The 57,671-nt window shown below is 38.4% G+C and carries 56 protein-coding genes and 1 pseudogene (1 of these 57 running past the window's edge); 40 read left to right on the forward strand and 17 right to left on the reverse strand.

Annotated features, from left to right (window positions below; genetic code table 11):
- Positions 1-119 precede the first annotated feature (119 nt).
- A pseudogene (locus HYG93_RS12855) lies at positions 120-299 on the forward strand (ATP-binding protein); the annotation flags it as partial.
- Between the two features lie 523 nt (positions 300-822).
- On the opposite strand, the gene HYG93_RS12860 reads toward HYG93_RS12855, so the two are convergent.
- Together HYG93_RS12860 and HYG93_RS12865 are read right to left on the reverse strand one after the other, a co-directional pair.
- Positions 823-1,563 carry a hypothetical protein gene (locus HYG93_RS12860; protein ID WP_087528568.1) on the reverse strand — a complete coding sequence of 247 codons (741 nt, stop codon included), beginning with the start codon at positions 1,561-1,563 and terminating at the stop codon, positions 823-825.
- Positions 1,564-1,565: 2 nt separating this feature from the next.
- Positions 1,566-2,501 carry an AraC family transcriptional regulator gene (locus tag HYG93_RS12865; RefSeq protein ID WP_087528567.1) on the reverse strand — a complete coding sequence of 312 codons (936 nt, stop codon included), beginning with the start codon at positions 2,499-2,501 and terminating at the stop codon, positions 1,566-1,568.
- 122 nt (positions 2,502-2,623) lie between these two features.
- Between HYG93_RS12865 and msrA the strand changes: the two genes are divergently transcribed.
- On the forward strand, positions 2,624-3,112 hold the full coding sequence (gene msrA, locus HYG93_RS12870; RefSeq protein ID WP_087528566.1) for a peptide-methionine (S)-S-oxide reductase MsrA: 489 nt from the start codon (positions 2,624-2,626) through the stop codon (positions 3,110-3,112).
- A 39-nt stretch (positions 3,113-3,151) separates the two neighbouring features.
- Here msrA and HYG93_RS12875 read toward each other — a convergent pair.
- Positions 3,152-4,242 (reverse strand): IS4 family transposase gene (locus tag HYG93_RS12875; RefSeq protein WP_103800267.1). Its coding sequence is split into 2 segments (ribosomal slippage): positions 3,152-3,702 and positions 3,702-4,242, totalling 1,092 coding nucleotides; the frame shifts between segments, so codons are not numbered across the junction.
- 86 nt (positions 4,243-4,328) lie between these two features.
- Here HYG93_RS12875 and HYG93_RS12880 point away from each other — a divergent pair.
- From HYG93_RS12880 to HYG93_RS12905, 6 genes are read left to right on the forward strand one after another with little or no spacing between them, the layout of a single operon-like run.
- On the forward strand, positions 4,329-4,565 hold the full coding sequence (locus tag HYG93_RS12880; protein ID WP_009499586.1) for a glutaredoxin: 237 nt from the start codon (positions 4,329-4,331) through the stop codon (positions 4,563-4,565).
- 31 nt (positions 4,566-4,596) lie between these two features.
- Positions 4,597-5,037 (forward strand): peptide-methionine (R)-S-oxide reductase MsrB, encoded by a 441-nt coding sequence (gene msrB, locus HYG93_RS12885; protein WP_000483554.1) that lies wholly within the window; start codon positions 4,597-4,599, stop codon positions 5,035-5,037.
- A gap of 21 nt (positions 5,038-5,058) precedes the next feature.
- Positions 5,059-5,304, forward strand: a complete 246-nt coding sequence (locus HYG93_RS12890) for a glutaredoxin family protein (protein ID WP_025467194.1) — start codon at positions 5,059-5,061, stop codon at positions 5,302-5,304.
- Positions 5,305-5,354: 50 nt separating this feature from the next.
- The gene (locus HYG93_RS12895) at positions 5,355-5,663 is read left to right on the forward strand and encodes an antibiotic biosynthesis monooxygenase (protein ID WP_002122973.1); all 309 of its coding nucleotides are present in this window, start codon (positions 5,355-5,357) and stop codon (positions 5,661-5,663) included.
- On the forward strand, positions 5,660-6,934 hold the full coding sequence (locus HYG93_RS12900) for an acetyl-CoA C-acetyltransferase (protein WP_000857678.1): 1,275 nt from the start codon (positions 5,660-5,662) through the stop codon (positions 6,932-6,934). Before HYG93_RS12895 ends, HYG93_RS12900 begins: the two co-directional genes overlap by 4 nt.
- Before the next feature lie 9 nt (positions 6,935-6,943).
- Positions 6,944-7,606 carry a peptide-methionine (S)-S-oxide reductase gene (locus HYG93_RS12905; protein ID WP_001281573.1) on the forward strand — a complete coding sequence of 221 codons (663 nt, stop codon included), beginning with the start codon at positions 6,944-6,946 and terminating at the stop codon, positions 7,604-7,606.
- A 219-nt stretch (positions 7,607-7,825) separates the two neighbouring features.
- On the opposite strand, the gene HYG93_RS12910 is transcribed toward HYG93_RS12905, so the two are convergent.
- The gene (locus HYG93_RS12910) at positions 7,826-8,803 is read right to left on the reverse strand and encodes a sensor domain-containing diguanylate cyclase (RefSeq protein WP_002119794.1); all 978 of its coding nucleotides are present in this window, start codon (positions 8,801-8,803) and stop codon (positions 7,826-7,828) included.
- Positions 8,804-9,174: 371 nt separating this feature from the next.
- Between HYG93_RS12910 and HYG93_RS19685 the strand changes: the two genes are divergently transcribed.
- Positions 9,175-9,351, forward strand: a complete 177-nt coding sequence (locus HYG93_RS19685; protein WP_153310265.1) for a hypothetical protein — start codon at positions 9,175-9,177, stop codon at positions 9,349-9,351.
- A gap of 69 nt (positions 9,352-9,420) precedes the next feature.
- Here HYG93_RS19685 and HYG93_RS12920 read toward each other — a convergent pair whose 3' ends face one another.
- Positions 9,421-10,707: a GAF domain-containing protein gene (locus HYG93_RS12920; RefSeq protein WP_000257537.1), complete on the reverse strand. Its 1,287-nt coding sequence runs from the start codon at positions 10,705-10,707 to the stop codon at positions 9,421-9,423.
- Between the two features lie 868 nt (positions 10,708-11,575).
- On the opposite strand from HYG93_RS12920, the gene HYG93_RS19445 reads away from it, so the two are divergent.
- The 13 genes from HYG93_RS19445 to HYG93_RS12990 all read left to right on the forward strand — a co-directional run bounded on the left by HYG93_RS19445 (position 11,576) and on the right by HYG93_RS12990 (position 24,260).
- Complete coding sequence (locus tag HYG93_RS19445; RefSeq protein ID WP_223290059.1) at positions 11,576-11,737, forward strand: peptide-methionine (S)-S-oxide reductase; 162 nt, start codon at positions 11,576-11,578, stop codon at positions 11,735-11,737.
- A 58-nt stretch (positions 11,738-11,795) separates the two neighbouring features.
- Positions 11,796-12,350, forward strand: a complete 555-nt coding sequence (locus HYG93_RS12930; RefSeq protein WP_000088799.1) for a carboxymuconolactone decarboxylase family protein — start codon at positions 11,796-11,798, stop codon at positions 12,348-12,350.
- A 137-nt stretch (positions 12,351-12,487) separates the two neighbouring features.
- On the forward strand, positions 12,488-13,003 hold the full coding sequence (locus HYG93_RS12935) for a YkgB family protein (protein WP_004911234.1): 516 nt from the start codon (positions 12,488-12,490) through the stop codon (positions 13,001-13,003).
- A gap of 239 nt (positions 13,004-13,242) precedes the next feature.
- A complete protein-coding gene (locus HYG93_RS19245; RefSeq protein ID WP_198114842.1) occupies positions 13,243-13,893 on the forward strand; it encodes an IS5 family transposase in 651 nt (216 codons plus the stop codon).
- Positions 13,894-13,941: 48 nt separating this feature from the next.
- On the forward strand, positions 13,942-14,154 hold the full coding sequence (locus HYG93_RS12950) for a helix-turn-helix domain-containing protein (RefSeq protein WP_057081898.1): 213 nt from the start codon (positions 13,942-13,944) through the stop codon (positions 14,152-14,154).
- A gap of 210 nt (positions 14,155-14,364) precedes the next feature.
- Positions 14,365-14,655 (forward strand): hypothetical protein, encoded by a 291-nt coding sequence (locus HYG93_RS12955; protein WP_057081899.1) that lies wholly within the window; start codon positions 14,365-14,367, stop codon positions 14,653-14,655.
- A 45-nt stretch (positions 14,656-14,700) separates the two neighbouring features.
- Complete coding sequence (locus tag HYG93_RS12960; RefSeq protein ID WP_057104322.1) at positions 14,701-15,321, forward strand: restriction endonuclease subunit S; 621 nt, start codon at positions 14,701-14,703, stop codon at positions 15,319-15,321.
- On the forward strand, positions 15,321-16,844 hold the full coding sequence (locus HYG93_RS12965; RefSeq protein WP_120364880.1) for a type I restriction-modification system subunit M: 1,524 nt from the start codon (positions 15,321-15,323) through the stop codon (positions 16,842-16,844). The genes HYG93_RS12960 and HYG93_RS12965 overlap by 1 nt, the downstream gene beginning before the upstream one ends.
- A complete protein-coding gene (locus HYG93_RS12970; RefSeq protein ID WP_120364881.1) occupies positions 16,834-18,066 on the forward strand; it encodes a restriction endonuclease subunit S in 1,233 nt (410 codons plus the stop codon). The genes HYG93_RS12965 and HYG93_RS12970 overlap by 11 nt, the downstream gene beginning before the upstream one ends.
- Complete coding sequence (locus HYG93_RS12975; protein ID WP_120364882.1) at positions 18,066-19,004, forward strand: endonuclease NucS domain-containing protein; 939 nt, start codon at positions 18,066-18,068, stop codon at positions 19,002-19,004. Before HYG93_RS12970 ends, HYG93_RS12975 begins: the two co-directional genes overlap by 1 nt.
- 221 nt (positions 19,005-19,225) lie before the next feature.
- Entirely contained in the window at positions 19,226-20,161 is a 936-nt protein-coding gene (locus tag HYG93_RS12980; RefSeq protein ID WP_079281686.1) for an Abi family protein, read from the forward strand.
- A gap of 69 nt (positions 20,162-20,230) precedes the next feature.
- Positions 20,231-23,512: a type I restriction endonuclease subunit R gene (locus HYG93_RS12985; RefSeq protein WP_120364883.1), complete on the forward strand. Its 3,282-nt coding sequence runs from the start codon at positions 20,231-20,233 to the stop codon at positions 23,510-23,512.
- Position 23,513: 1 nt separating this feature from the next.
- On the forward strand, positions 23,514-24,260 hold the full coding sequence (locus HYG93_RS12990) for a M48 family metallopeptidase (RefSeq protein ID WP_120364884.1): 747 nt from the start codon (positions 23,514-23,516) through the stop codon (positions 24,258-24,260).
- Positions 24,261-24,480: 220 nt separating this feature from the next.
- On the opposite strand, the gene HYG93_RS12995 is transcribed toward HYG93_RS12990, so the two are convergent.
- The gene (locus HYG93_RS12995; RefSeq protein ID WP_057081906.1) at positions 24,481-24,663 is read right to left on the reverse strand and encodes a hypothetical protein; all 183 of its coding nucleotides are present in this window, start codon (positions 24,661-24,663) and stop codon (positions 24,481-24,483) included.
- Between the two features lie 310 nt (positions 24,664-24,973).
- Between HYG93_RS12995 and HYG93_RS13000 the strand changes: the two genes are divergently transcribed.
- From HYG93_RS13000 to HYG93_RS13010, 3 genes are all read left to right on the forward strand, one after another.
- Positions 24,974-25,207 carry a hypothetical protein gene (locus HYG93_RS13000; protein WP_057081907.1) on the forward strand — a complete coding sequence of 78 codons (234 nt, stop codon included), beginning with the start codon at positions 24,974-24,976 and terminating at the stop codon, positions 25,205-25,207.
- Positions 25,208-25,500: 293 nt separating this feature from the next.
- Positions 25,501-26,946, forward strand: a complete 1,446-nt coding sequence (locus tag HYG93_RS13005) for a site-specific DNA-methyltransferase (protein WP_178962541.1) — start codon at positions 25,501-25,503, stop codon at positions 26,944-26,946.
- Entirely contained in the window at positions 26,939-29,782 is a 2,844-nt protein-coding gene (locus HYG93_RS13010; protein ID WP_058952593.1) for a DEAD/DEAH box helicase family protein, read from the forward strand. Before HYG93_RS13005 ends, HYG93_RS13010 begins: the two co-directional genes overlap by 8 nt.
- Before the next feature lie 59 nt (positions 29,783-29,841).
- On the opposite strand, the gene HYG93_RS13015 is transcribed toward HYG93_RS13010, so the two are convergent.
- Positions 29,842-32,685, reverse strand: coding sequence for a hypothetical protein (locus HYG93_RS13015; RefSeq protein ID WP_058952594.1), 2,844 nt, complete (start codon positions 32,683-32,685; stop codon positions 29,842-29,844).
- Positions 32,686-32,983: 298 nt separating this feature from the next.
- On the opposite strand from HYG93_RS13015, the gene HYG93_RS13020 reads away from it, so the two are divergent.
- Positions 32,984-33,646: a GIN domain-containing protein gene (locus tag HYG93_RS13020; RefSeq protein WP_058952595.1), complete on the forward strand. Its 663-nt coding sequence runs from the start codon at positions 32,984-32,986 to the stop codon at positions 33,644-33,646.
- An 81-nt stretch (positions 33,647-33,727) separates the two neighbouring features.
- Here the strand turns inward: HYG93_RS13020 and HYG93_RS13025 are convergent, their stop codons facing one another.
- The 3 genes from HYG93_RS13025 to HYG93_RS13035 form a co-directional block, all read right to left on the reverse strand.
- Positions 33,728-35,395, reverse strand: a complete 1,668-nt coding sequence (locus HYG93_RS13025) for a virulence-associated e family protein (RefSeq protein WP_227504919.1) — start codon at positions 35,393-35,395, stop codon at positions 33,728-33,730.
- Between the two features lie 28 nt (positions 35,396-35,423).
- Positions 35,424-36,332: a hypothetical protein gene (locus HYG93_RS13030; protein ID WP_005006163.1), complete on the reverse strand. Its 909-nt coding sequence runs from the start codon at positions 36,330-36,332 to the stop codon at positions 35,424-35,426.
- Positions 36,333-36,400: 68 nt separating this feature from the next.
- Positions 36,401-37,600 (reverse strand): hypothetical protein, encoded by a 1,200-nt coding sequence (locus HYG93_RS13035; RefSeq protein ID WP_114190206.1) that lies wholly within the window; start codon positions 37,598-37,600, stop codon positions 36,401-36,403.
- Between the two features lie 655 nt (positions 37,601-38,255).
- On the opposite strand from HYG93_RS13035, the gene HYG93_RS13040 reads away from it, so the two are divergent.
- Positions 38,256-38,450 (forward strand): hypothetical protein, encoded by a 195-nt coding sequence (locus HYG93_RS13040; RefSeq protein ID WP_096911212.1) that lies wholly within the window; start codon positions 38,256-38,258, stop codon positions 38,448-38,450.
- Positions 38,451-38,691: 241 nt separating this feature from the next.
- On the opposite strand, the gene HYG93_RS13045 is transcribed toward HYG93_RS13040, so the two are convergent.
- Positions 38,692-39,180, reverse strand: a complete 489-nt coding sequence (locus HYG93_RS13045) for a hypothetical protein (RefSeq protein ID WP_228160834.1) — start codon at positions 39,178-39,180, stop codon at positions 38,692-38,694.
- A 388-nt stretch (positions 39,181-39,568) separates the two neighbouring features.
- Here HYG93_RS13045 and HYG93_RS13050 point away from each other — a divergent pair, with 388 nt between their 5' ends.
- The 3 genes from HYG93_RS13050 to HYG93_RS13060 all read left to right on the forward strand — a co-directional run bounded on the left by HYG93_RS13050 (position 39,569) and on the right by HYG93_RS13060 (position 43,688).
- A complete protein-coding gene (locus tag HYG93_RS13050) occupies positions 39,569-42,232 on the forward strand; it encodes a type IA DNA topoisomerase (protein WP_120364885.1) in 2,664 nt (887 codons plus the stop codon).
- Positions 42,233-42,248: 16 nt separating this feature from the next.
- Positions 42,249-43,259: a hypothetical protein gene (locus tag HYG93_RS13055; RefSeq protein WP_024160720.1), complete on the forward strand. Its 1,011-nt coding sequence runs from the start codon at positions 42,249-42,251 to the stop codon at positions 43,257-43,259.
- 195 nt (positions 43,260-43,454) lie between these two features.
- The gene (locus tag HYG93_RS13060) at positions 43,455-43,688 is read left to right on the forward strand and encodes a hypothetical protein (RefSeq protein ID WP_005006205.1); all 234 of its coding nucleotides are present in this window, start codon (positions 43,455-43,457) and stop codon (positions 43,686-43,688) included.
- A gap of 80 nt (positions 43,689-43,768) precedes the next feature.
- Here HYG93_RS13060 and HYG93_RS13065 read toward each other — a convergent pair whose 3' ends face one another.
- The 4 genes from HYG93_RS13065 to HYG93_RS13080 all read right to left on the reverse strand — a co-directional run bounded on the left by HYG93_RS13065 (position 43,769) and on the right by HYG93_RS13080 (position 47,442).
- Positions 43,769-45,577, reverse strand: a complete 1,809-nt coding sequence (locus tag HYG93_RS13065) for a zinc ribbon domain-containing protein (RefSeq protein ID WP_005006206.1) — start codon at positions 45,575-45,577, stop codon at positions 43,769-43,771.
- Positions 45,578-45,778: 201 nt separating this feature from the next.
- Positions 45,779-46,108 carry a hypothetical protein gene (locus HYG93_RS13070; protein ID WP_005006208.1) on the reverse strand — a complete coding sequence of 110 codons (330 nt, stop codon included), beginning with the start codon at positions 46,106-46,108 and terminating at the stop codon, positions 45,779-45,781.
- A gap of 242 nt (positions 46,109-46,350) precedes the next feature.
- Positions 46,351-46,812, reverse strand: coding sequence for an H-NS histone family protein (locus tag HYG93_RS13075; RefSeq protein ID WP_005006210.1), 462 nt, complete (start codon positions 46,810-46,812; stop codon positions 46,351-46,353).
- 111 nt (positions 46,813-46,923) lie between these two features.
- A complete protein-coding gene (locus tag HYG93_RS13080) occupies positions 46,924-47,442 on the reverse strand; it encodes a DUF2726 domain-containing protein (RefSeq protein WP_047471608.1) in 519 nt (172 codons plus the stop codon).
- 218 nt (positions 47,443-47,660) lie between these two features.
- On the opposite strand from HYG93_RS13080, the gene HYG93_RS13085 reads away from it, so the two are divergent.
- The 4 genes from HYG93_RS13085 (at position 47,661) to HYG93_RS13100 (ending at position 50,397) form a co-directional block, all read left to right on the forward strand.
- The gene (locus HYG93_RS13085) at positions 47,661-48,350 is read left to right on the forward strand and encodes a hypothetical protein (protein WP_005006214.1); all 690 of its coding nucleotides are present in this window, start codon (positions 47,661-47,663) and stop codon (positions 48,348-48,350) included.
- A 198-nt stretch (positions 48,351-48,548) separates the two neighbouring features.
- The gene (locus HYG93_RS13090) at positions 48,549-48,857 is read left to right on the forward strand and encodes a hypothetical protein (protein WP_000753507.1); all 309 of its coding nucleotides are present in this window, start codon (positions 48,549-48,551) and stop codon (positions 48,855-48,857) included.
- A gap of 350 nt (positions 48,858-49,207) precedes the next feature.
- The gene (locus HYG93_RS13095; RefSeq protein ID WP_218646829.1) at positions 49,208-49,558 is read left to right on the forward strand and encodes a hypothetical protein; all 351 of its coding nucleotides are present in this window, start codon (positions 49,208-49,210) and stop codon (positions 49,556-49,558) included.
- 2 nt (positions 49,559-49,560) lie between these two features.
- Positions 49,561-50,397, forward strand: a complete 837-nt coding sequence (locus tag HYG93_RS13100; protein ID WP_005006218.1) for a nuclease-related domain-containing protein — start codon at positions 49,561-49,563, stop codon at positions 50,395-50,397.
- A 101-nt stretch (positions 50,398-50,498) separates the two neighbouring features.
- Here HYG93_RS13100 and HYG93_RS13105 read toward each other — a convergent pair whose 3' ends face one another.
- The gene (locus tag HYG93_RS13105) at positions 50,499-51,536 is read right to left on the reverse strand and encodes a hypothetical protein (protein WP_005006219.1); all 1,038 of its coding nucleotides are present in this window, start codon (positions 51,534-51,536) and stop codon (positions 50,499-50,501) included.
- A gap of 111 nt (positions 51,537-51,647) precedes the next feature.
- Between HYG93_RS13105 and HYG93_RS19450 the strand changes: the two genes are divergently transcribed.
- From HYG93_RS19450 to HYG93_RS19455, 6 genes are all read left to right on the forward strand, one after another.
- The gene (locus HYG93_RS19450) at positions 51,648-53,564 is read left to right on the forward strand and encodes a hypothetical protein (protein ID WP_005006220.1); all 1,917 of its coding nucleotides are present in this window, start codon (positions 51,648-51,650) and stop codon (positions 53,562-53,564) included.
- 118 nt (positions 53,565-53,682) lie between these two features.
- Entirely contained in the window at positions 53,683-54,528 is an 846-nt protein-coding gene (locus tag HYG93_RS13115) for a hypothetical protein (protein ID WP_120364886.1), read from the forward strand.
- 114 nt (positions 54,529-54,642) lie between these two features.
- A complete protein-coding gene (locus HYG93_RS13120) occupies positions 54,643-55,215 on the forward strand; it encodes a hypothetical protein (RefSeq protein ID WP_046127922.1) in 573 nt (190 codons plus the stop codon).
- Between the two features lie 8 nt (positions 55,216-55,223).
- Positions 55,224-56,174, forward strand: coding sequence for a tyrosine-type recombinase/integrase (locus HYG93_RS13125; protein ID WP_227541429.1), 951 nt, complete (start codon positions 55,224-55,226; stop codon positions 56,172-56,174).
- 75 nt (positions 56,175-56,249) lie between these two features.
- The gene (locus HYG93_RS13130) at positions 56,250-56,627 is read left to right on the forward strand and encodes a hypothetical protein (RefSeq protein ID WP_005006227.1); all 378 of its coding nucleotides are present in this window, start codon (positions 56,250-56,252) and stop codon (positions 56,625-56,627) included.
- Between the two features lie 20 nt (positions 56,628-56,647).
- Complete coding sequence (locus HYG93_RS19455; RefSeq protein WP_227553516.1) at positions 56,648-57,310, forward strand: hypothetical protein; 663 nt, start codon at positions 56,648-56,650, stop codon at positions 57,308-57,310.
- A gap of 75 nt (positions 57,311-57,385) precedes the next feature.
- Here the strand turns inward: HYG93_RS19455 and HYG93_RS13140 are convergent, their stop codons facing one another.
- On the reverse strand, positions 57,386-57,671 hold the 3' portion of the coding sequence (locus HYG93_RS13140; protein ID WP_043041554.1) for a hypothetical protein. It continues 143 nt past the right edge of the window; the window shows 286 of its 429 coding nt (coding positions 144-429); its start codon lies off the right edge, out of view — the gene reads right to left on this strand; the stop codon is at positions 57,386-57,388.

Genomic DNA, 57,671 nt, shown 5'->3' on the forward strand with positions numbered 1-57,671 from the left:
AATCAGCGAAGAATTCAAAAGAGTTTGGATTTTAAAACGCCAAATCAAATAGCAGAGAACTTTTATCGGTTAGCTGCCTAGCATATCCCAAGTGAAAGTCTCCTGCTAATTCAGCACATATCATCACAGCCAATCACCCGTTTAGTGCATGGGATCAGATCTTCCCAGACAGCATGATGACGGTAGCGGCCATAGATCGGCTGATCCACCACGCGACAATTATAGAATTAGAAGGAGAAAGCTATCGAAAACAACATCAGTTAAAACAAGCTGGAAGTAGGAAAAATGAGAAAACCTAACCGGCCATCATAATTGACGCGAACCGGCCAAGATAGTTGACGCCGAACAATGATTGACGATCTAACGCTCCAGAACCAAATCAGGGATCTGGCTTTAGCGAGTCGGAGCGAACCGACCGATGGTTGGCGTACCGAAGAGCTTGACCCTAAGTTGTGGAACGGTTGGCGTAAAATGATTCAGGGGGACCGGCTAGAAATCGCTGAATACGATCTGACGGCTAAGGTTAGCCAAGGGGACTCTCCTAGTGACAAGCCCGGAGTGGTTGAAGGTCTAAAACAAAGAATAAGGGCTTACAACTTTAGTAAACAAAGGACGTCATCAATAGCAGTGATATAAAAAGTTATCTTTGCCGCCCCGATAAGGCTTTACGGGGCGACTAAGTCTCACCCAACCGACAATTCCGATAGTTTCAGAATAAGCTTTGAGTTTTCTAAGATTGGAATTACTACACCACAGCACGTACTCGAGATACTACAAATAGCTTTTTGGTAGGACCGATACCGAATAAATATCCATAATACATCAGGAGAAACTTTTTTTAATTTTCTGTAACCGGTCATAAATCAGTGGCGGATAATTTGCATGATATTCACCACACTCTGGGCAATGCTCTTGTTTTAGGTACGCTTGATTGTCGAGATCTTGATAAGGAAAAACGCTGAAGAGAAGTTCGTGCTGCATAAGCGTTTTATAAAAACTCTTATGATAAGGTGCAATCTCGCTGTCTTTGATTTTGTCGAAATATAGGTCAACGCTGTTCAAAATGCTCATAATTTCTTTAACCCCGTCGAACCTTAAAATGTCGTCATCTTTGTGAATATCAACATCTAAGCTCTCTAGATCCTCAATGAAACATTTAATCGCACGTCGAGAATACAGAAGGATCATTTGCGTCTTGCCATCAACGGTCTTTTCTTGATCGTAACTAAAATTTTTGATGTTTCTTTCGACGAACATATAAAGTTCGTGAAGTTGATCTAACTCGTGCCTTAGTTGCTCCTTCGTGTTTTCTTTTTCGATTTGCTGATGAAGGATTCTATTCGCATCAATCTGGGCTTTCAGCGCTAAAAACAGAACTACTGAACCTAGTATCTGTACGAATGGGTTCGAAATACCTCCAAAAGCATCTCCTATTTCGCCATAACCTTTCAAATATTGCAGCGGAAGAAGAGGTGCAAACAAAGGGATAAGCAGGCAAGCCGCACCACCAATGACTATGACCCAGAAAGCTATTTTGGTAACAGGAGAGTTATAGATATTCATTTTTACACCTTTTCAGAATTTTCTTTTCTGTACGCGCTAGGAGTTTTGCCAATTTTTTTCTTAAACAACTTTTGAAAGTGTTCATGTGCCGGATACCCAATGGCTTCACTCACTTCAGGAACAGATTTACCGGTTTCTTTAAGCAGCTGCTTCGCTTTTTCAAGCCGACAATAGGTTAAATAATCAAGAGGTGTCATGCCAGACAGTTTCTTAAACTTAACGCTGTAGTTCGTACGCGACATTCCAGCAATCTCAGCGAGATCGTCAAGACCCCATTTTTTATCGAGACTATGATGGATAGCTTCCAAGGATTTGCTGAGTTGCGGATCTTCGATCAATTTGAAAAATCCTACATTTTTGTTGGATTTGTACATGTGAATTCTTAACGCTTGCACGAAGATAATTTCGGTCAGCTTCCTGACTAGCGTGTTGCTTCCAGGAAGCCCTGATTTTGCTTCCTGCTCTATAATACTTAAAAGCATGGTAAGCCAAGGCGAGTGGGAGTTCTCAGTACTCTTGATATGCACGACGTTTGGCAGCGAATTTAAGAATGGATGATCGGGTCCGCCATCAAAACAAAAATGTCCGCAAACGACGTTTGCTTTGAGCTTGCTCTGATCACCATATTCCAGAACTTGAGTTTCAGTGAGGTTGGCCTTGGATCTAAATTCGACCGCGGGCTCGGCCTTGATTTTTGGTGCACTGGTCATGGTGTGCTCCATCCCTTTGAATAAAATCAAAATATCGCCTTGCTCCGCCAAAGCCTTAAGTTTAAGTTTTGGCACCTCGTACCAAAACTCGCCATGGGTCACGATGTGAAATCTCGCTAGATTCTCTTCCTGCGGGAGACTGATGCCCCAGTCTCCTGCAAATGATGTTCTATACCAGTAGCTACTAGTAAGCTCTACCTTATCTAAAATCTCACTGAGAACATCCATACTTAGCTCCTACGCAAACTGTCTAATAAGTCACATTATACGAACTACTGGGCATGTTATATCTATTATACATGCTGTAAAGTCAGTTTAATCAGTAAATAGATAAAAACCAAGGAGGCTTTATGAAACTAAATTATGTGATCGTTGCCGGAGGGTGTTTTTGGGGTCTCGAAGACCTCCTTAGGAGTCTGGACGGTGTGACGTCAACGAAGGTGGGCTACTCTGGCGGAGATTTTGATGATCCTACCTACGCCGATATTATAACAGGGAAAACGGGGCACGCCGAAGCGGTTCGCGTGGAATACGACCAAGACGAAATATCTCTCGAAGAGATTCTACATTACTTTTTCAAAATCCATGATCCGACTACGAAGAATCGCCAAGGAAATGATGTTGGCACTTCGTATCGCTCGGCAGCGTTCTATCGTGACGATGCACAGAAAGCGATTATCGAAAACGTGATTGATGAGGTCAATGAGATCGGTCGCTTCGAGAATCCCGTGGTCACGACGGTAGCCTTGGAAAAAGAGTTTTATGACGCTGAGGAGTATCACCAAAACTATTTGAAGAAGAATCCCCACGGGTACACGTGCCATTTTGAGAGAGATTAAACCATGAATCAAACGAAAGAGCTCTGTACACGACAAATTTCACAGAACCCTTATCCTATCAGGCTTCTGCCTTCTTAAAATTGCCAAAATTTCCTTAAACTCTTCTTTTTTCCCAAAACCAATTAAACGCTGAATCGCCATTTGAACATAGTCTAAACCATAGCGAAATAAACTCATTGAGAGTCGTCCATGCTTCTTTATTTTTATCACTTTTTTTTGATCATGTTGCCATTCACCTGTTAAATAGCACCAACAGAAACCGATAGCTAGCACTGCTATCAATTTCTTGACTCGTCTAGGGTCTGTTAAACGAGTATTTTCAAGATTAAACCCGCGTCCTTTGAGACAACTGAATAAGGTTTCAATTTCCCAGCGTAATGCATAATCCTGAATAGAATTGGCATTAAACTGAGGAGAAACGACGAGTAAAAGTTCTCCATTTTCTAACTGTAGTGCACTTATATATAGTTTCACTCGACCAACCAAAATCCGTCGTTTACGACATTCAATTTGACCAACTTGAAGATGGCGAAATAAATCACTGATTTTATGATTCTTTCCTAAATGATTGGTGACAATAAAGTTTTTTTAACACGAATGCAGAAGTTGATGTCTTGTTCAATTAACCATGTAAACCACTGCTCACCGATAAACTCTCTGTCTGCGAACACATTCACAATACGGTCTTTACCAAAAATGGAGATAAAGCGTTGAATCAAAGCAATACGCTCTTTTGTATCTGAATTTCCACGTTTATTAAGTAATGTCCAAACGATAGGTATCGCTATTCCACGATAAACGATCGCGAGCATCAGGATATTAATATTTCGTTTTCCCCATTTCCAATTGGTTCTATCTAAAGTCAGTTGCACTTTGTCGAATGAAAATATATTGAAAATCAACTGAGAAATTTGACGATAATCGAAATACTGACCTGCAAAGAAGCGCTGCATACGTCGATAAAATGATTGTGGTAAGCACTTGATGGGCAAGGCTTTAGATGCAGAAGAAAGATTACATGTTTGCTTTAAAATAATCACAAGCATGATGAGCGCAAAGCACTTTAAATGTGACTTGTTCCATTTTAGATATTTGTTTAAGATAAGATATAACTCATTGAGATGTGTCATAGTATTCGTCGTTAGAAAACAATTATTGTGACATTATTTCAATGAGTTATCTATTTTTGTCGTGTACAGAGACGAAAGAGGAAAAAATGAAAGAACTTAAGAACGTTGTCATCTACACAAAAGACCATTGTCCGTTTAGTAAACGCGTGAAGGAGTACTTAACTTCTGAAAAAGTTGATTTTAAACAAATTCGCGTGGATGACGATCCCAAGACTTATGATGAGTTGAAGAAAAAAACCAACCTTCAAACTGTTCCGCAAGTTTTTGTGGATGGAAAATTCATTGGTAGCGCGACTGACTTCTTCGCGTGGATTGATAGCTAAAGAACAAACCCAAAAATAAAGGAGCAAATTTATGTTCAACTGGGAAAGCATTAACAACTATCTCGATAACGGCACTCCCGCTCCTCCTAGAAAAGTAGAAAAGAGCGAGGAAGAGTGGAAAAAAATTCTGACACCCGCTCAATTTAATGTCATGCGGAAGAAAGGCACCGAGCGCCCTCACACTGGGGAACTCTGTTCATTTTATGAGGCAGGACGGTATGCCTGCGCGGGCTGCGACACTGAACTGTTTGATTCGAACGTTAAGTTTGATTCGGGAACAGGTTGGCCGAGTTTTTCTGAGCCCGTCGCCGACAACGTAATTCAATATGAACTGGACACGACTTACGGACGAAGAATCGAAGTGCTATGCAATGTGTGCGAAGCCCACTTAGGGCACGTTTTTCCAGATGGTCCTGAGCCCTCTGGGGCTCGATTCTGCATCAACTCGGAGTCGTTGAAGTTTGTAGAGTAATTTTAGAAAATGGAGGGGGTCGTGGGGATTAAGCTGTTCGGTCATAAGGACTGCCACAAAACCAAGATTTACCAGTCGTACTTGAAAGAAAAAGGAATCGAGTTTGATTTTTTAGATGTTCACGAAGACGACGCGGCAGCTGATGAACTGCGATCCCTTTATACTACTGGAAAGTTAAATTTCCCGACAATACTGGTTGGGACAAAGAAGCTGAGAAACCCCAAGTTCAAGGATCTCGACAAGTGGTTGGAAGCTTCGATGAAATAACGAGATCTTTTTTTTGAGGATTGTAATTAGCTTAGTAAGGATACAGATCAATGATTATAGCAGTTTTCCGCAGTCGTGTTGCCAAGGAGCACGGTGGGGAGTTTGAAAGAAGATACGCCGAGATGTCCGCGCTTGTCGAAGCCATTCCTGGTTACGGAAGCCATGAGCGGTTTTCTTCTCCTAACGGTGAAGATGTTCTAATTGTCGAGTTCCTTACCAGAGAAGCTTTCGATGCTTGGGATAAGCATCCCGAACACAAAAAAGCCAAGATGCTTGGCAAAGACTACATTTTTGAATCGTACGACGTGAAGGTCGGAGAAGTTTTTGAACGGCACACAAAGCCGGAGGTGAAATTATGAAAACGAGAAACGTTTATATCGTAGGTGGAGCTCGGATTCCATTTATGAAATCTATGACCGCATATCGAGACGTCTCAAGTGAAGAACTAATGACGGCGAGCCTAAAGAGTTTAGTTGATAGATATAACTTGGAAGGAAAAACTGTGGGCGATGTAGCCTTAGGAGCTGTCATGCACAGCTCGGCTAACTGGAATTTGGCTCGTGAAGTCGTTCAATCCTCCGGTTTGCATCCAAACACTCCGGCATATAACGTGCAACGTGCTTGCGGAACGAGCTTGGAAAATACGATTCAGATTGCTCACAAAATTTCTAGCCACCAAATTGAAAGTGGCATTGCGGGCGGTGTTGATAGCAACAGCGATTTGCCCATTATGGTTAGTCGAACTTTCGCAAGAAAATTGATTGCGTTGAATTCTGCCAGAACGCTTGGTGAGAAAGTAAAAATCATTTTAGGAATTAAACCTAGCGATCTAAAGCCAGTGTTGCCCGCAGTGGTTGAGCCACGCACCGGAAAATCAATGGGTGAGCATTGCGAACTCATGGTTAAAGAGTGGAATATTTCTCGCCAAGAGCAAGATGAGTTAGCGCTGGCAAGTCACAGAAATGCAGCTCAAGCATATAAAGATGGGTTTTATGATGATCTCGTCTTTCCATTCCAAGGAAATAAGACCGATGGAATTTTGCGTGCTGATACAACTTTGGAAAAATTGTCGAAGTTAAAACCTGTTTTTGATAAATCAGAAAAAGGGACTTTGACGGCGGGAAATTCAAGCTCGCTCACAGATGGCTCATCCACCGTTCTTTTGGCTTCCGAAGAAGAGGCTAAAAAGAATAATTGGCCGCTGTTGGCCAAGATTGTGGATTCTCATACTTCTGCCGTGGATTACGTCGCTGGCGAAGGTTTGCTCATGGCTCCAACTGTGGCGGTCAGTGAATTATTGAAGCGAAACGGCTTAAAGCTTCAGGATTTTGATTTTTACGAAATTCACGAGGCGTTCGCTGGACAAGTGCTCTGCACGATGAAGGCGTGGGAGTCTGCTGAATACTGCAAAACACGTTTGGGACGATCAGAGCCTCTCGGAAAAATTGACCGCTCGAAGCTAAATGTCCGTGGAAGTAGCATTGCCCTTGGGCATCCGTTTGCGGCTACTGGCGCTAAGATCGTCGGAGTTTTAGCAAAGATACTGCACTCAGCTGGTCCTGGAAAACGTGGCCTTATCGTCGTTTGCACGGCGGGAGGAATGGGAGTGGCTACAATTCTTGAAAGTTAGGAGAAAAATATGTCGGATCTAAAAATGAATAAAGAAGACGGTGTTGAAAGCTATGAATTTGCAACCCCTGAAGCAATCGAAGAAGCATTGAAAATCGGGAAGCTTAGTCAAACGGTTTTCGGCATGGGTTGCTTTTGGGGACCGGATTCTAATTTTGGAGGGACGCAGGGAGTAGTGCAAACACGTGTTGGCTACGCTGGAGCATCAACTCTGGATCCGAGTTACCGCAACATCAACGGACACGCCGAAGTCGTCAGAGTGATCTACGATAAAGACCAAATCAGCTACAGGGAACTTCTTGGAAGTTTTGAATCATGGTCTGTTCATGGTAGAAAGCAGGGCCAGTATCGCCAGATACTTTTTGTTTTTGATCTGGAGCAAAAACAAGTAGCTGAAGAACTGATTCAAGCGATTGGAAAGGAGAAATCTCCCGAGGTGATTGAGGCCGGAGAACAAAATGGTTATTTTTGGCCCGCCGAAGATTACCATCAAAAGCATCGTCTTCGCAGAAACAAACAGCTTGTAAGTCTTGCAGAAGTAGATTTCGGTCCTCGCTGGGATGAACATCTGTATTTTACTAAATTAAATAGTACCGATAGAAAAGGCTTCAGTCTCTCAAGCTGGCTAAAAAAGTTGTCTCCGGAAATGCAGAAAGCTTACCGAATCGGTTAATCTGAAATTGCAGCTGGCTAAAGAACTCTATTTTCTATATGTAAAGAATGTGACGATCTCCTTCACATGGAGTCCAAGAGAGCATAAAAAATCTGTGTAAGTCGCATTACCCATGTATTTGAAAGGAATAAATAATGCCAATATCAGACCAGCTTATCGACCGAAGCAAGACCTCAGTTTTTATGAGGTCTTGAGATCAGCGCAGCATGAACAGATCTCTTACAGTGTGGCGAACACACTGGTTTGATTGCGGCCTTGGGTTTTAGCTTTGTATAACATCTGATCGGCGACTTCGAGCAACTGCTTTTTGTCGTCAAATAAATCAGCGCTGGCCAAACCTATGCTGACCGTTAATTGTCGTAATAACCACTCATGGTTAGCCACTACCAGCCTTAACTTTTCCAGTGTTTTATTTGCGGACGCTGTGTCTGTGCCTGGCAGGATCAGCACAAACTCTTCACCACCATAACGGGCGAAAAAGTCATAGTTCCTGCTATGGCGCTGAAACAGAGCCGCGACTTGACTCAGTGCCTCATCTCCTGCGGCATGACCATAGCTGTCGTTAAAACTCTTAAAGTGATCAATATCAATCAATGCCAGTACAAAAGATTGTCCTGTTCTTTGCCAGCGAGCAAATTCAGCTTCAAACTTGAGGTCAAAAGCTCTTCTGTTGTTCACCCCTGTCAGCGCATCCGTCATGCTGGTATTATGTAATTGTTCGCCGACTTTTTTCAGCTCCAGTATGGCGATCACTTGTCTGGACAGAGCCTGCAAAGAGCTTATCTGCCGCTGGTTCAGCTGCTTAGGAACATGATCATAGACACAAATAGTACCAATCACTGCACCTTCGGGATCAATCAGCGGCGAGCCAGCATAAAATCGGTAGCCAGGTCCTGAAATCACCATAGCATTGGTACTGAATCTGTGATCTAAAGTAGCGTCAGGGACCACCATTACCGCATCAGGTGTTTCCATTGCATACACGCAAAAGGACTCTTTAATTAATACAGAGGTACGCGAAATACCAACTTTTGCAATTAGATTCAGCTTTGTGTCATCGGTTCGCGTCACCATAGCCACTGGTGCATCACAGATATAACACGCCAGTTCAGTGATATCCCGCAGGTTCTGATCTGCTTCAGCAGGTGCTTTTAGTGTGGTTTCTGCACTAGCTGTTTGAGCTAAACTAAAGGTCATGTACTTCTCCGTTTTTCTACTGCATTTTTCAAAGATCCTGCATAGAAAAATGAATTAAATCGTTGATTTAACTCTAGCATAGATCTGTCAGACTTGAAGTTATCTCTGTAGCAATGGTATTGTTTTGTACAATATTCGCCTGCTTGATTTGAGTTTTAGCTGTATTTATAAACTTTTGGCTTTTCCGGTCGCAGGCTCTATAATTTGCTCGTTTAAATCCAACTCTTCGTCTAACGTCATCTATTTAGTGTGCATGCGGCCTCCGGAGCATTTTCCGTGGCTTATTTTACCGAAGCATCGGGATTGCTAAATAGAGCTGAACGCTGTAATGCGCTTTCGAACTGAGCTTTCCGTAACTTCGGCATTAGTTCATGTACCTTGCTTACTGGATGTTGGTTGACGCGCAGCAGCACGTCCGTCAGATAATCGTAAACGTTAATAGCAGTGTTGACCTTGCTTTGAATGACGCCAACATGCTTAGCACCAAGCTCCGTTCAGCAGAATCACAGCCAGTTTTTCAGTTATCCCAAGTGTCACTCTCAGATTAAAGGCCGCCATACCGGATGTAGTGCCAACAAGAAAACTAAAACACAACTTCGCTGATCATCGCTGAGTGTTTATAAATCGTCTCCCATCACCGGTATCGATAAGCAGATAAGCCTGGTTATGCCATTAGCAGTTCTTGAAGCATTCCTGCTTTCAATGTCGTCAACGTGATCACGATTTGAGTTGAGATAACGACTCTGTTGCTGAAGACTCTCAGTTAATTGCCACTCACCAGATTCAAGAACAGCACCCGCTAACTCGGCACATACTGTTGCAAAACCATAAAGCGCTTGATTATCGCGGGTAAAACGCAGCGGCATCGTCTGGCCTTTTACAAGAAGGGACCATTCCAAAACTCTGTACTTACCTTTTAATCGGTTACTGACAAAAATAGTTATACTTGTACCGCTGGCGCCAACAACTAAAAAGCTCGTGATAGCTAGTCCTATCAGAGACCATAACTCTGGTTTCCCACTTAGTAACAGTGGATTAGGCAAATGACTCCTCAAAACGAGATCAGCACCAAGGGTCAGCGCTGTTTTATACACTGCTTGTTCTAATAATGGAGTTGCATTGACCAGTGACGCAACAGCATCACAACTATAAGGTTCTAGAACTGCCGTAGCTCTCAACCATTCTGTTTCATGGGCAATCGCCAACAAATTTGACCAAATTCGAACCAGTGCCGCTATATGAATGGAGTTTTCATCAGTCAGGACGGTTTGATTAAGCTGCTTATCCAGTTCCTGATGCCAGTATTGGTATTGGCTTGTCAAAAGTACAAACAACTCAGATTGAAGCAACTTATTATTAGTTACCGGTCTTATCCTATTTGACATCTCATTGAATAGTTGTATAAATTTTTTGTCTGCTTGTTGCTCACGCTTTAGCAGATCTTGCTGTTGTTGAAGCATCTGTAAATCGTATTCAATGGCCTGCTTAAAAAGTGTGAGTAAGGAACAGTGTTGTGATGCCCGATCTGGGCTTGAAAAGTCCAACATACACAAAGTACCGAAAGTTTTTCCGCTAGGCCAAAGCAATGGCAGGCCATAGTAATAACTAAAGCCTGCTGCAAATGTTGGGTTATTGTTTTCATATCGGGTACCGATTGCATTTTCAACTAGTAATGGCTGGTTACTGGAAATGACTTGGGAACAATAAGTGTTAAGTGCCAATGGAACAGGTTCACCGCAATAAAAAGTTGGTACTGACACACTGCCAACAGCCTGACAAATTTCGTTTTTATCTAATCGATTAATCAGCACACAAGGCACTTCCGCGACTTGAGCCATCGAGTTTACAATGCCTTGCCAGCGCTCTAGGAGCAGAGCGGTTTCTATGCTCAAATCTACTGCCATTTGTTCCCTCAGTATTTAAATAGTCCCCTTTTGCATCATTCGATCTTGTTTATCTCAGAGTATCAAACAGGAAACAAAGTGATTGATGTCAATCAGGGAATTAGCAGCATTGATGCATTAAGCGGCGCACATACACTCTAAGTAAAGTGCTTAAGTCTGATTATGGCAAGAAATTGTTACTTTGTCAGGGATAGTCAACACTTTATTAGCGAGAGACTTGCTTGGCTGACATTTAAGACAAATCGCGAGATTCCAAATCTGCCACCAACAGTCGGAACTGAGTAACTCACTTGAGCTTTAAAAAGTAAAGCATTGAAATATTTATGGTATTTATACATCCTACCTAGCTCACAGCAGAGTTTAGCATCGTGCATTAATATGACCTTACACTAAAAATACGTACTAGTTGACGTCTATCAAACTCGTTTACGAGATAGTGTAGTGGTCGACAAATTTTGGCCACATCGTTATTGCCTAATAACCGATGCTCTCTTTAAATGCGAAATGAGTAGTGCACGCATTTTTAGCCTTTTGGCAAAACGTTGATGTCTCGAAATTTTCAAGCGCTGTGCCTTGTTTATTTTCAGAAACGTCTGCTTTCAGTGAGTTCCTGATGCTCGGGCGCTCTAAATTATGGGTATAGACAATCTGATTTGCCCTATATTTGCAGTTTTTCGTGAACCCTTAATTTCACAACTCTTTTAATCTGATATCCAAAGTCTGCATCCATACATAGCCCCTACGTAAACTGTCTAATAAGTCACATTATACGAACTATTGAGCATGTTATATCTATTTTACATGCTGTAAATTCAGTTCCATTAGTAAATAGATAAAAACCAAGGAGGCTTTATGAAAAATAAATAATGTGATCGTTGCCGGAGGGTGTTTTTGGAGTCTCGAAGACCTCCTTAGAAATCAGGACGGCGTGACGTCAACGAAGGTGTGTAGTGGCACTGAAATGGCGACTGCGCAAGACGTGAAGATGAGCTGTCTGATAGCAACGGATTATCAAGCAGAACCTTCTTAAATACAATTTATTCCACGCCAATACAGCGTGCTGTCTTTCAAATCACTAGGAGAAATTTATGTCACGTTTGAACACCCCTACCACAATCGACGCCGCGCCTACTGCTACCCATACCTCACTCAAGGCTGTGGAAAAACAACTGGGCCGCGTTCCTAACATGTTCCGCGTCGTTGCCAACAGCCCTGCTGCGCTGACTGGCTACCTGCAATTGAGCGCAGCATCAGCACAGGGCGGCTTGGGTACAGCGACTCTTGAGCGTATTGCCCTAGCCGTCGCTGAGATCAACGGCTGCGATTATTGCCTTGCTGCCCATTCCTTCCTAGGCCGTAAGGTGGCCAAGCTTGATGATGCTGAACTCACTGCCAACCGCAGCGGTGCATCAAATGACCCTAAGGCCGACGCAGCCGTGCGTTTTGCTGCCGCCGTAGTCCGCCAGCGCGGGCAAGTCAGCAATGACCAGGTCCAAGCGGTGCTGAACGCTGGCTACAGTGATGCACATGTAGTGGATATTCTGTTGGCTGTTGCCCTGAACACTTTCACTAACTACGTTAACGAAGTGACACAGACCGAGGTCGACTTCCCGGCCGTTCAACCACTAGGCATTGATGTCTAATCCATTGGTGCTCAACTACAGCAATTACCTAAGTTAGGTTCGACTCGAGTAAACATATAGTTTTTCTCAAGAGTCATATCATTTTAGTGGGCTACATAGAGTGAGTCCACATGGCTAAAAATAATTGGAGATATAAGATGACTATTCCCGAAATTGAAAATGGTGTCCAGACTACCAATACCCTTAGTAATAATCTCGGTGCAAAAATCACTAAGTTTGGTATAGGTGGCATCTACGTTGCCATGACGATAATATATTTGTGGTTTGGTGGCATGAAATTCACTAGCTACGAAGCAAACGGTATACATGGTTTTGTTAGTAATAGCCCTCTGCTTTCGTGGATGTATAGCTTCCTCAGCATTCAAGGATTCTCAAATTTTCTGGGTGTGCTTGAAATTTCAGTTGGCCTGTTAATCGCTGCACGAGTTTTCTCCCCTAAGCTCGCAATCTTGGGCGGTGTACTTTCAACCGGACTCTTTTTTACGACATTGTCGTTCATGCTGACTACACCCGGTGTTTTTGAGGCATCTCTTGGGTTTCCTGCGATCTCTGTGGTTCCTGGCCAGTTTTTGCTAAAAGATTTAGGCTTGTTTGTCGTGTCTATATTTATCGTAGGTACATCACTTACAGCACTGGAGCACAAAAACAAATAAGCCTCACCCGAAACAACTATAAGTTAGATGGCTCCTAAACACATTAGAGAGCCTTTATTTTTATCTTTTAAGTGCTTCAAGTACGTGCCTTACTAGAGGCTGTTGATCTTTGAGTGAAAAATGAACGGCATAGCAACAAGGTATAATGGTTTCGCCAAAAATCAAAAATACCACCGAGAACGGACGTTGCTATGCCAAGGACAATGCTAACAGATAACGCCTAGGAAGCCCTAAAGCAAATACTTAAAGAGACAGGGCGTGTTTACAATAAATATGAACACCGAAATACACTGGAAGGCATACTTTATCGTATGCGCACAGGCATTCAGTGGCGAGATTTGCCTGAAAGATTCGGTCGTTGGAACTCTGTATTTAAGCGCTTTAACCTTTGGTCAAAGAAAGGTGTGTTACAAAAATGGTTTCAAAGCATATCGTCCGATAATGATCCAGAATGGTTGTTTATTGATGGAAGTATTGTCAAAGCGCATCAAGACAGTAGCGGAGCCGCAAGCAGTTCAGATGAAGCGATAGGAAAAAGTCGGGGTGGGAGTTCTACAAAAATTCATCTCGCTGTAGATAGCGGTGGGCTTCCCGTTTATTTTGAAATATCGGGTGGTCAGATAAATGACATTGGTTATGTGAAAAAAACCGATGCAGAAACCCAGGTACTGTTTGAATTTATCGCGCATCGATATGAAAGCGGTAGCCTGATCATCACAGCCAATCACCCGTTTAGTGCATGGGATCAGATCTTCCCAGACAGCATGATGACGGTAGCGGCCATAGATCGGCTGATCCACCACGCGACAATTATAGAATTAGAAGGAGAAAGCTATCGAAAACAACATCAGTTAAAACAAGCTGGAAGTAGGAAAAATGAGAAAACCTAACCGGCCATCATAATTGACGCGAACCGGCCAAGATAGTTGACGCCGAACATGTCAGAATTATCTATAAAAATTGGGAAATTAATCCGTAATAAAAGAATAGAGTTAAACATGACTCAAGAGTTCTTGGCCCTACAGTGCTCTATAGATAGGAGCTACATGGGAAGAATTGAGCGTGGGGAAGTAAATCTAACTGTCGAAAAACTATATGAGATTGCAAAAATATTGAAGATTCATCCTCAACACTTATTACCGAACTTTTAGAAAATTAATTATTTAACAAAAGGTTATAAATTAAATAAAAAACGTAGATAATCTACTGTAATTTTAATTGACATAGTACTATCAGCAACATAATATGCTATTTAGCTGGTTTGAATAGATGTTCTACTGCAAAAAATAAGGATGACAGGTGGCCGCCTGTCATCGAGTTCAAAACCATTAACACGACTAAATATTAGGAGTTCAGAACAAATGAAAGTATATCAGATCAATTATGACCTGCGTAAACAACGTAACTATGATGAGCTTTATGAAAAAATTAGGTCTCTAGGCAATTGGTGTCATCCACTGGAGTCATGTTGGTTAATTGTCTCTGAAAAAACACCATCACAAATTGCAGAGGAATTATTCAAAGTCATGGATGGTAATGATGGCTTATTAGTGACTCGCTTACAAAATGAGGCAGCTTGGTACAACCTTGATTCAAAGGGAATGAAAGATGTTACTACTTGGCTTAAAGAAAACTTAGGCAAAGCTTCTTAAATATGTGAGCCAAGGATGGCTCAATCCCTTTCTGAGTAAATATTTATGGCAAAGTTAAAGAGATTCTTAAAACTGAGCGACCTTACAGAGATTCGTACAGGCTTTACATTTCGAGAAAAGATCGAGGAAGTTGAGTCTGGCAATGCCCACGTATTGCAGATCAAAGACATTCGTAACATAGCAACGGATACATGTAGTTATACGCTTTTTGCAGATGCTTTACCGCAAATTGATTGGCAAGGTAAAGATAACGCAATCGTGTCGCCTGAGTCTGTGTTGCTGCCCTGTCGTGGAGAGTATCTCAAGGCACATTATTTTGTAGGCAATCAAGATCAATCAAAAGCATTACCCTTAATTGTGAGTAGCCAGTTTTTGATAATAATGCCAAATCAAAATGTAGTGCCTGAATACTTATGCTGGTACTTAAACCAACCTCATGTGCAATACGAGTTACGGAAAGAAAGTCAGGGCTCTAAGATGCCAATGCTTAGCGTATCTACAGTCAACCAGTTTGAAGTTGAAATCCCTAGCTTGGATATTCAGCAACGCATAATCGAATTAAACCGTATTTGGGAGCAAGAGCAGATCTTGACCCAACAATTACTTAAAAATCGTGAACAAATGATGATGGGCATGTTTAAACAACTGCTCCAAGGAAACAAATAATGGTTACTCAAATCAACCAAGATACCGTCAATAAAGCCCTTTGGTCGGCATGTGATGTATTCCGTGGCACGGTGAGTGCAGATACCTATAAAGACTATATTTTGACAATGCTGTTCTTAAAGTACATCTCTGATGTATGGCAAGACCACTACGACAATTATAAAAACGAATATGGTGATGAACCTGAACTGATTGAAGAAATGATGAAAAATGAGCGTTTTGTACTGCCTCGTGAATCTAATTTCTATACCTTGCTTGAGCATCGTTTTGAGCCCGGCAATGGTGAACGTATTGATATGGCTTTACATGCACTTGAAGAAGCCAATGGTACAAAGCTGAAAGATGTAGGCAAAAGTGTTTTCCAAGATATCTCGTTTAATACCGATAAATTGGGTGAAGAAAAGCAAAAAAATACGATTCTAAAAGATCTTTTAGAAGTATTTGCTGTGCCTGATTTAGATTTAAAACCAAGCCGTGTGGGTTCACTTGATGTGATTGGTAACGGTTATGAGTTTTTGATTAAAAACTTTGCTGCGAGTGGTGGTCAAAAGGCAGGTGAATTCTATACGCCACCTGAAGTATCGGACTTAATTGCGGAGTTACTTGATCCACAAAAAGGCGACAGCATTTGTGACCCTGCCTGTGGTTCTGGTTCACTGTTGATGAAGTGTGGTCGTAAAGTTGTAGCGAATCACGATAGCAAAGAATATGCACTTTATGGGCAAGAAGCGATTGGTTCAACTTGGTCATTAGCCAAGATGAACATGTTCTTGCATGGTGAAGATAACCACAAAATTGAGTGGGGAGATACCATTCGTAATCCAAAGTTATTGGATAAAAATGGCGACTTGATGTTATTTGATATTGTGACTGCAAACCCGCCATTCTCATTAGATAAATGGGGTTATGAGCAAGCTGAAAATGATAAGTTTGATCGTTTCCGTCGTGGTTTGCCGCCAAAGACCAAAGGTGATTATGCCTTTATCTCTCACATGATTGAGACGCTAAAACCTGTTACGGGTCGTATGGGCGTTGTGGTTCCACATGGCGTGTTATTCCGTGGCTCATCTGAAGGTAAGATTCGTGAGAAGTTGATTAACGAGAACTTATTAGATGCGGTGATTGGTTTACCTGAAAAGCTGTTCTACGGTACGGGTATTCCTGCTGCGATTTTAATTTTCAAAAAGCAAAAGTCTGATGATTCTGTTTTGTTTATTGATGCAAGCCGTGAGTTTAAGTCAGGTAAAAATCAAAACAATTTAACTGAAGAGAATATTGCCAAGATTATTGCAACCTATCGTGCTCGTGAAAGTATTGATAAGTATGCGTATTTAGCGACTTTGCAGGAAGTGAAAGACAACGATTACAACCTGAATATTCCTCGTTATGTGGATACTTTTGAAGAGGAAGAAGAGATTGATTTGGTTGCTGTACGTGCTGAGCGTGAGCAATTAAAGACTCAACTTGCTGAGCTTGAAGTTCAAATAGCAAAGTATTTAGAGGAGTTGGGTTATGGTGCCTAAAGAATGGAAAATTAAGACTATAGGTGATATTGCAACAGTATCCTCTGGAGGAACTCCAAGCAGAAAAGAACAAGCATATTGGAATGGTGATATTCCATGGGTAACAACGGCTGAAGTTCAGTTTAAAACTATTTTAGATAGTGCTGAAAAAATTACTAAAGAAGGTTTAACAAATTCTTCTGCCAAGCTATTTCCAATAAATACCATTTTAATGGCAATGTATGGGCAAGGTAAGACTAGAGGGCAAGTTGCAAAGTTAGGGATTGAAGCTTCTACGAATCAGGCTTGTGCTGCAATTATTCTATCTTCTGATTATTGCGTAGATTACTACTATCAATTTTTGATCTACCAATATGAAAACATTCGAGATATGTCGAATAGTGGTAGTCAGGAAAATTTGAGTGGATCAATTGTCAAATCAATTCCTGTACTTGTACCTCCTTATTTTGAGCAGGAAAAAATCGCCCAAATCCTTTCAACTTGGGATCAAGCAATTTCGGCTACTGAAAAACTGATTGAAAATAGCCAACAGCAGAAAAAAGCGTTAATGCAACAGTTGTTGACGGGTAAGAAGCGTTTGTTAGATGAAAATGGGGTTAATTTTAGCGAAGGGTGGAATGAGTATTCACTTGGAAATCTAGGAAATACTTTTACAGGGCTGACGGGTAAAACTAAAGATGATTTTGGAAGTGGTGTTCCATACATCACTTACATGAATATCTTCAAAAATAGTCGAATTGATATTAATCAAGTCGATTACGTGGTTGTTAAAGAAGATGAAAATCAGAACTCTGTAAGGTATGGAGATATATTTTTTACAACATCTTCCGAAACTGCTGAAGAAGTTGGTATGTCATCAGTTTTATTGGAAGAAGTAGAAAGACTATATCTTAACTCCTTTTGTTTTGGTTTTAGATTGAATAATTTTAAAGTTTTACTTCCTCAGTTTGCAGCTTATATTCTGCGCAGCAGTAATATTAGAAAGCAAATATCGATTCTTGGGCAAGGTGCAACACGTTACAACTTGTCTAAAAATCAATTAATGAAGTTAATATTAAAATTGCCAACGATTGCAGAGCAAAAAAAGATTGCCGAAATTCTAACGCTTTCAGATCAAGAAATTAAAACCTTGCAGAAAAAACTTGATTACTTAAAGCAAGAGAAAAAAGCACTCATGCAACAACTTTTGACAGGTAAAAAACGTGTCAAGGTGGCTGCCTAATGCTGCAAATCAATCCTAGCTACTACCGCATTATGGCGGGTGCAAAGTCTGTATTTGCTCAAGAGTTTCTAGAAGGCGGCTTTATTGCCGCCAACTGGAACATTGACCAAGACTTAACACATGACTTACCTGATGATTGGCGTGAGTTTAATCACCGTTTTATTCCTGTCTATCTTGAAGCCTTACCTGATAAAACCAAAATTTCAGCAGGCTTAGCCTGTGGCATGTTACACACCATCTGCAAAGGCATTAAACAGGGTGACATTATCCTTACACCTCGTGGGGATGGTCATTACTTAGTTGGTAAAGTCATTTCAGACTATTACTACGTGCCTTCTGGTGAACTAAGCCATCGTAGAAAAGTCGAATGGTTTGAACAAACTTTACCTAGAGAACTGATGTCTCAAGAGCTAAAGAACTCATCGGGATCAGTCGGTACAGTTTGTAATCTAACCAAGTATGCAGAAGAGCTTAAATCGCTCATTAATGGCAAAGAAACGGTTGAGCATCTCGAACCTGATGAAGTGGTCGAAGACCCCGCCGCTTTTGCTTTAGAAAAGCATTTAGAACATTTCTTGGTAGAGAATTGGTCTAAAACTGAGTTGGGTGCAACATACAACATCTATACCGAAGATGGTCAATTGGTTGGTCAGCAGTATCCATCGGATACTGGTCCTATCGACATTTTGGCAATCAGTAAGGATAAAAAGACCTTGCTTGTTGTGGAGCTAAAGCGTGGTCGAGCAAGTGATCGTGTTGTAGGGCAAATTCAACGCTATATGGGCTATGTCAAAGATGAGTTGGCTGAGGCGGATCAGCAAGTTAAGGGTGTCATCATCGCACTAGAAGATGACTTAAAAATTCGTCGTGCTTTGAGTGTGGCTCAGAATATTGAGTTTTATCGTTATCAGTTGAGTTTTAAGCTGCTTAAGCACTAGATTTGCTTAAAATTAAAGGGGGGGTTTTTGAAAAAGTATTTGAAATTTAATATGTTGGTGCTATTTTTTGATTTTCTTTATAAAGAAAATGTAACACCACAAATACGTATATTCTTATTGAATTTACAAAAGCATCTTGCAATTTCGGCTATGGGTAAGCATAATATGTTTAACAACACCCACAGCGCCTCTGATTTAAGCGTACCAGTGTGGGTTTTTTTATGACTAAAACTTTTTCAAAAGACCCAAAAACATACCCAGAATTATTACAAAAGTTAGAATCTGATGGTCTAAAGATTACAGATCAGACAGCTGCACTACGCCACCTTAAACAGATCAGCTATTACCGATTAAAAGGCTATGGACTGGCTTTTCGACAATATGATGAAACTGGCAAAAGGTTAAGTACATATCAGCCTAATGTTGAGTTAGTTACTTTAATTCATATGAGTATGATTGATGCTGAATTACGTAGTCTGATTTTAGCGGCAATAGACCGTATTGAAGTCGAAGTAAGAAATGTTATTAATCATGAATTATCGATTAAGTATAATAGCTCTCATTGGTTCTTAGATGAAAATTTGTTCCAAAGCTCTGATCAATTTAAACATCAAGATTTTTTGGGCAAGATTAAGCAATTTACTGCTAAAAAAGCAGATGCTGGTAGTGAAAAAGAAAAGCTCAGAGAAACTTTCATACATCATTATTATCAGGCTTATGACACACCAGAATACCCGCCATGTTGGATGATTGCTGAGGTTTTACCTTTAGGCTCATGGTCTAAGTTATATGAGCATTTGGTGCAGAGTAAAGATCGTAAACAGGTTTCAAAACAGTTTGACTTGTCACCAGAGTTATTGGAGTCATGGTTACATGCGCTGACCTACTTACGCAATGTCTGTGCGCATCAAGGGCGTTTATTTAACAGAACATTTGCCTTTCCGCCTAAACAGGGTAAAAAAGCTCCTCTAAAGACCCAGCATCAACTCTATAATTATATCTGTATTTTATTCCTGTTCTTAAAGGAGTTTAATCATGAATATGATTGGTTAGAGCGCATTGAAGCAGTATTAAAGAAATGTCCAAATGAATTATTGAAATTTTATGGTTTTGATGAAAATTGGTTAGAGAAAGATGAAGACTATTGGATGAACTAAACCAAAATTTAGGAATCTCATAAAGTTATTTAAACAAAGTACAAGATAAAGTCATTTTAGGGTGAATGCGTGAATATTTATAATCCAAGGTTTCAAGAAGAATATAGTGGAAAGATTCCTGCTCTAACCTTGTTGACTAACTTAGGATGGTCATTCTTATCCCCATCACAGGCACTCGCTGCTCGTGATGGTAAACAAGACCAAGTGGTATTACGCCAAATTTTACGTAAAGAGCTCTCTAAACGTACTTTTCCATTTGCGGGTCAAGAATATCCACTTTCAGCAAAGTCGGTAGACAACTTAATTGCTGAAATCTGTAGCCCAGCTTTGAATGAGGGGCTACTGACCGCTAACGAAAAAATGTATAACCATTTGTTCTACGGTATTCCAGTAACTGAATTTGTAAATGGAAAAAAAGTTAGCCCAACGATTCCATTGATTGATTGGCATAACATCCATAATAATGACTTTTCATATACAGAAGAATTTGCTGTAACACGTTCAGGTGGAGTAGATACACGTAGACCCGATATCATTTGCTTTGTAAATGGTATTCCTTTAGTTGTGATTGAAGCAAAACGCCCTGACAGTCAGGCAAAGAAAGGTCCAACAATTAATGAAGGTATTTCTCAGACACTTCGTAATCAGCGACCTGATGAAATTCCACATCTGTTTGCATATAGCCAACTGATACTCTCTATAAATGGGCATGAAGGTCGTTACGGCACATGTAATACCCCTGCAAAATTTTGGGCTGCATGGCGAGAAGAAGATATTTCTGATGCAGAAATGTATGCGCTTAAAAATAAGAAATTAAGTGCTTCTCAAAAACAGAGCCTATTTTCTTATCGTCCAGTTGATGACTTAAATTGGTATGAAAACCTAATTGCAGGTGGAGACTTAGCTGTTACAGGTCAAGATCAACTGCTGATTAGTCTATTAAAGCCTGAACGCCTACTTGAAATGGTTCGCCTATATACGCTTTTCGATAAGAAAGCAGGAAAAATTGTTGCTCGTTATCAGCAAATCTTTGGTATCAAACGACTTATTGAGCGTATTAGTACGAAGAACAGCAAAGGTGGTCGTGAAGGTGGTGTGATTTGGCATACAACAGGCTCAGGTAAATCTTTTACTATGGTCTTTCTCAGTAAAGCCATGATCTTACATGAAACTTTAAAAAAATGCCGTATTTTGGTTGTCACTGACCGTGTCGATTTAGAAGATCAACTGAGTAAAACCTTTGTATCAGGTGGTGAACTGGCAGGAAAAAAAGACAAGCAAAATGCCATGGCGACTTCAGGCAAACGCTTGGCTGAACAAATTGGTAAGGGTACAGAACGAATCATGTTCTCTTTGATTCAGAAGTTTAATTCTGCAACCAAGCTTCCTGAATGTGTTAACACAAGTTCAGACTTCATTGTCCTGATTGATGAAGGGCATCGAAGCCAAGGTGGTGAAAACCATGTACGTATGAAACTCGCACTGCCAAATGCGGCATTCGTGGCATTTACAGGTACACCATTGCTTAAAGATGAAAAGACCGTTAACAAGTTTGGACCTATTGTTCATGCTTATACAATGCAAAGAGCCGTAGAAGATAAAACCGTAACGCCTTTGCTATATGAAGAGCGCATTCCTGATTTAGATGTAAATGAACGTGCTATTGATACATGGTTTGAGCGCATTACAGAAGGTTTAAATGATCAGCAAAAATCAGATTTAAAACGTAAATTTGCGAGAAAAGGTCAGCTTTATACTGCTGATGACCGTATTCGCCTGATTGCGTTAGATATTGCTAATCACTTTGTGAAAAATATTGATGATGGTTTAAAAGGACAGCTTGCTTGTGACAGTAAGGCTTCAGCGATTAAGTATAAAAAGTACTTGGATGAAGCAGGCTTGTTTGAGTCTGCTGTGGTGATGAGCCCACCTGATAGTCGTGAAGGGAATACTGATGTTGATGAATCCACTACCCCTGAAGTTACGCAGTGGTGGAAAGAGAATGTCGGCACTCAGGATGAGCAAGCCTATACCAAACAAGTAATTGAGCGTTTTGAAAAAGATGATTCTCTCAAATTGCTGATTGTGGTGGATAAGCTCTTAACAGGTTTTGATGAACCTAAAAATGCTGTTCTTTATATTGATAAAAATTTAAAACAGCACAATCTGATTCAAGCAATTGCGCGTGTAAACCGACTTCATCCGATGAAAAAGTTTGGTTTATTGATTGACTATCGAGGTATTTTAAAAGAATTGGATGCCACAATTCTTGATTACCAAGATCTCGCTGCTCGTACCCAAGGTGGCTATGATATTAATGATCTTACAGGCTTGTATACGCAAATGAGCTCTGAATACAAACGTTTACCTCGTTTGTATAAAGCGCTATGGGCAATTTTTGCTGATGTCAAAAATAAAAATGATCCAGAGCAGTTGCGCCAAGTTTTAGTCCCACGCATTGAAGAGCGTGAGGGTGAGTTGGTTGATATTCACTTGAAAGTACGTGATGATTTTTATGAAGCACTTACAGAATTTGCTAGTTGTTTAAAAGTTGCATTGCAGTCAGCAACCTTCTTTGAAGATAAAAGCTTTTCTGATGCAGATCGTCAGCACTACAAAGAAACAGTCAAACTATTTACAAGCTTGCGTCAGATTGTGAAACGAGATGCTGGAGAGACTATTGACTATGATCAGTATGCTGAGCAAGTCAAAAAACTTCTTGATAAGCATGTTGTGGGTATTGAGGTAAAAGACCCTGATGGAGTCTATGAAGTCGGCAAGATGGGCAAAATGGCGCAACCCGAAGATTGGAGTGAAGAGAAAACACGTAATGAAACGGATATCATCAAAACTCGTGTAACGAAGATGATTGAACAGCAATTGCGTGATGATCCTTATGCTCAGGAGGCTTTCTCTAAACTGTTACGTCAAGTCATTGAAGAAGCAGAGAAAGAATTTGATCATCCATTGAAGCAACACATGCTGTTTAAAGAGTTTGAAGAGCAAGTTGAGGCTCGTCGTTTAGATGAAATTCCTGATGTGTTCAGTGGTAATAAGCATGCTCAAGCTTATTATGGTGTATTCAAGAAACTATTACCTGAAGCATTCTCGATAACAGATCAACAGAATCAAGATAAGTGGATTGAACTCGCTTTCGAGGTTGATCGTTCTGTCATGAGCTCTGTGGCTGAAAACTCCATCAATCCACAAAATATTGAAGCGGATATCCGTAAAAAACTATTACCTCAGATGTTCCGTGAATGTAAATCCATTGGGAGTGGTATGGATCAAGCCAAAAAAATTGTGGAAATGATCGTACAAATTACGCGGGTCGGTTTGAATGGGCTCTAGGATGAATACGCTGCCAGAGAGAAAGTTAAGCATTGCTTATGGTGATGAAGTTATTGATTTTGAAGTGCTTGAAAGTCCTAGTCGTACTCAAAAGATAGTGATTAAAGTCTATGCTGATTGTCGGGTTGTTGTATCAATACCCTTAAATACAGATGAGAAAATAATCATTGAAGCGGTAAAGCAGCGTAGTCGTTGGATCTATAAACAATTACGAGGGTTCCGTGAACAAAGCAGATTTATCACGCCTCGCCAATATAAAAGTGGTGAAAGCCACTTTTATTTGGGTAAACAGTATCAATTGAAAGTGATTCATGATGATACCAAGCCAAGAGGTGTAAAACTTCTGAGGGGAAGATTGGAGGTAAATACCTTAGATGTGGACATCGAAAGTATTAAATCTCACTTAAATGAATGGTATAGGTCCCGAGCAAAAGTCATATTCGAAGCACGTTTGCAACATATTCTAGAACAAGCTTTATGGGTTGAAAATTACCCTGATATTCGTTTGATGACCATGCGAACACAGTGGGGAAACTGCTCCCCATCAGGTTTACTTACGCTCAATCCTCATCTAGTTAAAGCGCCTACAATCTGCATTGATTATGTGATTCTGCATGAACTTTGTCATTTGGTTGAACATAATCATAGTGAGCGTTTCTACCAACTATTGAATCAAGTTATGCCTGATTGGGAGGTAGTGAAAGAGAGATTAGATAACATGGCTGTGAAGTTTTTTGATATTTTATAACAAGTTTGTTTCAGCGGTGGAAATTCGGTAAGGGGGAACTCTTCCATATAATTTATAAACTGATTAAGGTATGTGGCATAAGTGAGCTTAAATTTAAAATATTGTAATTACAAAACAGCAACTTATACATAAAATATCAATGAATGGCTTTTCAGGAAGTTTGTGCAATGTAAGCCTATCGTAAGCTATAAAAAGGGAAATTTAATATCTCCCTTATAGATTACAAATATGAAAGCTGTATTTGAGATGCAAAAAAAAGCTTTTGCTCTAATTCCTCATTCCACAGTCCTTCATCTTCCATACCTTGTTTTATATTTTTGAATATATCATCAGATAAGGTAACAGTAGATGATATAGCTGAATATTGAGCTTGAGGTAAGCATTCATTCAATAAACCTTTCATAGTATTGATCAGTTTATTTCGCCAAATAGTTGTTCGTTTTGATTTATATTGCTCAAATTGATCTTCGGCAACGGAAAGAAGTTCTTGTATTTTTTCACCAATATCAAAACGAACTTGTACCCACGAATTTCACTTGCTAATGGTGAATTTTTTACAAACTCATACAGGGCGTGTTATGTAATTATTTGAAGTTAATTGCTAGTCATGGTTTATTGCCGGCATATATAATGAAATATTAATTAATTGCTTATGTTATCGTAGGGTTGGGTTGATATGCCTATTTTATGAGCGAATTAAAAGAAGGACGGCAATGATCGATGAAGACTATTTCAAATACAGAGAAGCCAATTTATTAGCTCAATGGGATAAAAAACTTGCCACGGTACTAAAAATTCAAGAACTTGAGGCAGAACTCAAAGAATTTAGCTATATCCAAACATGTCGCAAAGATAAAAATACAGCAAGCTATGCACGTTTAGAACGTAGTATAGAAGGGTTTAGAAACCGCATAGCCCGCTTAAAAAAACAACTTTATACGACCTAATCATCATTTTTAACAAAGCAGTGTTAGTACACTAAAATGATTGAATAGCTTAGGTCAATCACTGAACTTTAGTCAGATGTTTAGATGTTCTCACCTCGAATCACTTGCTAGTATCTCGAGAGAAAATTCTATTTGTATTTATTACTGTTTTTAGAAAACTATCAGTGTAAATTTACGGTCAAAATAGCCATAGATCTTTTATTAATTTAACGTAATATTCTGTTTATGTAATTTTAATATTTATATTTATTTATAAAACAATAAATTATTTAATTTTTATTAAATATAGGTATATATATCCATACAATACTGAGAACGATGGATTCAAATATAACGACACATTTACACATTCTTCTTGGTTATTATTTATTAAAAATCGCTTGGAAGTCGTAAAGGATTTGCTCAAAGAAGATGGCCTGGTTTTCATTCAATGTGATGACAATGAACAAGCATATCTAAAAGTTTTAGCAGATGAAGTCTTTGGTCGTGAAAACTACTTAAACCAAGTTTCAGTAAAAATGAAACAAACGTCTGGTGCTTCTGGTGGTGGCGAAGACAAGCGCCTGAAGAAAAATATCGAATATATTTTGATTTACACCAAAAATATGAATAGTGAGAATGGTTTTAAAAAGTTCAACGATTTCTATGACGAAGTAGAATTGTTTGAATATCTAGAAACCATGAAGCAGCTTAAAAAGAGCTGGAAGTATACGCGTATCTTAAAAAGCGTTGGTACCAAAGAGCACATTAAGACATTAACAGATGGTTCAGGTGAGCCGATTGAGGTTTATACGCATAAAGGTGTGGTTCTAGAGCCGATCAAAAAGGTGATGGAAGAAGAAAACCTGACTGAAGCTGAATACTATCTGAAGTACTTTGATAAGATTATGCGCGACACGAATGCTCAAAGCTCAATTAGAACACGCGTGATGGAAGGTGTAACCGGGGTTCATGAGCTATTAAGCATTGAATATGTGCCTAGATCTGGAAAAAACAAAAATAAGGTAACGACTGTCTATTACAAGGGTGCCAAGTGCGATCAAATTGCTTGGTTGAGTGATATTGCGGTCAAAAGAGGGAAATATATCTTCAAGCTTGAAAAAGCTGGCACCTTTTGGGATGGCTTTCCGCTGAACAATTTAACAAAAGAGGGTGGTGTATTGTTCCCGAATGGGAAAAAACCAGAACTACTTTTACAGCGTATTATTGAGATCGCCACGGATGAAGGAGATCTTGTGCTCGACTTTTTCTCAGGTTCGGGTACTACGGCTGCTGTGGCGCATAAATTGGGTCGCAAATGGATTGCGATTGAGCAGATGGACTATATTGATGAAATCACCAAAACACGCTTAAAACGCGTAATAAACGGTGAGGACGGCGGTATCTCTAAACTTGTAAATTGGAATGGTGGCGGTTCATTTGTTTATTTTGAACTGAAGCGCTATAACCAGGCCTATCAAGATGGAATCTTGGCTGCAACAAGTAAAGGTGAGCTGGACAGTATTTATAATGAAATGGCTCAGAATGCCTTTTTAAAGTTTTGGTTTGATAAAAAAGACTTTGAGCGTGAGGAATCATTTAGGGCTTTATCACTAGACGATCGTAAAGTGCTTTTATTGCAAGTTTTGGATGAAAACCAGCTATATCTAAACCATGCAGATATGTTGGATTCAAAATTCAAAGTCACTCAGGAAGAGATTGCGCTCACTGATAAGTTTTATGGTGCACCTAATGTCTAGATTAAGCCCAACATTGGTAAAAGATACCTTAAAAGACTTCCTATATTATCGTATTGAAAACGACAGTGAATACATTGAGTGGGCTAAAAACTTTACTATCCCTCGCTATATCACTGATAACTTGTCGCGTACTTTAAGGGGGTATCAAGAAGAGGCTGTAAAGCATTTTATCTGGATCTATGATCAAGATCCGACTAAAGCCAAACACTTACTTTTCAATATGTCAACTGGTGCCGGTAAAACGCTCACCATGGCTGCTGTTATTCTCTTTTTATATGAGAAAGGCTACCGTAATTTCATATTTATGGTCCATCAATTGCAGATTATTGAACAGGCCTATATGAACTTTATTGATCCGCAATTTGAAAAGTATCTTTTCAATAAGAACGGCGTGAAAATCAATGGACGTTCTATTCCTGTTAAAGAAATCAAACTCTTTCCAGATTCACAAGGCAACGCTATTAACTTTATGTTTTTAAGTACGGCGTTCCTCTACAACAAACTTGTGAATGAGGTAGAAAATGGTTTGTCTGCAGAAGATTTCTTGAATAATAAAATTGTTCTGATTGCAGATGAAGCGCATCGACTTAACGTGAATACACGTAAGAAGATAAAAGAAGATGATGAAGCGATTACCAATTGGGAAACTTCGGTCAATACTGCAATCAAGGCACGGCCAGATAATCTTTTGCTGGAGTTTACTGCTACTGTTGACTTGGGCAATAGTGCCATCCATAGGAAGTATCAGGACAAATTAGTCTATAAATACGATTTCTTGAGATTCAATAAGGAAGGTTACAGTAAAGCGGTTTGCTTCCTTTACAACACTGAAACTCAGATCGCCGATCAAAAACGCTTATTGGTGATTAATGCCGTTGTATTGAGTGAATACAGACGTTTATTCGCTGAGCGTGATATGCAAGTCACGATCAACCCAATTATATTGGTGAAATCAACCAACATTAAACAAAGCAAGCTAGACCGTGAATTTTTCCATAAGGTGATTAATTCACTTAAGCCACAAGATTTAGATTATCTGAAAAAGCTAAGTGAAACCAATCAGACTAATTTGCAAGACGCTGAAGATAGCTTTCGTTTCTTGCGTCAAATGTTTGCTTGGATTGCCTCTCCGAAGTCTGGTCTATCCACGATCAGCGATAGAGATGGTTTAAAATCATTTATTTCTGAAATTAAAATTCGTTTTTCTTCAGATAACACGTTTGTTTACAACTCAACGGATAAAACCAATTCAACTTTGTTGCCGATTTTAGATGATCCTAAAAACTATAATCGGGTGATATTTTCAGTTGATGCACTCACAGAAGGTTGGGATGTTTTAAGTCTCTATGACATCATTCACTTTGATATTTCTGCAGCGAAAAAAGTATCGCTGCAAGATATTCAGTTGATTGGCCGTGGTGCTCGTTTATGCCCATATAAACTGCATAAATCATATCGTTTGAATAATGATAACCTTGACTTGTTTGATAAAGAACATGGCTATGAGTTTGACCAGTACAAACGTAAGTTTGACAATGCGATTGATGAATACGGGCGTGTACTTGAAACGTTCATGTACCACTTTGTTAAGACTGGCACGTTTTACGACAACTTAAAGTTAGAGCTTCTAGGTGAAGGGATTATTAATAAATCCACTGAAAAGCACACAATCACGCTTAAATCTGACTTTATGAACAGTGAGACATATAAGAAAGGTTTTGTCTTAGTCAATCAGCAAGAATTTAGAAATAAAACGACTGATTCTGAGATTGATACGACTTTTAAGCGTGAAATCAAAGCCAGTGCATACCAATTGCATGCTGGTAGCTTGACCGACAAGCAACAGAATCAGATCCAAGCTGAAGTTAACCATAAAACCATCGATCTGACTGAAGAATACTTTAGCCGACCGGTCTTGAAAAAGGCGCTCGTTGCGACTGAAGGGAACTTTTTTAGATTTAACTATCTAAGAGAGCATATCGTTGGGTTAGATAGTATGGATGAATTAATCGATAACTACCTACCGCTTTATCAGATCCGCTATTCATATACTGAAGATAAGGATATTCACGATCTGACCATTGATGAAAAATATCAGCTACTTTTGGGCATAATTTTACCTGAGGTACGTAAGGCTATTGATCGTCATATGCCACGTATCACGGGTAGTAAAACCTTTAAACCTAAATCGCTGTCTACTGTTTTTCAGCAAGAGAAAAACATTTACTTGGTTGCTTTCCCTGTTGAAAATCCTGATACGGGTGAAATCACTGTCAATGCTCCAGACGAACGTGCGATCGCACAATCGTTGCACCCAAATGAACAACTGAAGTTTAATGTTGAGGGTGCCGATTGGTATGCTTATAGTGAAAACTACGGTACGAGTGAAGAGAAGCTATTCGTAAAATTCATTTCGACTCAAATTGATGCCCTTAAACGTCAATATAAAGATGCTGAAATTTACTTAATACGTAATGAGCTAGACTACTGGTTATTTAGTCCTATTGATGGCCGTAGATTCAGTCCAGACTATATGTTGATCGTGAATGATACGGTGAACCAAGAGATGTACTATCAATGTTTGATTGAGCCTAAAGGCGGTCATTTGTTGGTGAATGACGAGTGGAAGGAAGAAGTACTGATCAGCTTGAGTGACGAGAGTTCTGTAATTTTTGATCCAGATGAAGAGGATGACGAAGGTTATAAGAGCTTCTTAAAAGAGGTGGAGAGTATGGGCTATAAAGAGATTAAGTGTTTAGGCTTCAAGTTCTTTAATAGCGATCCTCGTGGTGAAACTGATTTTGCATTGGATTTTAGGGCAACATTGCCACACTAATCTTGAAAACATTGACTCAAAAAGAAGCCCCGATATTCGGGGCTTTTTCATATCTGCTTTTACATATCGAACGACTGTCCACGTTCGTTAGTTTTGTTTAAATTCTGCGGTTCTATACCATACAGCTTTAGACCATCACCTAGAACGAGATCATCTACACGCTTTTCAAAACGAGTAAAGAAATCGTTCAGTCTTTGGAAGACTGGTGGTTCATCTAACAGTTTGGCCATGTTGTTTAATGTTTTACTTAGACTGTTCACAAGATTGAACTTTTGTTGACGGTCCAAAGACAAGCTGTTCGATGTATCTAAAAGGGTGGTGAGGCTTTCTTGAACCTTTAGATAGTTTTGATCATTGGTCACATTACTGACAATCAAATGCACTACTTTGTTTTTGATCTTCAATGTATCCAGATTCAATTGATCAAATGCAATGGTCCTATCAGTAAGATTTTCTCTAAATGTTTTGAGATTCTGCCACTCTGGATGTGCAGCCTCTAAATCAGATAAAACTTTCATGATTGACGCACGGTATTCGCTATCAGACGCACTAATCACAAAAAGTTCAGGATACGACCGCTTCTTAGAAACTTCTTCCTGAGCTTTATTGAGCTTATCTTCAGCGACAGCAATTGAACCCTCAACATCGGCAGTACTAATACCAGCTTCATGAATTAACTTTCTAGCTTTATACATTTCTGCTGAATGAAGCCAAAAAGCGGTAAAGATAGCTGACTTAGCGTAGCTTTGATGATCGATACCTTGCTGAAGATTTTGTTCGGGAATGGTCGAACGATCCACACTCTGCAATTTAACTGTATCTTTGTTGATGTCCTTGGATACATCAATATGTACTTTGGTATTTTGCATGCTATCCATACTTGGGTTTGTGCTACTGGTTGGTTCTTTGGCACCCATTTTCTCGAATTCAATATCACCGGCTTTAATCTTTTGATGGCCATCTGCAGTAGCGACAACTTTCAAAACATCATTTTGAACTTTGGTGACATCAATTTCAGAAAGGATCTCCATATAAGACTTAATGCCCTCAAGAGTCATGACGGGCGTAGATACGGGTGCCGTAGCGGTTGGAGTTGGTTTATCATCAAATGCTTTATCAAATGACGGCGGTTGGTACTTTGGTTTTGCATAGGATTTCGTGCTACCTGTACCAGCTGGTCCATCATAGTTAGCTTTTGATAGATCTTGTTTACGCTTTTCAATATTTGCGTTGTAATTTTCAATATTTGCTTGGTTTTTAGCACGTATGTTCTGCAATTCCAGATATTTTTCATCTGATTGTGCAATCACAATGCCGTAATTCGGTTGGTATTCTTTATTAGGGAACTTGGTTGCATAAGCTTCGCGTTGACGGTTGTAGCGGTTAATTGCATACGCAACTTCAGGGATCTTGTTGTCTATACGTTTGACGGCGTTATTCAGTTCTTTTGCCAACTCTGCAGCTAAACGTTCAACACCTAAATATTGACGAGCATCATCCCAATCAGAAACAGATAATTTATTTTGGAAAACCGGGGGTAGGGTGATACGTGTATTTTCATGTTTGCTCACATCACCTAACACACCACTTAATGAAAAGTTGTGACAAGCTTCTTGTAAGCCAGGATTCAAACCAGACTCAAGCGTTTGGCCAGCATCGTTATCATAACCAACAAATATATTGGCTTCAGGATTGATACTGCAGATAAGCTCAGCAACACTTGAGATATTGGATTTACTGTATGACGCTAAAACTTGTGTGTTTTCTGCAGTAAAACCCTCACCCAATAAACCAAGCTCTAAACCAGCATCCAACGCCTTACGTGCGCTGATCGCTGTTGCCCAACCCTCCTTGATCAAATAGTTCTTTGCATTCGGGTTAAAGACTTCATAGCCAACATCAGGATTTTTGCTAACAGGCAAGAATGCATCTTTCGTTTTGGCTTTATCAAAAAAGTACTTACCCTTATGCAGTACTTCTTCAAGCTTGTTGGTTTCTTTGTTGCGCTTTTTTTGGCGATGGTGGGTGATACGCTGTAAATTGACGACTTTGTTATTGGTGTCAATTAACGGTGCAAGAATGACAGCTCTGCTTTTACGTAAATCAAAGCCTTTTTTCTTTTCGCCCTCAAGCTCAGGTTCAAAGTTGATGAAATGCTTTTGATACGCTAATACATTCTCTACTGTTTCAACGAGAAGCTGTTGATTGGTAGCTGATTCAGGAAGTTCACGCTTTACTGCTTCAATGGCTTCATCACGGGTAAAGTTATCTTTACGCATGATTTTAGCGCCGTATGGCTCTAGGTTCTTTTCAACCATATACGGCATTTGTCGAATGTCGCGTTTAAAGGTCTGAAGGCTTCCAGTTTTATTATTAAAAAATGAATCGTCAATAATTTTACCAGCACGTTGCCACTCAATACGGATAGCGATTTGTGCAGCTAAGAGCTCTTTTTCTTGTTGAAGTAGATGCTTCTTTTGAGCTTCTTCAAACTCACGTACACGGCGATCAACATCTTCTTTGCTTGGTGGTTTGTAGTTAGGGTTTGAATCTCGTTGAGGCTTGATTACGTTCTTATAGTGGTCAGCAAAAGCAATTGAGATTTCAATGTCAGTTACACCAAAGCGGTGTCCTTTGAGTACTGGCCAGTATTCACCAGTATCACGGTTCATGTTTGGATAGATCCAATACATCCCTCGTGGTTTGACATTGTTGCTACTTGATTTACTAGGGTTATCTGATTCGGTGAGGCAAGGCACTTTTTCATCAAATACGGTCACGAATTGATATTTACCAGATGACTTGAATACGAATCCGTAGTTTCGCTCCAGTTCTTCTTGGAAAAACTGAAACATCGTATTTAAATCACAATTATGTCGGGCGCTCGGTACTTTCTCAGCCATAACAATTCCAATTTCTAATATATATTTAGGTGCAATGTGCTACCCAGGTTGCATAGGACTATTAATCATATGCTTAAGAAAATTTATACTTTTAGTATATACCGATTCTAAAAACATTTCTGTTTAATCTTTAATATAAGCTATGTCTAATAAAGGTTTAAAGAAAAATTAAAAGCTTTAATTTATTATTTTAATAAAAAATGTTTAAGCCCTCAATGTTATAATTTACAGATATTAAATAGGTTATGAATGACCACTTATTTAGGGTTAAATTACTTTTAATAATTTGAGGCTTTATATGTCAAAACATATTTTTTTGGGTTCTGTTGTAATCAATGGCAACGGCAATGTATACAGTTCAGGTTCCAACTATCAAATCGTTGGAAGTGGCAAACCAGTGACTAAGCAAGTACCTGTAAACCCATTTAACGAAATCTGTATGAAAGGTCCAATGAGTCTGAAGTTTTTTGCTTCAAGTGTTTCTAAAATGGAAATTACTGCAGACGACAATATTGTAGATCTTATTAGTGCGACTTTTCAGGGGGGTGTATTGGTTTTAGCTATTCAGGACAATGTAAGTTTTAGTACTTGTTCACCGTTAGAAGTATCGATCAGTCACCCAAATTTAAAAGCTATTGATTTAAAAGGTTCAGGCAATATTCAGGTCTTAAATCTTAATGAAGATAAATTCACAGCAAGTATTAGTGGATCTGGAAATATGGATTTAGACGGTACCGTTGAACACTGTGTCTTATCTTTGAGAGGTTCAGGCAATTTTGATGCATTACCATTGAAAAGCAACAATTTAGAAGTGGCACTATCTGGTTCAGGCAATATCTTTTGTACAGCTATCAATTCTGCTCAAGTACAGCTTTCAGGCTCAGGCAACGTTAAAGTTTATGGCAAACCAATCCATAAGTCACAAAACCGAACTGGTTCAGGAAACATTAGTTTTAAATAGGTCGATAAACCTAGTGCAATGAAAGTTTAGAGAAAAATAAACCCCAAAAGTTTGCTACCTTTGGGGGTCTATGTTTGACATTCAAATTATCGAAATAAAAATATTATTAATGAAGTTTTCGGACCATTCAGGATCGTTCGATTTACTCAAAATATCTTTGAGCCAAACCTTTAATGTTTCAATTGGATAATCTGCATTTTTGTATAAGTTAATCACGGTGATAATCTGTTGATTCAGTGCTGTTGTTGAATCATTACGTGCGATCATTTCTACAAGTTTTGTGTAGGCCTGAAGGAGTTCTGGTTCTTCAGCTCCAGTGACTTTACGGGGTTGCTTGCTAATCTGGCCAAGAATCTCAATAAATTGTTCTTTGACCAGCTCAATCGGGTGGATCTGACTAAATCCCTGTTGAGTCAGTAAGGCGTATGCGCGTAAAACCAAGCTAAACCAATTCTTTTTGGTCATGCTATCAGGATAGAGGCCTATATCATCCAACTGTTGTTTGATGCCAAAGAATAGGGCACTGATAGAGTAGTTCGGGTTAACCGTGCTTTGAATTGCAGTCGTCCACACGGCATTTTGCATTTTATGACGTATAACATCACGCGTGTAATCAACGCCGTATAAACATTTAAAATCGTTCCAGTCACTTAGATCTAGCTGTTCTTCAGTAAATTCAGGTCCAATCATGGCTGCGTTTACAGCTCGGCATGCTTCTGTTGCGTAATAGATACCGGGATTGCGCTTTATTTTGCTTTCTAATGCTGTTTTATGGTCATTATCATTGAAGATATAGAAGCGTGAAAACGGGAATTCGGCACGGAAATCACGTACTACATTCATGATGTTGCCAGCCACGTACACGACAATGACTGGAATAGAGTATTGAATTGATTCTGCAATTGCTTCACCAGTGGCGTAGCCCTCACAAAAGATTATCCGATCTTGGTTCCATGCATCCAATGGATCTTTAAATAAGATTTTGAAAGCGCCGTTTGCAAGTACACCACGTAATGTAAACTTATCTTCACCACGCTTGTTTTTATGTTCAGCGATGGTCTGAAGGAAAATGATTTGATTTTTGAGGTTTTGCCCCTCAACTAAAAGCTTGTTCTGACGTAGCGACTGTTGATCTAGATCTGGTTGCAGATCAATAATACGGTTCAGAATAATAGTGCTGTTCTTGTGTTGAGGGTAGTACTGGCTGACATAATCAATCAGCTCATTTTTAGTGAAGTTGCTTGGATTGTACAATCTAGCATGACTGAAGCTAATCTGCTTTTTCACATTGTAGTTGTGTGGACGGTTTGGCAAGGGTAGGCTTCTGGCCCATTCAAAACCCATATAGATTTGAGCCAATATCTCTTGGTCTTTTTTGTTCTTCTCAGCACTTTTGCATGAGCTTAAGAAGCGTTTAAGATCTTCTTCTTGCTGTTCCTTGGTATATACGGTATCACCAGGTTGCAGATCCATTTCTTGAATGTATTCATACAAGCTGTAAGTGAAGTTTGCACCGCCAGCATGAAACCAACCATAAGACATACGTGCGTTATCTAGATCTACAAGATACCAGGCCGTTTTTTTCTTATTTTTTGTGGCGTCATTGTGGTGATTGGTTCTGAGGTAAATACGTTTAGAGCTTCGTTCAAGCTGAAAGTCACTCTCACGATCAAATACAATGCCCTCATTTTCAAGATGCGATCTAAATATTTTAGATAGCGTACCAATATCGATACCATACTTGATCATGAGGGGGTTCATAAATAAAGAAACTCACTTATAAATATTTTATAACCAGCGGTTGAGCGACTACATATTTTGATGGGTTGTTGGTTTGCAACGTAATTTCGTGAGCGTAATGCCATGCCTTAGTGATACGGTTTAGGATGACACTTTCAAGGTCGTCTTCTAAGAATTCGTAAAGATTAAATCGCACGTTGTTTAAGATCAGTTTTTTATAACCTTTCACAAGGGTATTTAAAAAATTCTGAGATTGGTCCATAAAGGCGTTAACGTCAGCATCATAACTTATTGTGTTATTCACGACTGCATTATAAAAGTACTGCTCAGAATCAATTTTAATAATATGCATCTGCTCTAAGAATGACTCTAAATAAGCTGGATGCATATTTTTACTTAAAAACTTACAGATCCGCTTATTCTTGTTGTCGTTAAAATAGATGTATTTAGAGGTTAGCTCAGTATTAATCACTGTGACATATTCGCCGTCCACACGAAACTTCACGGTATTATTGTTGGTGAACTGCAGCATTAATTCTGTGAAGATATAGCTATCTAACGTTTTTTCATGCTTAAACGTCTGCTTGTCCAAGAAATTACTGTTGTACTGAAGATCTGCAACATTGGCATAGCTTTGAACGAATTGAGCGATGTCATTGTGCATGTTTTGGGTGTCGAGATCCGATACTTCAGTTGAAACCGATTGAAAGGCACTATTTTTATAAAGATGCCCTAATAATTCTGTTTGATTGTGGTTTTTAGGTTTAACTTTCAATCCAACTGTAAAATCGTCTTGCTCATAATTCCCTTTAATTAGATTGCTTAAATAACTTTCAGCTTCTTGAAAAGATACGTTTCCAAGGTTGTCTAAAAATGATTTTAAGGAAGTGCCATCTAATCGTACTGCAACATGAGATATAAATGATGGATCGAACTCGAAACGCATAATACTTCATTGATTGAAATGGGTATTAAAAGTATATAACAGGTTTAAGGAAAAAAGAATGAAAACCTTTAAGTATTATTACCATAAAAGTAATTTTGAATTGATTTAATAAGTTTAGTTTCGGTTTCTTGAGTATATAAACTACCTGAAATTAGTTTTAAGCCAGTATCAGTTTTAAGCCAATGTAGTGTATTAAAATGGTCATTAGCGATATGGCTACTCTTGTGCATGCGCGACACAAAACCAGTGTTCAGACCAGTATCAAACAGGCGTGGACAGCTTGGTGCGTGGACATGATAGAGGACTTCACGGCGTTGATTGCTAGAGGGTGATTTACCTACGCCACGGCGTACTGGCATACCTTTGTGCTTTCTATAACTACTGAGAAATGAATCAATCGTATCGTTATACGTGGGTTGCATCAGGTAGCCACGGTGATTGTAGATGTCAGTTTTAGGATGAATAGAGAAATTAAATAAGCTAAGCATTTTACCAAGTAAGATTAATAGCTCAGGACTACTTTTAAGGTTGGTACCAATCAAACTATCTTTAATAGTTTTAATAGTATCCGTGCGATACTCTAAAACCACATAGTCACCCCAATTAGAGGTTAAGCTTAAAGCATCTTCATCAGATATGTTGGCTTCAGTATCTTCATAGCAAAACACAATGATCAATACTTTAACGTTGTTGCCGTTAAACAAAACTTCGTTTTGATGCGCGAAAAAACCATATAAAGGTTTGTCGTTGTGTCCTAGACCTGGTGTATGAATAAAGTTGGTCCACTGAAAGTAGTAATTCAGCAAATGACCATCGACATAGCGACCGTTTTCATCATTCAATAGGGTGCGATATACATCATTTTCAAGCTTTAGCACGGGTTGGCTGTACCGCCAAGCGCTCAACGCTGCAGTCGTAAATGCAAAGTCATAAAAGTTAAACTCAGGGTTCATATTTTTATAGAACAATGCATAAGGCTGTAACACACTTTCCCATACCTGTAATGGGATAAAGATGTTGGAACCCCACTTAGGAATCTCCGCAAAATAACCAGTGCCATAGGTATGATTTACGTTATCCCAAAACAGGCGTTCTAGCTGTTTATAGTCTGGAATGTCTACGCTTTTAACCAATGATGCTGTACATAATGCTAACTTTTTCTCCAGTGCCAATAATTGACTGACAGGAGGGTATAAGCGACCAGCTTTTTGCGTAAAAACTTCCGCATTCAACTTTGATATAACATCAGCAAAGATTGAATCTTTCACTATACTGGTCATCCATAAAAAGTGTGTGAGGGTGGCTGATTTAGTATAAGGCATTCTAACAAGTTGTATGTATTCTATTAGGCGTAAAATTCTAAAAAGTTGATAATATATATCAGTTTTTAAAGCATTCACATTTCATACATAATTCCAACCTCGCTCAAATATAACATCTTATTGTTTGCAATTTCTAAACAGCAGTTTAACTAATCTGCAATATATCAGGGTAGAGTTGAGTATAGGGCTTAATCATTACTTTTGTTCAGCATGAGATAACAGTTTGTGGAATTTACGTGAATATAATTAAAAAAGCTTTAAAACTTATTAGAGATCGGTTATATTACGAATCAAGGGATATTACCCTATTTAATAAACTATTAGACTGAGATTGTTCTAATAGTTTTTTTTTGCCCTTTTTTTGACATTTCCTCTTTTTTCTTCTATAGCTTCTGCTATATTTCTCCATATTTTTCGTTATTTTGGTTAATATTTAATCAATGTTAAAAGCATAAATAATCAGCAACTTAGCCATTTATACCCACTACTATCCACAAAAACCTGTGCATAAAAAAACCAAATATTAAATCCCAAAATGGAATTTCTTCAATTTTAAGCTATAATTACGCACATAGTTTTAATCATTGTAGTGGACTTAGTTATGAGCCATGTAGACCAAATAGAAACGATTAAAATTACTAACCGCGAAATCGGAATATTGCCTAACAATGTGCCAGTAGTGGATCAGTTTTTGAATAACTACCGCACACATAAAGCATCAACGACTCATTCAGTGGCTAGTAATTCACCTTTAATGAACAATACCAATTCAATGCATGTGCATCGGTCAGTATAAGATTCTCCCTATAATCAGCCTATTCGTAAAATTCATTAGAAATAAAAAAGCAGCGATTTCGCTGCTTTTTTATTGCCTATTGGATTTGTTTAGTGCTGATCCATATAGCTTTGAGTGAGCTTCTTACGCTCGTAATTCTCTTTGAGCTGTATGCCAATACTAATAATTACCATAGGTAAAATGGCTAGGGCAAAAAGAATGCAGATCGAATCAAAAATATTGGCCTGGGCATATGAGCGCATTATTGCGGATTCGCATTGGTTAATTCCTCTAGTGTTGATGGTTTTGTGGCGACTGGTTCATTTGCTGGTGCTTCAGGTGATACTTCTGGTACTTCAGGTGATACTTCTGGTGTTGAACTTGGTTCTTGTTGTGGATCTAACTTGTCTTCATAAGACTCTTGTGGAAGGCTATTGCTTGCAACAAAGTTATCTAGAATATCCTGAGCCTTATATGCCTTATTGCATTCGTCATTTGAGGCGTACAATTCTTTTTGTACGCTATCGTCTAAATACTTTTCTCGGCCATCACTAACATCATCGCTGTAATAACCAGCTTTCTTAGCAGAATCTATATAAATGGAATAACAAATATTTAAAACATTACTACGCTCGTAATCATGTTTGTAATACCAGTCAATACTACGTTCCTTTGCATCGGTTTTCGTATCTTCAAGATATTGATCTAAGCGTTTTTCTTGTGGCGTAGACGAACACCCGATGATTAACAATGAGGTGCTTAAAACTATAAGTTTTTTAATCATGGTTTTAGCTTAAAACAAACGATACCTTTATAGTACAACATTAATTCGTTAAATAATATTTTTGGAATTTTAATTTGTGATGGTTAAACATTGCATTTTCAAACAATTAAGCCGTTTTTTCCCATAATTTTAGATAAATATTGTTGTCTTTTTGCGCGTAGAATATTGAAAACAGGAAGTAATTTAACCACTTGAAATGTTCATCCAACTAAAGATTAAGAAATAAGCCCTTAAAAGTGTTTGTTTATCAACCCTTAAACCTATTTAAACATTTTAAAATTGTATATACTAAAACCATTACTAGATTAACTTCAGTAATTATTACTAAAGAAAGTTAAAAATTGGATGAATTTTAATGAGTAGTTTGTTCATAGTAGAGTCACCCGGAAAGGTCGAAAAAATTCAACATATCTTGGATGACCTGTATCCGCACGAATTCGTTGTACGCGCTTCAGTTGGCCATGTATGTGATTTACCTAATCATGAGATCGGTTTTTCATATCCAGCCTTTGTTCCTAAATACGAAATATCTCAAAATAAAACACGCGTTGTTCAAGAATTAAGACAGGCTGCTAAAAATGCAGATACGGTTTTCCTCGCAACTGACTTGGACCGTGAAGGTGAAGCCATTGCATATCACTTAAAACGTATCCTGAACTTATCTGACGATCAGTATATTCGCGTCAAATATAACGCTATTGATAAAAGTACGATCGCTAATGCACTTCAAAATGGTGAAGAGCTGGATCAAGGTATGGTGGCATCTCAAGAAACACGCCGTTTCCTTGACCGTATGATTGGTTTTTACTTGTATGAGCCAATTTCAAATATTTTAAAAGGCAAATTTCCTGTTGGCCGTGTTCAATCTGCCGTACTCGTTGTGCTTGGTGATTTAGAAGATCTACTGAAAAACTTCAAATCACATGAACATTACAATCTTGAAGTAACTCTAAAACAAGGTTGGGCTGCGAAATGGGATTTTTCTAAGTGGCTTAATCCTGAAATGAAGGATGTGCACAATAACCAGTGGTTAGATAAAGCTTCAATTACCCGTCTACAAAACGTAATTGATAAAAAAGAATTAACCATTACCAGTGTTGAAACTAAGCCATCTTTCCGTAGTGCTCCAGCGCCGTTTATTACTGTTGATCTGCAAGCTGCAGCTGCAGCGCGTCTTGGTTTGGATCTAAAACAAACTATGGAAGCAGCGCAAAAGTTATATGAAGGTGGTTATATCACTTACCATCGTACTGATGCTGCTGTAATTTCGCCTGAGGGGATGCAAGCTCTAGAAGCTTTTGGTGAGAGAGAGGGCATTGCGATTATCGGCAATAAAGCCAAATCTCGCGATGGTGCTCAAGAAGCACATGAATGTATTCGTCCTAGTGACTTCTTTACCTTTGAAGCTGGTGAGGACCAAGTTCAAAAGGATCTATACCGTCTAATCTGGTTGCGTACTGTTGCATCGCAAATGGCTCCAGCTGAATACGAAGTTAAATCCGTTATAGGTGTCTATAAAGATGTCACTCTCAATGTAGATGGTGAAAGCATTACTAAAGATGCTGAATTCAAAGCTTCTAGCCGTATCTTAAAAGAAGATGGCTGGTTGGGCTTATTAAAGACCTACAGTATTGATGAAAATGCACTTGAATACGTGGACGGTGAAGAAGATTCAGAAAAAGAACCTGAACATACGCTACCTATAGATATTGAAGTCGGTCAAAACCACAATGTTATTGCTGGTAAAGTTATCGCGACCAAAACCAAACCACGTTCACGCTACACCGTACCATCATTGGTCAAATTACTTGAGAAAAAAGGAATTGGTCGTCCTAGTACTTACCAATCAATCTTTGAACGGTTAATCAAGCACGGCTATATCAAGCTTGTTAAAAAGAAAATTGAAGTTACACCGCATGGATTGAAGTTGATTCAAAACATTAGAGGTAAGTTTAGTTTTGCAGATCCGCTTTACACCAAAGAAATTGAAGAAACACTGGATCTAATCGCTACTGGTGATGCCGATTATAAACAAGAACTCCAAAAGTTCCATTTAGGGATTGAAAGTGAATTAGGACAGTTCTCAAAACATTGGCTTGATTCATTCCCTGTCTACAAATGTAATAACTGTGATGACGGACGCATGTTGCCGAAAATCGGTACCAATCGCGACAAAACAACATCGGTCTACTGGTCATGTAATTCATGCAAAAGTTCAGCGCCAAACAGAAATGTTGATGGTAAAGATGAACCGGGTAAGCCAACTGTACGTGAGCCAACTGCTCATTTATGTTTATGTGGCAAATCACTGACTCAGGTTACAACTGATAAATCTGTATTTTTTGAGTGCTCTCAACGTGCGTTCGTAGATGGCACCTGTAAAGAAACATACCGTTCTACAAATGACGAAAGCGGTAACTTGGTTCCTGATTTTGACGAATATCGCCGTAACCATACATACAAATGTCAGCTTGAAGGGTGTGGCGGTTGGTTGCGTGAGTTAAAAGGTATTTCAACTTCTTCAGGTAAGCCGTATCACTTCTTTTCTTGTGAAAAATCCAATCCAAACCTGAAAGGCAAAAAATGTAAGTCGGGTCCATTAGAGGTGTTCCCTGATGGTAGTCCTAACTACGAGCCAAGATTCCAAGTGACCAAAACAGAGTATCCATGTATCTGTAAAAAGCCTCTTATACATACCAAGTACCGCAAAGAACCTGGTGTTTACGAAGAGCGATACAGTTGTGAAGCTGCATCATGTAAACGTTATTTCGACATATTGCCAGATGGATCACCAGATACCCAACTTACAAAATCTCGCACTGGCAACGAAGCCAAGTGTTTTGAGTGTGGTCAGACCATGATTCAGTCTGCATTTAATTTACGTGGTGAACGTAAGTTTAAATGGGATTGCTTTAGCTGTGGTGCAAGTGGATACGACAACAACGGTGAGCCAGTTCAACGTGGTAAAAAGAAAGCCAAGTCTAAATCGACCTCTACAAAAGCTAAATCAAGTAAATAATTGAATAGGTGAATAAATGAGTAATCACGAACCAGATGATATGGACAACATCGGGAAGGAAGCTGAAGAAGCGCTCAAACCCCAACCCGATGATGAACATGTAAGTGAGCCTGAACAGCCGGCCAAAACAGCAAAAAAGGGCAAAAAAGTAGACATTGATGAAAACTTTTTTGCTAAGCATAAAAAGCTAATCTTGATTGGCGGTGGTGTTCTTTTCTTTTTGTTAGTTGCTGTGGTTATTTTTGGCAATCAAAACATCGAAGTTGAACGTCCACAACAAAGCGATGTTGAACTTGAAGCTCGACTGCAGAGTGAAGTTGCAAGACGAGTAAAAGAAGAAAGTATGAAATTGGCTGCTCAGCGCAATGAAATTATCGACCGTATTAGTCGTAACTTTGACTGTAACGCACCACAAGTATTCTGTCATGCACAAGATACGTCAGAACCGTATTCAACTGTCGTTTCTAGTTTGCAGAACTTCCAATTTAAGCCAGATACGCCGTATGAAGTTTACATTGAAGTCTACCCCTTGAAAGTGGATGCCCAAAACCCACAATCAAGTCAGCGTAAAGGAAGTGTTTGTAGCCCGAACAACGTGCACCTTTTCTTATGCCAAAAAATCGTAATGAAAAATCCTGCGCTTATGGCCAATCAGATCCGCGAACTATATGCGCTGCTAACGCCGTCTATGACTTATCGCTTGCAGATCAGCAGTCGTCCAATTACGCCAAGTGACATCGATCTGACATTGATTTCTACCGAACTGGACAAAATGAATGCCGATTCTGCAACTGCTAGTGAACCTGAATTGGAGTGTGTACCGCCAGATCCTAAAAAAGATCCTGTTGCGTACAACTTATACGAAACAGGGGGCATGTCTTGTCAAGACATCATGAAGGACTTAGCTTTACGTAAGACTACTACTCCAGCTGGTCAACCTGGTCAAGCTCAACAAAGTGGTGGTGAGCAACCACAATATCAACCGCAAAGTCCTGATGCATTTGGTACGCCAGAAGCAACACATTAAACATACCAATAAGAAACGGATTGATTTTGGTTAATCCGCTATTAATTGGCTTTTGGTTGAGAATACTAATTTAAGCATCTGTTTATCAAATAGATCTTAAAAAAATGAAACAATAAAATGCAGATTTATTCTGCATTTTTTAATTTTCACATTACAATAGTTTAAATTCGCAACTTTTAAGCAACCGGGTACGCTATGAACAACCCAATCAAAATTCAAGATCTGCAAGTGGCAGATTTGCCGTCCACGTTTAAGCTGAAGAAAAAACATAAAGAAGAAGTTTTTCTGAAGTTCAAAGAGTTGAATGAGGCACTATTCAAAGTAGGGTACATTCCAGTGACGTTCTCAGACTTTGTGCATGCACTTATAGAAACTGGCGTAAAGGGATTTTCTGTCGAAGAATATGTCAACGCTCAATTAAACTCTTAATTTTAGAACTCTAATTATTTTTTTGATGTCAAAAAAAAATGGACCACATTCGTAATCCATTCCTTTATTTTCTTTAACGATTAACTTTCTATTTTGGTACCACACTGAGGGCAAAACAGCATATTGTCCTGAAGTGGTTCACCACATTTCACACAAAACATATTCTTTTTCGGTTTGATGATCACGGGTACTTGATCTGATAGATCCTGACTGTGTGTTTCAGGGTTATTCATCAATCCAAGATGTGTACCATGTGTTCTTGGTGAGCTTTTATTGATTGCGCTATTCATCTGGTTCATAGATGACATGCGGTTAATATCTACTTCAGACGTTGGGGCAACCACAATGCTTTGGCTTTTGGCAAAGTCGGCTAAATGCTCTTTCAGTACAACAGCATCATCAGTACAAGCAGTCATGCTCAAGATCGCACGGTTTTGATATTTACCGAAGGTCGTTGTGCTAATTTCAGCGTACCAGACACGTAACGTCATGGTTTCAACATTGATGACTTCTTTTTGTGATTTCACGCTGTCGTCAAGGTAACGGCCAAAGTTCATTTGAGACAATTGATAGCTACCTTTAGCCTCAACCCATATTAGTTTTGATACAAAGTCAAAACGGCTCCATAGGTAATTACCGTGCTCAAAACAAAACTTCCCTAAGATCCACATCGATACACCAAAGAAACCATAAGTGAAGTCGCTAAAATCCAGATAGCTTCCGTTATATAGACCTTTGGCAAAAATAGTCATTAATACGACTGAAGCAATAAAACTTAACAATCCAAAACTATTGAGGATGGCTAACCAGCGATACTTTTCTTCTTTGAAGCATGAGCTCAATGTCATATCACGAAGGGTATTGATTGGCACTGGTTGAGTTTCTTCTAAGATCTCACCCTCAAAAGCACCGTTTTTACTGCGAGAGTTGATAACTGGCAACTGGCGTGAATAGATTCTGTTAGGAATAGCACTTTCCCAATTCTTTTGTAGATGGCGTTCAAGTTCATCAAACAATTGCATTGGTTGGCAATTCATACTCAAACTATCCTGAACGACTCCAGCACTGGCTTGTGGTGGCTGTTTTACCATTTGAGCAATCACGGCCAAGAAGAATATCGCAATCGCAATCAGCGCTGCAATTAACGTAAAAATTGCTTTATCCATGCTTGGCAACCAAATAGGTGCAACTGCATGTTGGGTAAGGATAGGAACCAATACAGGTCCAAGAATGGCGACTAAAACCAAACCAATGACTTTAGATAAACCAATTTCTTGTGCACCTGAGTTCGGATTAGCCATAGGACGCAATAAAACAATCAAAATAATGGCGTTGTAAACAATCCCAAGCCAAGCACCTGTATTGGGTGATGCACCCACATACGCGATTAGAGCACTCACTAAGGTAATCAGAAAAACAATCGCATTTTGAAATTGAGCTTCTGCAGCGTTACGGATGAATAATGGCGAAAAAATAAGATTAGGGAACAGTGAATATAGAATCCCGTTCACTGAGCCTTTTGGTTCTTCATAAATCAAAGCGCTTTGGCGTAGGATCTCTTTAATATCGGTTGCACCAGGATAAGCACCAGTTTCTTGAATGGATAACTCCTGTGCAAGTCCGGCTGGTTGATCACGACCAAAGTAGAACTTTAGGTTTGATAAGCCTGTGGTCAGCAGTAGAGCGCCATAACTGAACATTGCTAGACCAACTATAAGCGGTGGTAGTGCAACAAATACACCGTTACTGAATAGACCTTTTGCACTGAAAATTAAGCTTAGGCCAGCCAGCATAAAAACGATGGCACCGATCACTTTAAAAATGTTTTCTATTCGGTAGGGATTAGGGAATTCAAACCGCTTATCTTGCGAGTTATATTCATATGCCATTTTTAATACTCCTTAACGCATTTATCTAATTACGTTTTAACTGGTTAATTATAACTAAGTCGTGGGGTATAAAGTTTTTTTAGTTAAAATGAATCACTGTTTTAGTTAAGTTTTAATAAGGGAATTTAAAAAGTATTTTAAAGGCGCATTAAAAAAGGGGATAACGAATCCCCTTTAAAGATGTACCAAGCTTATGTGCTGTTATTTGTTTTGATCTGCTTGTTTTTGAGCATCTGCAGCTGCAGCGTTCAGCATAGAAGACATATCATTTTGCTCGTCCTCTTTTGGTGGATTTTGTTCTGCAGTTTTTTGATGTGCATCAAAATCGTGGCCCTCAACTTTTGAAGGTTTTTCATTATCGACATAAGCTTCACGCGCTGCTTGTAGGTCTGCAGATGGATCTACTTTGTCAATTTGTTCATCTGGTTGAATAGGTTTTGATTGAGATGTTGATTCTTCTTTTTTACTACAACCAACTAAAACCAAACCTACAGATAATAAGCCAGTTAATAATAGAGTTTTGAATGACATTTAATCGCCTCCAGCGAAACATAAGCAAAGGTATAGTCACATATACTTATAATGTATATACCAAAATTTAACTAAAACTAGTCCGTTGTATAACGTGACCTTTATAAAAACGGTTTAAGTATATACCAATTGCAAATTTTCTTGTTATCGGCTGAAAGCTAATAGAATAGGGTATCGCTTAACGACACTATATAATGGCAAAAAAAAACCACCTTTTACGGTGGTTTCACTAGTTTTAAAGATTAAATCTCTTTAAGGTCTAGATTTTGTTCGCAATAACTACGTACAGCTTCTTTATCTGAAGGATCAAAACCCTTTTCAATCATTTCTTCACGTAACCATTTAATTACTTGACCGCGACCAGCCCAACGTAAGCTGTTGTTTTCACGGTGAACCCATTCATGCGTAAGCTTACGTTTTTGACGTCTTACAGGCTCAACTTTTGTGGTATCAATGTGGTTGTTTTTTAGATATTCGCTAAGTGTATGGATGTCCACAACACCATCGGCAGTAATTTTTTCTGAAATGATTGCATTAATGGCACTAACAGCATCGTGAAAAGCTTTATTTTCTTTAACGACTAGTTGTTGTTGAAGTTCTTCAATATAATTCTGAAGTTCAACAGGTGACATTTGAGCAACATTTTCTGGTTTTGATACATTTAACATGTCATTAGTTCCAGTATTGCGAGTTAAGTTGTTCATGATTAAACCTTTAGAAATATATTTGAAAATTAATTCAAAATATCTCTTACGACAAAACCATTTTTACACATTTACATTATTAAAATCAATTAGAGTTAATCGTATTTATACCTAAATATACCTTGAAATGGTTTTTCTTATAACTTTTATGTCGGGAATTTCCTTAAACCTAATGACAGTAATGCCAGCACTCTTCAAAAGCTCGTCACGCCTTTTATCTTTATCCTGGGTATATTTGTGATAATGCCCATCAAGCTCAATAGATAATATAGGATTGTAGTCTTCATCAACAATCAAATAGTCCACGTAAAGCCTAGAAAACTGATTTCGGGTACTTATGTTTTGCGTGGTCATAAAAGCACTCATGCTTACTTGCACCAAAATGTTGCGTGATGGAATGACCTGTTCTAGTGCATCAAGCATTATAATCTCGTCTTTTGTAAGGACTTTTTTAGATACAAGCTCCTGATTCTTTTGAGGCTTACGATAGCCTTTTTTTGAATTCTTTTTGGCTTTAGTTTTAGGTTTGCGAAATACGCCACATAAAGCAAAAACAAACTTATACACTATATAAAACAATAATGAATAAATTATGGACTTTAACAAAAAGGAATTTAAAATCGTTTCCATAAACCTAATACACAACAAATTTTAAAGGGTGCTTAAACTTCTTAAACATATTAGATAGTTTTAACGGTGATTGATACGAATTAACTAAAAATGTTTAAGGACTATTAGTGATGCAATGTTAAAAATAGTATAATCTTGTAAAAACAGCTTAGAAGTAGTTTTAAAAGTAAAACTGGTTCTCACAAATAACACCGACTATTTCACTGGAAAAGTTTAAAATGGTATTTAATAAACGTACTTTAGCTTTACTGATTGGTACAATCTCGCTATCAGCACACCTCTATGCCAACAACACAACCGTTAAAGTCTCACAAACTCCAATTGTATCATCTTCACCAATTCCCTTAGTTAAAGCGAATGCAATTGAACAATACTATATCAATGTTAAACATCGCTTTAATGGTGCGGAATTTGAACAACCGCCTCGTAAAATTAAGAGCATTAAACTTAACTTGAATGTTATTAATAACGGGGAAGTGGTTTTAACGGCGCACGAAGCTGATAAATCCAAGCTGGAAGACTATTTACAGCAAAACCCTAAAAACTCGGAACTATTGGCCAGTTACGTTGCTCGTATGATCAATTACAACCACGGCTATACGGTTCCTGAAAACAAGGGTAAATACAGCAAGTATGCAAGTACGACTGTATATGAAGCTCTTCTTGATGAATTGAACTATAACTTCGCAACTACGCCAGTAGTATCAGTAGATAGCTATGCAAGCCAACAACAGCTTGAATCTGCTTATCTATACATCCTTTCTCGTTTAGATCCACAAGAAAAAGCGGTGTTTTGGCAATTTGTGAACACATACAAAGTAGGGGATAAGATTGAGATCCCTGAAGGTACTGTTATAGCAGATGTCTTGAACACTTATAAAATCCAATTGAATTTTAAAGCGCCTTAATCACTAAACAGGTAAGGAATATTTAGGAACAAACTATATTATTTTTTTAAAGTTATTTTTTACCTGTTCCTATATGTATTCGCCTTTTTATGTTTCCTCATGGTATTGGGTGTTTTATTCATTATTTTGGTGTGAGTTCTAATTAACTATGCGACATTCCAAACAACCATGCGATAAGGCTTGCTCAAGGGAATTTAGATGAAAAAAACAAATGTCCATATCTTCATTTGGAAATTTGTAATTGGATTATTCTTTTTTAGTTTTCTTATGACTTATGTTCACTCAAATGCTGAAATTACAAATTTATCAATGTTGTTTTATGGGTTTAAGGTAGGTCTGTGGTTTGCAACTATTGCTACCACTTTGATTTGTGTATTGCTCGGTTTAGCAAAGCTCTTAAACAATAAACCTGAGAAAAATGAGCTTATTTACTCATGGTTTTATACATCGACAAAATATACGCTAGTGTTTGTTTGCACATTAGCTGTTGCTATTTTTGTCGCATAGTTAAGTGTAATTTTTTGGTCTTATCGCAACATTGATTAGTAAATTTGTCGCACAGTTCTTTAGAATATTGAATGTATTTTATTGATATTTTATAAAACTGTCGCTTAGTAAATTGGAACTGACATTTGGGGGTCCATTACAGCATCAGCAATAGTTGGATCATGAAATTGCTCAAACCATAAATTTCGGAACTTGACTTTTAATCAACCAATATATTGCTCGAAAATTAGAAGCATTGGGTTGATGTGATTATTTCGAATTTGTTATTAGAAATTAATTGAAAGCAGTATTTTTTAAACTTTAGGTGGAATGAAAAGGTGATTTTTTCAAGTATATTCACTGGTCTTTTTATGACGGTGGGTTTCACAGCGCTAATTTATAACTACGTGTTGATGGGTGGTAATTCTGGTTTGTTCTTTTTGGTTTGGGGTGGTGGTTTCTCTCTAGCAGGATTGTATTTCCATTACCACGGAACAATTGGGAAAATTGGGTGGCAGAGACAGCGCTTTGTTCGTAACACGCAAACACTTGAATGGTATAAGACTGAATACCCTCAATGTGTTGTGACTACAAATATCGTGAAATGTTGTTTTTGCGAAAGTACATCAATTCGCAGATATGCCTTAAAAAACAATACTTACAAAATTCGCAACTCTTGTGCTAAATGCGGTGAAGTTTTGTTTTATACGGATGAGGATTAATAATGACTATTCATGCGTATTATGGTGATGTTAGCCACCTGAAAAATGAACAAAAAATGTTTGAAGACTTATTAACCCAATTGAAGCTTCATTGGGGTAATAGTGAAGATTGGATTTATTTGTTCTATAACACAATGTGGTCAGGTCAGGAAATTGATGTTATTGCTTTCACCAAGGAAGCAATCGTTGTTATTGACCTAAAAAACTATTCAGGCAATCTGGTTGGGTCGGAAAATGGGGAATGGCAGATTAATGGTGAGCTTGAGGTTCAGGGTGGCTCTCAGATTAATCCATTTGTTCAGATTCGGAAGAACAGATTTGCTGTTTTAGAGTGGTTCAAAAGTGCTGAATTGTTTACCGACCAAAACTTAGGTTTTATTAGTGGTTGCATCATCCTGAATGAGTTATCTAGTACGCAAATGGATTTGTCTCATTCGGTAAGAAAGTGGTTTTATGTTACCGATATTGCCAATTCAGTGGATACTTTGTCTAGACTCCATACCAAGGGGATTAGTCTTGCTAGTGATGATATTGTATACCTAGTAAACAAGTTAAAACTTAAAGAATATTCTTGGGATCAGGGTGTTGCTCCTAGAGTTCGCAATCTTATTCAGTCAGAAGATCGTGATACTCCAAGTGATAATAGTCGTAATCAAAGTTCCGCTCCGATCAAATACACATTACATGATCAAATGGAAAAGAAATTCAAAGGTGTTTTAGCACCGTACCTATTTTTCTATGGAACGGTCATCATCTGTTTAGCTATTGCTTTTCATATTGCTAATGGTATGAAAGGTGAAGGGGTTGGGTACTTATTTAGTTTGATCTTTGGTCGCTAAAAATATCAGTTATTCAGGTTGGGATTCCGTAATTATTAAGCCTTTTCCTTTTTGCATTAAAAAAGCCTACATTGTAGGCTTTTAGCTTTTTTAGATCTGTATTACTGAATTAAGTCGTCAACGGCTTCACCAAGGTAGGTTGGATCGTATTGCTTATACAAATAGTTTTCCAGAATTGGTAAATCTGGTGCTAAAACCATTCGCGTAATTTTAGGACGATCTTCTTCAAGGTTAAGCTTCACATGTACGGCGAAGAAATCAATGTTGTTCGTGATGAAGTCATATTCTTTACGACCAGCACTTTTGAGTTGATCAACCATACGCGAAAAGAAGCGGTTATTCGTAATAGAGCAATTCAAGAACTCTAACGCATCTTTTTCAGTAACATTAATTTCAATAATGTTATTGAGGAAGGCTAGCTCTGGTTTAATTAAGTTGCCGTTACGGTCTGCAGTTAGACATTTTGTAGAAAAGGTACCAATACCAGCCATACGACCATCATATTTCACAAAACCGTGCTCTTCAGATGCAACTAAGTTTGACGCATGAACGTATAGAGTAGGGTGGTGCTTTGTATTCCACTCTAAATCAATAACGTCAGTTTCATTTTCTGCATAGAGAGTTTGTAAAAGGGATCTATTGAGGTTGGTATAGAGGACTTGATCAAGCTCTAATACTTTGCGGCGATATAGCTCAGCGAAGGCAATACCGTACTGAGATAAGATATTACATGTTGTATTGAAGCTATTGCAGTAAATCGCACGGTTATCGTTACCGCCGTCTCGATCCTCACTGACCACAATTACATGGTTCCCTAAAACACCATTGATTTTATAAACCACAATTGAGCCTAATGCGAAGTTTTGGGTAAGTAGTTCTTCACCCTCAAATCGTACTGCCGTGCAGTTTTTAATATTTTCTGCGCTTAAAGGATAATTACCCGGTGTGATGGACCACAATGTTGAGACTGGTACAAATAGAGGCTCAATAGAACTACTTAAGTCAACTCGACCAATCGTGATGATGCTTGTGCCGTTAAAACTATCGCCCTTGTGTTCTGCAACGGCTGATGTTCCGATCGTACCTGGTATTTGTGCGTTCTCTGAAGCGCTATTATTTGGTACAACTGATTCTGTCATGAAACAACTCACTAAAAGTTTTATCTTTGTTTAAAAATACCACATGATAAATAGTATTAAAACTTATACTACTATTATAAGATGATCTTTAAGATTCATAAAGGTATATTTATGCTAAACCATAAAACCCAAGTTTGTTTTTTTAATAACCTGATTGGACGTTTTTATAAAAACCATTTGATCATAGATGTTAAAACTTTAAACCTAGATTTTATTTTAGATGTTATTGAATTTCCGACATCAATTGAAGGTTTAAAAAAAGCACCTAAAGTATCAAAAATTAAAATACCTTTTACGCAACTTGCTCAGGATCTTCAGCCACAAAATTACCTAGATTTAGTCCAATCTGATGCCAAAAATCTGTATCTGCAGATTGGGCAAGAAAGACGTTATATTCACGGCGAACAAACTAATTTTTCATATGCTACATCGGTGTTTCAGCAGATCGGTGATGATGAAGTGCTCCAGCTTGAGGCTTTGAACTATGCACTGAAGCTCCAAAGCATTACTAATGGTATTCAGCAACATACAACAGCGATTGAGACATATATCGAGCTAAAGCCTTTACGATATGCGTTTAGCTTAGATACGTTCATAAGTGCAACTGCAGATCTAGATCAACCTTTCGATACTCGTGAAGCGCTTTCTGGCCATATCGTTAACCATTGGGAAAAATGGGTTAAAGCAAACAATATCACCAGTGAAAGTTCTTATGATGCGGTGCTAATAAATACCGATAAATTAATACTGGTTCGAGTCGGTATTCACTCATTCTCAGTGAAGATTACAGACCTTGAAGTGGCTGACGGCGTTATCTATGCTTCTCTTTGTGATTTAGAGCTCTTACAGGTGCTTCTACCAACGTTCTTTGATGGTATACCTTGCCGTATTACTGCATATGCCGATATGAACATTCAATATGCTGTATCGCAATATAAGACTTGGCTATCAAGTCAAAACCTGAAGAAGATCCAGTACGTTCGCAAACAAGGTATTGAGAAGTACTTGCGTAAAAAATTAGAAGATGAAAGTGACTTAATCGGTAACGCGCAACTTGCCAAAACCTTAATGAATACCAGCTATACAGAACAAACAGTCTCGTTTTTTTCTGACGCTTGGGGATTATCGTACGCAAACCATTTTGAGAAGAAAATTCGTCATGCTTTTGATCTGGTCATACAGGCTTTGGATCATGAAGGGATCTCATTAGAGCAGCTGCAGTTCATCAATAGCCTAACAAAAGGGGCAATTGAGAATGCTATTAACGAGATGCTGAACAAGACTGGTTCGCCGTTAAACGTGGTACCAACACTCACTCAAGAATTACTGTTAATTTGCGATGAATTCAATGCCAAAAAACTCAACATATCAAGTGAGCTCTTGGATGCAATCACTCAGTTTGCAGAACAATATGCAGTATCACCACTGTTGGCCATTAAGCGTGATAGCGCCGTGTATTTGCTGTATGAACCATTAGATGCCGATAATCAGTTAATTGATTATGAGTGGTTTTGTACTGCGGTATATACCAAAAATCAGTTTGTGCCTGAAGCCGATGAACAACATAAAACAAATGTAGCGGATCTTCTTAAATCGGTTGAAGTACTGCATGTATTCAAGCCGAATATCCTGTCGTGGACCAATGGCAAGGTATTTGAAACGCCAGAAGAAAAGAAAAATGCTTTTATGTTATGTCTCACACCTGAAGCATTTGAAAATCAAATAGAATTCTTACGCACTAAGAACGCAATACCAGGATATTTTAAAAACCTGATTACATCCTTAGGTGGTTTAAGTACAGTGGCCACGGAACAAGATAAATACGGTGTATTTTTGATTGAGTCGATCGCTAAAAATTCGACTGGTTTTGCATATCAAGGACAACTCTTTCCTATCGATCAAAATGCCCAAATTGACTTAGATCAATGCTCAAATTTAACGCTTAATTCTAAACTACTACCAAAAAACTACCTGACCTTTAAAAGACTAATGAGATTAAGCGATAGTTTAACGAATGGCGTTAAATAGGTTTAAGGAATATTATTATTTTTACTTTAAGTTTAAATAGTGGTTTTTTAAATGCACAAAAATAAAGTATTATACTTTCAAACATAAAACCCTTTTAAAGTTATACAGAGAATACTGAATGAAACTATTAAAAACTGCGATGGTGGGTATCCTTGGTACTGTAATAGCACATACTGCTTTTGCTTATGATGATGTACCAACCCCAAATCCAAACTTTAAAGAAGCTTACGTGGGGCTTTTAACGCCATCTAAAAACTTTAATGTTGTTGCTGGTGGCCTTACACCTGAAATCAGCGAATATAAACTGTCTGATAGCTATTTTGAGAACAATTCAAATCAACGATACAAAGCGACAGCTCACCTTTATCAACAGATGAATACTCGACAACGAGCGATGTATTTATTAGTTCAGCACACAGCTTACTTAAACGATATTTTCTACCCTCAACGTAACCCTTTAGTTAATCCAAACGTATCAGACGAACAATTGAATGTTGAACCAGCACTTAATAAACTGCAGTCCTTACGTACTGACAAAGATATTGTCGAAAATGTTGTAGATCGTGAAACTATGCTTCAGGTATTAAAAGCACATTACGATTATTATATGCGCGATCAATTTACAGTACGTTTTTACGGTAAAAACCAAAACACATTTACTTATGGAATTGATAACTATTCTGGTTTAAAAATACGTTCGGTGGAAGGAAACTTACGCATTGTTGATCGCAAAACAGGTACATTGTTAGGTGACTCAATGGTTAAGTTAAACCACTGGATACCAGCTACCCGTACCAAAGAGCGCCGCACTATTGATATACCGTCTTCCATGCCAGAATGGAAAGACGTTGAAATTAAAGATCTTGCAATTAAATTCCAACCAACTGCAATAACAACCATGCAAGGTAAACGCATTGATATTAATAAAATCTATGCGTACAACACTGAAAAATTCAATTTCTAATGCATTAAGCGGTCTATCTCGACCGCTATTTTTATGTTTTGGTACAATTATTAACCGTAGCCTAAGCAAAAGTTATAAGTTGCTTTTCCCACTAATCAAATTAAGGTTAAAACTATGAAAAAAGCTCTCCTATCAATTGCCACTGTAATCATGGTCGGGGGATGCTCAGAAGTGCCGAATGATATGTCGCATATCGATGTTTTTTCTTCCGATCGCTACCTATCAACTGCACATCAATTTAATAAGCTTGTTGATGATACGTTTAAGTATCCTTATTCAAAAATACCGTTTTTTCTAGTGACGAAAGGGTGGAGTGTTAGTGGTCCAAAAGAGCCAGTATCGCAAATTGTATATAGTTGCTTAACTTCTAATGAGGTGGAATTGGTGACAAAAATCAAGCCATTCATGCCCGAAGTGACCTACATCAAAACACCTGAAAACCAGGTGAAAAATTGCATCATTAAACATTCAAATGACTCAATTAATGCTGATGCGCTGAATGACCTTAAAGCGTTCCCTTTATTCCAAAAATATGCAGACAATCCATTTTTACGTAAGACCGTGGATGCTGCGAAAGCAGATGGCAAAATCTCAGTAAAAGAATATATGGATATTGTGCAGATTGTCATAAAATTAAGTGGAGCTGACAAACAGGTTCAGCTAGAGAAAACTATTCAAGAGCTTTAGGTATTCATATGTCGGAAAATCTATCCATGCATAGCATGTCGAATGAGGAATTGATTCAAGAATGGCTTGATAGCCTGAAGCTTGAAAATAAGTCCGACATGACGATTAATGAATACAAAAAGAGCTTACTTTTGATGTTAGAAATGCCTTTTTTTAAAGGTAAACATCTATTGGAACTAGACCGCGATTACATCACATCATTTCGGTTGCATCGAATCGATGTTGATATTGTTTCTGCAAGAACACTCAACAAAAATTTATCAGCTTTAAAAAACTTCCTGAACTATTGTCTGCGTAAGGAATATATACCTGAAAACTTCTTTTCTGACATTCGGGTTAAGTTCAAAAACCAAAGCTTACCGCGCCCGATCGCCGTGAATACGTTGAATGAGATACTTGATAACAAGACGCCATTAAATCCGAAATACAATAATCAAAAGTTAAGAGATCTAGCAGCTGCAGAAATTGCTTATTCTGGCGGTTTACGTATCTCTGAATTACATGCCATCAAACTAAGTGATATCAACCTCAGTGCTATGCAACTAAAGGTATTGGGTAAAGGAAATAATGAACGGATTGTTTTTTTAGGAAAAAAATCACTAGAGGCTATTTCTACTTGGCTTTTAGTTCGTAATCGTTGGATTTCAAAAGCTGGAGTAGAAGACTGCGGATATTTATTCATTGCACCATCTGGCAAACATATTGCGAAAAACCATTTAGGTGCATGCATTACAGCTCTGTTAAAGGCGCATGGTTCTGGAAATATTGGTAGTACTCATGCTTTGAGACATAGTTTTGCATCGCACTTGTATAACAAAACAAAAAATATTCGCGCCGTTCAGGAAATGCTAGGTCATAAATCACTATCTTCGACACAAGTATATATTCTTGTAGATCACGAAACGTTGATTAGTTCTTATAAAGATGCACATCCACGCGCTAGAGCGAACCAAGATTAATAATTTATTCGCTTCTTGTACTTCTAAAGATATATCGTAAACGATCGAAATAATTAACTTTTGATGGTGCCCGTAATGGCTAAGACTTTTGAACAAGTAAAAAAAGAATTTTTCAATACAAGGGTCATCACAAACAATCGACTACCTAAGCGTGGTGAAAGCCACAAAATTGCTGTGAAACTTGGTTTAATAGACCAAAAACAATCAACATATGTTAAAAAACAGAAACTTTCATATGTTGGCTTATCTGTAATTGAGTGTTTTGAAGAAGCTGGTTTAGATGATGTCTATATCAATGAAAAAATTGAAGAGTTTTCAGAGCTAAAAAACTATACTTCATTACATAAGGCATTAAGAATACTTGATGACGGCCACATGGCCCGTTTAGCAAAAAAATTAGAGGTTTCAGTCGATATGCTCAATGCGACATTGGCTGTGCTGAATAAAATATAAAAAACGGATTGAACCAACCCATGAATGCAAATGAGCTTTATGAAAAGTTACAGCAAATTGGTAAGCCACTGGTCCACGTAGAAAGCCTCGTATCTACAATGCAGTTGGAAATCCCTGTTGAGGAGATTGAAAAACACATTGAACTTTTCGGGGTTAATTTTTTACTGGTAGAAGTTGTTCGATATACCTTTGACGGTTTTCTATCTCCAGAGTACCAACACTATATAGACGAATTCATTGCAGAAAATGAACTGGATGAAGATGTCATTTTGAATATCAGAAATAAAACATCATCAGATATAGGCCTGGTTAATGTTGGCTTTAATCTAAATGGTTGCATCCTTGGCTTAACCCATACGGATGAATGGATGGAACATTTATTCCACTTGGTTAAGTTCATTACTGACAGTGAAAAACGCGAGAAAAGTAGGAACTTTTTGTCTGAACAAGACAAAATCAAGGAACAAAAAGTTTTAGAAAAACAAGCCAAAGAAAAAGAAAGGGAAGTGATGATTCAACAGGTAGAGGATCTCACCAATACCGATGATTTTAAATTATGCAAAACGAAGGGTGAAATATTGTTGTTTTGGGAAAAGAACATTCCTGACCTATACAAAACTCTATCCAGAACTTTTATGGAAACAATGTCTAAGAAATATATCTCTATATTGCGTGGCTCATGAAGTGATACGATATGAGGAAGAACAACGAGTAGTGCATAAATCAGCGTTCTTGAACAACGCAAACAACAATAAAAATTAGTACTCAGCATTCACCAAAGTTTTGTATTGAGAATATTTCGTCAAATTTACTGTGTCACGTACTTGGCCATATTGAATACTGCCTAGATCTGAGTAGGTAAGGTTTTTCTTTTGAGATACTGCAACCAATAATTCATAGTTATTTCTTTGATTGAGTTCAATTGCTGAAGCGATATTTTTGTCTTGGCTCACTTGAGAAGTAATGCTTTGGATCTCCTTTCTATCTGAAGCAGATACATCCAATGTAGTTAAATAAAATCCGATCGATAGAAATATTGTGGCG

Source organism: Acinetobacter sp. SwsAc6 (assembly GCF_013391565.1).
In the GTDB taxonomy this organism is placed as follows: Bacteria; Pseudomonadota; Gammaproteobacteria; order Pseudomonadales; family Moraxellaceae; genus Acinetobacter; species Acinetobacter cumulans.

Excerpts from the sequence above, each read along its gene's own strand:
- HYG93_RS13095 (WP_218646829.1), top strand. The coding sequence starts at position 49,208 with ATGACGGTGGGTTTCACAGCGCTAATTTATAACTACGTGTTGATGGGT.
- HYG93_RS13000 (WP_057081907.1), top strand. The coding sequence starts at position 24,974 with ATGATCGATGAAGACTATTTCAAATACAGAGAAGCCAATTTATTAGCT.
- HYG93_RS12895 (WP_002122973.1), top strand. The coding sequence starts at position 5,355 with ATGATTATAGCAGTTTTCCGCAGTCGTGTTGCCAAGGAGCACGGTGGG.
- HYG93_RS12995 (WP_057081906.1), bottom strand. The coding sequence starts at position 24,663 with ATGAAAGGTTTATTGAATGAATGCTTACCTCAAGCTCAATATTCAGCT.
- HYG93_RS13105 (WP_005006219.1), bottom strand. The coding sequence starts at position 51,536 with ATGACAGAATCAGTTGTACCAAATAATAGCGCTTCAGAGAACGCACAA.
- HYG93_RS13090 (WP_000753507.1), top strand. The coding sequence starts at position 48,549 with ATGAAAAAAACAAATGTCCATATCTTCATTTGGAAATTTGTAATTGGA.
- HYG93_RS12980 (WP_079281686.1), top strand. The coding sequence starts at position 19,226 with ATGACTAAAACTTTTTCAAAAGACCCAAAAACATACCCAGAATTATTA.
- HYG93_RS12965 (WP_120364880.1), top strand. The coding sequence starts at position 15,321 with ATGGTTACTCAAATCAACCAAGATACCGTCAATAAAGCCCTTTGGTCG.
- HYG93_RS12930 (WP_000088799.1), top strand. The coding sequence starts at position 11,796 with ATGTCACGTTTGAACACCCCTACCACAATCGACGCCGCGCCTACTGCT.
- HYG93_RS13015 (WP_058952594.1), bottom strand. The coding sequence starts at position 32,685 with ATGGCTGAGAAAGTACCGAGCGCCCGACATAATTGTGATTTAAATACG.
- HYG93_RS13125 (WP_227541429.1), top strand. The coding sequence starts at position 55,224 with ATGTCGGAAAATCTATCCATGCATAGCATGTCGAATGAGGAATTGATT.
- HYG93_RS12975 (WP_120364882.1), top strand. The coding sequence starts at position 18,066 with ATGCTGCAAATCAATCCTAGCTACTACCGCATTATGGCGGGTGCAAAG.
- HYG93_RS13020 (WP_058952595.1), top strand. The coding sequence starts at position 32,984 with ATGTCAAAACATATTTTTTTGGGTTCTGTTGTAATCAATGGCAACGGC.
- HYG93_RS12935 (WP_004911234.1), top strand. The coding sequence starts at position 12,488 with ATGACTATTCCCGAAATTGAAAATGGTGTCCAGACTACCAATACCCTT.
- HYG93_RS13060 (WP_005006205.1), top strand. The coding sequence starts at position 43,455 with ATGAACAACCCAATCAAAATTCAAGATCTGCAAGTGGCAGATTTGCCG.
- HYG93_RS13070 (WP_005006208.1), bottom strand. The coding sequence starts at position 46,108 with ATGTCATTCAAAACTCTATTATTAACTGGCTTATTATCTGTAGGTTTG.
- HYG93_RS12880 (WP_009499586.1), top strand. The coding sequence starts at position 4,329 with ATGAAAGAACTTAAGAACGTTGTCATCTACACAAAAGACCATTGTCCG.
- HYG93_RS13120 (WP_046127922.1), top strand. The coding sequence starts at position 54,643 with ATGAAAAAAGCTCTCCTATCAATTGCCACTGTAATCATGGTCGGGGGA.
- HYG93_RS12905 (WP_001281573.1), top strand. The coding sequence starts at position 6,944 with ATGTCGGATCTAAAAATGAATAAAGAAGACGGTGTTGAAAGCTATGAA.
- HYG93_RS13100 (WP_005006218.1), top strand. The coding sequence starts at position 49,561 with ATGACTATTCATGCGTATTATGGTGATGTTAGCCACCTGAAAAATGAA.
- msrA (WP_087528566.1), top strand. The coding sequence starts at position 2,624 with ATGAAACTAAATTATGTGATCGTTGCCGGAGGGTGTTTTTGGGGTCTC.
- HYG93_RS13050 (WP_120364885.1), top strand. The coding sequence starts at position 39,569 with ATGAGTAGTTTGTTCATAGTAGAGTCACCCGGAAAGGTCGAAAAAATT.
- HYG93_RS12950 (WP_057081898.1), top strand. The coding sequence starts at position 13,942 with ATGTCAGAATTATCTATAAAAATTGGGAAATTAATCCGTAATAAAAGA.
- HYG93_RS12920 (WP_000257537.1), bottom strand. The coding sequence starts at position 10,707 with ATGGCAGTAGATTTGAGCATAGAAACCGCTCTGCTCCTAGAGCGCTGG.
- HYG93_RS19685 (WP_153310265.1), top strand. The coding sequence starts at position 9,175 with ATGTACCTTGCTTACTGGATGTTGGTTGACGCGCAGCAGCACGTCCGT.
- HYG93_RS13010 (WP_058952593.1), top strand. The coding sequence starts at position 26,939 with ATGTCTAGATTAAGCCCAACATTGGTAAAAGATACCTTAAAAGACTTC.
- HYG93_RS13080 (WP_047471608.1), bottom strand. The coding sequence starts at position 47,442 with ATGGAAACGATTTTAAATTCCTTTTTGTTAAAGTCCATAATTTATTCA.
- HYG93_RS13115 (WP_120364886.1), top strand. The coding sequence starts at position 53,683 with ATGAAACTATTAAAAACTGCGATGGTGGGTATCCTTGGTACTGTAATA.
- HYG93_RS19455 (WP_227553516.1), top strand. The coding sequence starts at position 56,648 with ATGAATGCAAATGAGCTTTATGAAAAGTTACAGCAAATTGGTAAGCCA.
- HYG93_RS13055 (WP_024160720.1), top strand. The coding sequence starts at position 42,249 with ATGAGTAATCACGAACCAGATGATATGGACAACATCGGGAAGGAAGCT.
- HYG93_RS12900 (WP_000857678.1), top strand. The coding sequence starts at position 5,660 with ATGAAAACGAGAAACGTTTATATCGTAGGTGGAGCTCGGATTCCATTT.
- HYG93_RS13075 (WP_005006210.1), bottom strand. The coding sequence starts at position 46,812 with ATGAACAACTTAACTCGCAATACTGGAACTAATGACATGTTAAATGTA.
- HYG93_RS12955 (WP_057081899.1), top strand. The coding sequence starts at position 14,365 with ATGAAAGTATATCAGATCAATTATGACCTGCGTAAACAACGTAACTAT.
- HYG93_RS19450 (WP_005006220.1), top strand. The coding sequence starts at position 51,648 with ATGCTAAACCATAAAACCCAAGTTTGTTTTTTTAATAACCTGATTGGA.
- HYG93_RS13065 (WP_005006206.1), bottom strand. The coding sequence starts at position 45,577 with ATGGCATATGAATATAACTCGCAAGATAAGCGGTTTGAATTCCCTAAT.
- HYG93_RS13030 (WP_005006163.1), bottom strand. The coding sequence starts at position 36,332 with ATGCGTTTCGAGTTCGATCCATCATTTATATCTCATGTTGCAGTACGA.
- HYG93_RS13085 (WP_005006214.1), top strand. The coding sequence starts at position 47,661 with ATGGTATTTAATAAACGTACTTTAGCTTTACTGATTGGTACAATCTCG.
- msrB (WP_000483554.1), top strand. The coding sequence starts at position 4,597 with ATGTTCAACTGGGAAAGCATTAACAACTATCTCGATAACGGCACTCCC.
- HYG93_RS12865 (WP_087528567.1), bottom strand. The coding sequence starts at position 2,501 with ATGGATGTTCTCAGTGAGATTTTAGATAAGGTAGAGCTTACTAGTAGC.
- HYG93_RS12910 (WP_002119794.1), bottom strand. The coding sequence starts at position 8,803 with ATGACCTTTAGTTTAGCTCAAACAGCTAGTGCAGAAACCACACTAAAA.
- HYG93_RS13040 (WP_096911212.1), top strand. The coding sequence starts at position 38,256 with ATGAGCCATGTAGACCAAATAGAAACGATTAAAATTACTAACCGCGAA.
- HYG93_RS13025 (WP_227504919.1), bottom strand. The coding sequence starts at position 35,395 with ATGATCAAGTATGGTATCGATATTGGTACGCTATCTAAAATATTTAGA.
- HYG93_RS12970 (WP_120364881.1), top strand. The coding sequence starts at position 16,834 with ATGGTGCCTAAAGAATGGAAAATTAAGACTATAGGTGATATTGCAACA.
- HYG93_RS12860 (WP_087528568.1), bottom strand. The coding sequence starts at position 1,563 with ATGAATATCTATAACTCTCCTGTTACCAAAATAGCTTTCTGGGTCATA.
- HYG93_RS12960 (WP_057104322.1), top strand. The coding sequence starts at position 14,701 with ATGGCAAAGTTAAAGAGATTCTTAAAACTGAGCGACCTTACAGAGATT.
- HYG93_RS13130 (WP_005006227.1), top strand. The coding sequence starts at position 56,250 with ATGGCTAAGACTTTTGAACAAGTAAAAAAAGAATTTTTCAATACAAGG.
- HYG93_RS12990 (WP_120364884.1), top strand. The coding sequence starts at position 23,514 with ATGAATACGCTGCCAGAGAGAAAGTTAAGCATTGCTTATGGTGATGAA.